The organism is Bradyrhizobium sp. SZCCHNR1043, from assembly GCF_032489675.1.
GTDB lineage: Bacteria > Pseudomonadota > Alphaproteobacteria > Rhizobiales > Xanthobacteraceae > Bradyrhizobium.
In genome coordinates, this window is sequence record NZ_JAUEYN010000003.1 from 397,312 (window position 1) to 453,629 (window position 56,318).

Below are 56,318 nucleotides of genomic sequence, written 5' to 3' on the forward strand. Positions count from 1 at the left end.
CTACAAGTTCGACGCCGGCGGCAACGTGACGGTGACCGAAACCAAGGCGCTGACGCTGACCAACACTGCTGGCGGCGTGATCAAGGGCGATATCCTGGCGCTCGACACCAATCCGCTGACCACGGCCGCGGGGCTTGCGGCGGGATCGACCCTCCCGCTGACCGGCAGCGGCTCGAACTCGGGCCCGCGCGACAGCGTCATCAGCAATGCCGGCCTGATCCAGGGCAACCTCTATCTGGGCTCGGGCGAGCACGACATCGCCAACAGCGGCACGATCTTGGGATCGATCTCGGTCGACCAGAGCGCCTCGCGCGGCTCGTTTGCGAAGGCGACCGCAGGCACCGTCGCGGGCACCTATAGCAGCTCCGGCTCGGGCACGGACGTCAACGGCAATGCCTGTCCGACGGCGGGCGCGAACACGACAGATCCGCTCTGCGCCGCCAGCACCACCCAGGCGGCGACGTTTTTCGGCGCGCGCACCTTCAATCTGGTCAACACCGGCGCGCTCGGCGGCGACATCATTATCAACGACCAGGATGGTGCGACCAATACCATCCTGCTGAAGGGCACCGGCTTCAGCGGCAACGTCGTCGCGCAGAACGGCCTCGGCAGCAATTCGGCGACGCTCGACGGCGTGACCAGCCTCGCCAGCATCGTCAATTTCGGCATGCTCGACCTGATGAAGTCGCAGGTCACCATGAGCGGCGGGGCCGGCGTGCAGCTCGTCGATGGCGCGGTGTTGCGCACGACGATCTTCGGGTCGGGCGGCACCGCGGCAGCGCCGTCGACGAAGATCGGCAACATCACCGGCGCGGTGACCTTCGCCGGCGCGGGGACGGTTGCGCCGACGCTTCAGGGCATCGTGCGCAATGGCGACTTCTACCGTGTCGCGACGGCGGTGTCGGCGACGCCGCTCGACGTCGATTTCTCCAGCGCGCTGGTCGGCTTCACTGCCGATACCTCGACGGGGGCTCTGCTGCTGAACGCGTCCGTGCGGTCGCCCGCGACCATTGCCGGCATCTCGCCCAGCAGCCTTGCCGCGCTCAACGGCCTGCTTGGCTACAACGGCAGCAATGCGCAGCTGCAGGCGCTCGGCGGCGTGGTGCAGAGCCTCAGCACCGACCGGGAGGTGCGCGGCGCCGGCGATCAGTTGCGTCCGCTCGTCAACGGCGCCCAGGTCCAGGTGCCGCTCAGCACCGCATCGCTGTTCCAGAACCAGATCGACAACCGGCTGACGGCGGCGGCCGCCTCGCCCAATTCGCGTGTCGCCTCGGCGTTCGCCGACGACGCCGATCCGCTCGCCTCGATGCTGATGGCCTTCCATCCGACCAAGGCTCGTCCGACGGTGAAGGCGCCGCTGGCGTCGGCCATCGCGCCCGAGCCGGAGCGCACCGTCTGGGGCAGCCTGATCGGCACCAATGCGTCGCAGCGTGACGTGGCGGGTGTTGCCGGCTACAGCGGCAACACCGGGGGCCTCGTCGCCGGCATCGATCAGCGGATCGACAATGCGTTCCGCGTCGGTGCTGCGTTTGGCTACGCCACCAGCAGCATCGACGATCGGACCGCCGCCGGCGATGCGGTCGGCATGCAGCACTATCAGGGCACGGTGTACGCCGCCTATGTTCAGCCGTCCTGGTACGTCAACGGCTCCGCAGGCATCGCGCTGGTCGACTACACCACCACGCGCCGCGTCAACTTCGCGGGCTTTACCGACACCGTCTCGGGCAGCCACAAGGGCTGGCTTACGCTGGTGCGTGGCGAGTTCGGTGTCCCGGTGAAGCTCGGCGAGGCCGTGCTGACGCCGTTCGCCGGCGTGACCTACGGCCATCTCGATCAGCAGGCCTACACCGAGACCAGCACCGCAGGTGCCGCGCTCGCGATCGCCAGGCAGACCACCAACTCGGTGCGTTCGAACCTCGGCTTCCGTTCGACCGTTCCGCTGCTGGTGACATCGACCTACGGCTTCGGCCTGGAGACGCTGGCGGCGTGGCGGCACGAGTTCGGCAATACCGCGCAGAACGTCACGGCGGCCTTCGCCGGTGGTGGCGCGACCTTCTTCGCCGCCGGACCGTCGCCCGAGCGTAACCTCGCCGAGCTCGGCGCAGCACTCAAGCTGGTGGCGTTCGGTGAGCGTCAGTCGATCTCGCTGGGCTACAACGCCGTGGTCGGCAGCCAGTATCTCGAGCAGTCGGCGCTGCTGAAGGTGCGCGCGGAGTTCTGAAGCGGCTGCCTCGGGCAGGACCTGCGAAGCACGACGTCAAAGGCCGGGAGCAATCCCGGCCTTGTTGTTGCTTGACCAAAGCGTGAGGTGTCTCCGCTGTCGTAGGGTAGGCAAAGGCGCGCGTGCGACACTGCATGCCACGAGCTCAACTCCACCGCGCGCCGTGCCCACCATTCCTTCCGCTTGCGCGGATGCACGGTGGGCACGCGACCGCCCTGCGGGCGGCTGCTTTGCCCACCCTACGCAGCCGGTATGAATCGTCGATGAGTCTGCTCACGATGGATTTTGGGCAATTATCCCGCTGACCTCGTGAACGAGATCGCTGCGCGCTTCTGGAATTTGCGAAGCATCGCGATTAGTTGCTGCCGGCCTCTGCCAACTACGAACTTCCGCCACAGAACCCGACCAGCTATTGCGCATCGTATCGAGCAGCGAGGTGGTGCACGTGAGTCGTAGATCTTCAAGCCTTGTATCGATCATCACGTCATCGATGGATGCCGTTCACCGGCCCCGCGTGCCTCCTTGGGTACGAGCGACAATCTCTGTCGTGCTTCTCGCCGGCAGTCTGGGGGCGCATTCTCTGCTGCTTGGCGATGCGGCGGCGCGCGATCTCGATGGGCGTTACGCCAATTCTCCGCTCAAGGGCTGGTTCGAGAGTTTACGTTCGGGCAAGGGGCCGTGCTGCTCGGATGCGGATGGCACCGCGCTCTCGGACACGGATTGGGACACGAAGGATGGCCGCTACCGTGTTCGCATTGAAGGCCAATGGTGGGTCGTTCCGGAAGAGGCCGTGGTGACCGAACCCAATCGCGCCGGCCGGACGATGGTATGGCCCGTGTATTATCGCGAGCTGAATACGGGCCTGCGCATCGATGTGCGGTGCTTCCTGCCGGGCAGCATGATATAGGTGGGGATGTGCCGGACCGCAGAAGCGCAGGGTGGGCAAAGGCGCGAAGCGAGATGTCGCGACAGGCGCGGCCTCTCGTGCGCCGTGCCCACCACTCCCTCCGCTCTCGCGGAGGCATGGTGGGCAAGCGGCCGCCCTGCGGGCGGCTGCTTTACGTGATGGCGACTACTCCGCCGCTTGCGCCGCTTTCAGCGTTGGATAGTCGGTGTAGCCCTTCTCGCCGCCACCATAGAGCGTGGCGCGGTCGAGCTCGTTGAGCGGGGCGTTGGCCTTGAGGCGCTCGACAAGATCCGGGTTGGCGATGAAGGGCCGGCCGAAGGCGATCAGGTCGGCGGCGCCGGCGTCGAGCTGCTTGTTGGCGAGCGCGAGGTCGTAGCCGTTGTTGGCGATATAGGTGCCCTTGAAGCGCTTGCGCAGCGACGCGTAGTCGAACGGCGCGACGTCGCGCGGACCGCCGGTCGCACCCTCGATGACGTGGATGTAGACGAGCTTCAGCGCAGCGAGCTGGTCGACGATGTAGTCGAACAGCGCCTGCGGATTGGAATCGGAGATGTCGTTCGCGGGCGTCACCGGCGACAGCCGGATGCCGGTCTTGTCGGCGCCGATCGCCTCCGAGACGGCCTTGGCGACCTCGAGCATCAGCTTTGCGCGGTTCTCGATCGACCCGCCATAGGCGTCGGTGCGCTTGTTGGCGCCGTCCTTGGCGAACTGGTCGAGCAGATAGCCGTTGGCGCCGTGGATCTCGACGCCGTCGAAGCCGGCCTCGATCGCATTGAGCGCGGCCTGCTTGAACGCCGCGACGATGCCGGGAATCTCACTGAGCTCGAGCGCGCGCGGCGTCGAGACGTCGGTGAAGGTGCCGCCGACGAAGGTCTTGGTCTTGGCAGGAATCGCCGAGGGCGCGACCGGGGCGCCGCCGTTCGGTTGCAGCGAGACATGGGAGATGCGGCCGACGTGCCAGAGCTGGACGAAGATGCGGCCGCCCTTGGCGTGCACCGCGTCGGTCACCTTGCGCCAGCCGGCGATCTGCTCCTTGGAATAGATGCCGGGCGTGTCCTGGTAGCCTTGGCCCTGCTGCGAGACCTGGCTGGCCTCGGAGATCAGCAGGCCGGCGGAGGCGCGCTGGCTGTAATATTCGGCCGTCAGCGGGCCCGGCGCAAGGCCGTCCACCGCGCGGTTGCGGGTCAGCGGCGCCATTACGACGCGATTGGCCAGGGTGATCGGACCGAGCTTATGCGGCTCGAACAGTTTGGATGCACTCATCGGGTCTTTCCAGGAGAGAGGAGGGGGTTGTGGTCAATTGTGCATTGCGGCGGACAGCGCAATGCCGGCAGGTATCCGTCGGACGCAGACGAGCTGCGCGATCAACGGCTGCCCGAACAGGCCATCCGATTTGGGGAGCCTGCGGCAGACAACGACAGGGGGTCAGGCAACCCCGAGGAAGTCCCGCTTGCCGATTTCGACGCCGTTGTGGCGGAGAATGCCGTGCGCGATTGCAGCGTGGAAATAGAAGTTCGGAAACGAGACGCGGTTAACGAAGTCCTGCCCCTTCAGGGTCAGCGTGGTGTTGGGCCCGCTTGGAAAGGTCACGTCGCGGCTATCGGCGCCCTCGAACTGCGCCGGCTGGAACGTCTTCAGGTAATCGATGGTTCTGGCAAGCCGCTGGCGAAGCTCGGCGAACGTCGTCTCGGTGTCGGGTGTGCTGGGCACCTCGCTGTGGGAAAGCCGGGCGCAGCCTTTGGCGGCGAAGTCGCAGGCGAGCTGGATCTGTTTGGAGAGCGGCAGCATGTCCGGATACAGGCGCGCGCCGAGCAGGACCTCGGGGGCGATCTTTTTGGCTTCGCAATGGGCCTCGGCCTTGCTGAGCAGGCCGGACAGGCTGCCGAGGATCTGGAGGTAGGCCGGCACGGTCGAATCGTAAAAGGACATGATGCTCTCTTTTGGCAGGAGACGTCGCGACGAAAGCGCGCGCCCTCGGAGATGGGGCTGCGTCCAAGAGAATGCAACTGCATCTTTCTGGTTTTGCGGTCGCCGTGCATTCCAGTCGTTCACGCTGAGGTCACGGCGATTGTGGACGCGTTCCCTAGAGGATTTCGCCAAGCCGTGGACGAAATGCCGGATCGAGGTCGTGGAGAACGACGAGCCTGCGTGGCCGAACATGGTCAGGATGAAGATCGGCGCTACAAGCCAAATTGGGCTTCAATTGTCCGTCTGCTCGCGCTTTTGTCCTGAGCGATCGTCTGGCGGTCCAATTCCAAGGTGATAAATTGGAATAGCCAAGAGCGGACGACACGGTCGCATGAAGTCGGACAATAAGTCATCAGCAATTGAGAGACGAGGAGCGTCGCGCGATGATGTCGGCTCACCTACCGTGTCGCTGTCGCTGAAGCCGGCGCCGCCTGCGCCCGCGGTGTGCCGCGCATGCCTACGAGCAGTTCCGCCGTTGGCCAGGAATCGGCCGGCAGCCCGAGCCGCAACTGCATCGTTTTGACCGCGATACGGCTCTGCTGGCCGAGCACGCCGTCGACCTTGCCGACGTCGAAACCGGCCTTCACCAGGAGCTGCTGCAGCTCCTTGATCTCGTTGAATGGCAGTTGCGCGACCGGGCCGCTGGCTTTGCGCATCGGCGCCGCGCCGGCGATGCGGGTGGCGAGATAGGCCGCGGTGGTCGAATAGATCAGCGAGTTGTTCCACTCGGTATAGGCGGCGAAATTGGCATAGGCCAGGAATGCCGGGCCGTTGCGGCCCATCGGCAGCAGCACGGAGGCTTCGAGCGGATCGTTCGGCAGCGACCGGCCGTCGGCATAGGTCACGCCGAGGCCGGCCCATTTGCTGCGCGGCGCCTTGACGGTGAGATCGGCCTGCTCCCAGGGGAAGGTCTGGGGCACGCGGATCTCCTCCAGCCAGGGTTCGCCGCGGCGCCATTTCAGCCCGGTCGCGATATAGTTCGCCGTCGAGCCGATCACGTCGGGCGCGCTGCGCAGCAGATCGCGACGGCCGTCGCCGTCATAATCGACGGCATAGGTGACGTAGTGGGTCGGCAGGAACTGAGTCTGGCCGAGCTCGCCGGCCCAGGAGCCGATCATCTCGGACGGCGCGAGGTCGCCCCGGTCGATGACCTTCAACGCGGCGATGGTCTCGTTCTGGAAGCGCTCGCTGCGGCGGCAGTCGTAGGCCAGCGACACCAGCGAGGGCAGCACCGGCAGGTTGCCCATGTTGGCGCCGAAATCGCTCTCCAGGCCCCAGAATGCGGCGATGACCGCCGGGGGCACGCCATACTCCTTCTCGGCGCGCGCGAACGCCGCCGCATGCATCCGGATGTGCTGCTGGCCGTTCTGCATCCGGTAGCTTGCGGCCATGCGGCCGGCGAACTCGGTGAACAGCTGGCCGAACACCCGCTGGCCGCGGTCGCGGTTGACGATGCCCTGGTTGTAGGTGAGGTATGGCGAGGCAGCCGCGATCGCGCTCTGCGACACGCCGTCGGCAATGGCACGCTGCTTCAGCTCGGCGAGAAACCGGTCGAAGCTCTGGCCGCTATGGCAGGCTGCGGCGCGCAAGGAAGGCGCCGGCCTCGGACGCGGCGCGGCCGCTTCCGGCGCCATTTGCGCCGCGGCGCTGACAACCAGCATGAACGAGGTTGCGAGCGCGCTGAAGATGACGCGCAAGGCAGTCGAAGAGCTTCGCATCCGGTCTCACCGATGGCTGTCAGGTCGTTGTCCAGCCATCGATATCCGATGCGGGGGGCGGGAGGGAAGGGGGCAGGGGCGAATGGCGAATGGGGAACGGCAAGAACCCTATTCGCTACTCGCCCTTTCACCCCACCTTCGCCAGCGCCGCCTGGGCCTCGCTCTGGATCCGCTTGAGATGCTCGGCGTCGCGAAAGCTCTCGGCATAGAGCTTGTTGACGTCCTCGGTGCCGGAGGGGCGCGCCGCGAACCAGCCGTAGTCGGTCTCGACCTTGATGCCGCCGAACGACTGGCCGTTGCCCGGAGCCTTCGTATGCACCATGCGGACGGGATCGCCGGCGAGCTCCTTCAGGTTCAGCATTTCCGGCGTCAGGGCCTTCAGCGCCGCCTTTGCCGACGGGCTCGCCGGTACGTCGATGCGCTCATAGACTGGCGCGCCGAGCTCTGCCGTCAGCTCCTTGTAGAGCTCGCTCGGGTCGCGGCCGCGATTGGCCATGATCTCGGCCGCGAGCAGTCCGAGGATCAGGCCGTCCTTGTCGGTGGTCCACACCGTGCCGTCGCGCTTCAGGAACGACGCGCCCGCGCTCTCCTCGCCGGCGAAGCCGAAGCTGCCGGAGCCGAGGCCCTCGACGAACCATTTGAAGCCGACGGGGGTTTCGACGAGCTTGCGGCCGAGCTTGCGCGCGACGCGGTCGATCATCGAGCTCGATACGATGGTCTTGCCGATCGCGGCGTCGCTTCGCCAATCGGGCCGGTGCGCGAACAGATAGGAGATGGCCGTCGCCAGATAGTGGTTCGGATTCATCAGCCCGCCCGAACGCGTGACGATGCCATGGCGGTCGGCGTCGGTGTCGTTGGCAAACGCGACATCGAAGCGCTCGCGCATGCCGATCAGGCTCGCCATCGCGTAGGGCGATGAGCAGTCCATCCGGATCTTGCCGTCCCAGTCCGCGGTCATGAAGCGGAAGGTGGGATCGACGAGCTCGTTCACGATGGTGGCATTGAGGCCGTAGCGCTCGATGATCGGCGCCCAATAGGCGATCGCCGCGCCGCCGAGCGGATCGATGCCGATCTTGATGCCGGCCGCCTTGACGGCGTCGAGATCGACGGTGTTGGCGAGATCGGCGACGTAGGGCGTGATGTAGTCGTAAGCGTGCACCGAGGCGCGCTGCTTGGCATGGCTGTAGCTGATGCGCGACACGCCATCGAGGTCGTTGGCGAGATAGACATTGGCCTGCCGCTCGATCTCGGTGGTCGCGTCGGTGTCGGCGGGACCGCCATGCGGCGGATTATATTTGTAGCCGCCATCCTCCGGCGGATTGTGCGACGGCGTGATGACGACGCCGTCGGCGAGATGCGCCGTGCGGCCCTTGTTGTAGGAGATGATGGCGTGCGAGATCACCGGTGTCGGCGTGTAGCCACCGTCCTTGTCGACCATCACCTCGACGCCATTGGCGCCGAACACTTCGAGCGCGCTGGCGAGCGCCGGCTCGGCCAGCGCGTGGGTGTCGATGCCGACGAAGAGGGGGCCGTCGAGGCCCTGCTGGCGCCGGTAGTCGCAGAGCGCCTGGCTGGTGGCGAGAATGTGGTTCTCGTTGAAGCCGGTCTTCAACGACGAGCCGCGATGGCCCGACGTGCCGAACGCGACGCGCTGGGTCGGCTGGTGCGGGTCGGGCTTCAGCGCATAATAGGCCGTGATCAGCCGCGGAATGTTGGCGAGCGCGGCATTGGCGATCGGCTTGCCGGCTGCGGGGTCTGTCTTGGCCATGGAGCATCCTTCGCAAGTTCGAGAAACATCTGCGGCGGCGCTTCGTTCCGCCGCGGCGGGCGCAGGGAACGCGGGGCGTCGCGACGAACCTGCCGCAACATGGCGGCGTGCGGTGATCCGATCAACGGAATTCGTGCACGCCCCCCGCGGCGGCGTGAAGCCTATTTGATATCCGCTGAGGGAATGCCGGGTTCTCGCGGTCGAGGCCGGCCAATGCCGCCGCCTTGTGCGCGCGACATTAACCACGCCTCACTGAGTCCGCGTGCCGGGACCGGCGCTTAAGCCTGAGTTTAACGGATGGCCCTTGAAATAGCAGGCCAAAGCAGAGGCGCGTCCCGTGCGCAGGAGAGTCGTCAGGAGCGGAAAAGTGAGAGCGCTTTGTCTCGGCGCGTTGGCCGTCGTTTCAACCTTGGCCCTGGCCGGCTGCAGCCACCAGGTGACGCCGCAGGTGGCCTCGCCTTGCGTCGATCTGAGCGGAAGGCCCTGCGTGGACGGTCCCGTCGCCGACCAGCCGCCGCAATCATTGGAGCCTGCCAAGACGATCCGTAAGCCTGCAGCCGCGGTCGCGCGCCGCGCGGCCCTGCAGCGCAAGCACGCCCACGCCGCAAAGCGCCGGGTCAAGCCGCAAGTCGTCACCGCCAAGACGACTGAAAAGCCGATTGAAAAGGCGATTGATAAACCGATCGAAAAGCCGCTCGCGGCGCCGGCGCAAACGCCGCGGCCCGATCCGGTCGCGCCAGCTGACGGCGCGCCCGCGCCGGTGATCAAGACCCCCTCCGCCACGACGGATATGCCGAATCCGGCCAAGGTCCAGAGCGACGTCATGGTGGCTGCGGTGACGGTGGCGGCCGAGCTGGCCGAGCGGATGACCGCGCTGCGTGTCCCCGAGGGGCCCGCCGACAGTCATCTCGTCGCGGTGCTGCTGACGCGTCCCACCGTGCGCGGAGTCGCCGATCTCAGCGGCAAGGTGATCGCGATCGACGAGCGCTATGCCAAGTCCAACGCGAAGATCACCGCGGCCATGAATGCGGCCGGTGCGACGGAGGTGCTGCTGCTGGAAGGACAGGCCACCGCGATCACCCGGCTGAACAATGGCGAGGTGAGCGCAGCCGTGGTGGCCCTGGTCTCGCCGGAGGCCGCGGAGGCGTTTCCGAAGATCGCGGGCTTTCGCCGGTTCTCTGTCGTCCTGAAGCCGTAGCTTCAGGACGCTTTGTCACAGACCGGCTAGGTCGCGGCGGTGCTGCGCGCCGGCCGCGGCAACGCCGCGCCTTTTGCGGCGGCGATGCCCTTGGGGAAGCCGCTGCGGTCGCTGTAGAGGCGCTTGCGGCCGCGTCGCGGATCGTGCTGGCTCTTGACGTCCTGGGCGCACATGTAGTCCAGCGCCGTGATGCCTCCGACCATGACCAGCGCCGCCAGCACGCTGCCCACGCGCGGATTGCTCGGCCTGAGCTCACCGACCAGCGTCATCATGTCGAGCCCATCGCCGGCGACGCGGCTCAGCAGGCCGGCCCGCTTCTCCACCGACAGCGTGAGCACGCCGGCGAACAGCTCGCGCACGCCATAGGCGCGCACCAATCCCTCGCGGCCCTCCATGCCGAGCGCATGGGTGACGCGGTGCGGCGCCAGCAGCTCCAGCGTGCCGAGCGCAATGCTGAACCAGCCGAGCCCGCGGGCCAGTCGATCGGCCGGCGTCAGCGAGCTCGGGCCGGTCGAGATGATCTTGGGGTCGCCTTTCGACCTCACGAGATTCGAGACATGAAACATGCGATGCGATCCCTTATGGCTTCAGCACGACCTTGACGCAGCTGTCCTGCTTGTCACGGAAGGCGCGATACATCTCGGGCCCCTGTGCAAGCGGAACGGTGTGGGTGATGACGAAGGATGGGTCGATCTGGCCATCCTCGATGCGCTGCACGAGGTCGTCGGTCCAGCGGTTGACGTGGGTCTGGCCGGTGCGGATCGTCAGGCCCTTGTTCATCAGCGCCCCCATCGGCACCATGTCGGACAGTCCGCTGTAGACGCCGGGGATCGAGACGATGCCGCCGGGACGGCAGACATAGATGATCTCGCGCAGCACGTGCGGCCGGTCGTTCTCGAGCATCAACATCTGCTTGGCGCGATCGATCACGCTATCGGGCTGTGCGAGGGTGACATGGCTCTCGAAGCCGACGCAATCGATGCACTTCTCCGGGCCCTTGTTGTCGGTCAGCTCGTTCAGCCGTCCGACCACGCTCTCCTTGTCGAAATTGATGGGGATGGCGCCGCCGGCTTCGGCCATCGCCAGCCGCTCCGGAATGCGGTCGATCGCAATCACCTTGGCGGCGCCGAGCAGGACGGCGCTGCGGATCGCCATCTGTCCCACCGGGCCGCAACCCCACACCGCGACCGTATCGTCCGGCTCGATGTCGCATTGCGCGGCCGCCTGCCATCCGGTTGGGAAGATGTCGCTGAGAAACAGCGCCTGCTCGTCCGTCATGCTGTCCGGAACCTTGATGTGCGTGGCGTCGGCGAACGGCACGCGCAGATACTCGGCCTGGCCGCCCGGATAGCCGCCGGTGAGATGCGTGTAGCCGAACAGGCCTGCGGTGGTGTGTCCGAACACCTTCTCGGCAAGATGCTTGTTGCGGTTGGTGGTCTCACAGACCGAGAAATTGCCGCGCCGGCACTGCTCGCATTCGCCGCAGATGATGGTGAAGGGCACGACGATGCGGTCGCCCTTCTTGAGCTTGCCGTTGACGCCGGAGCCGACCTCGACGACCTCGCCCATGGTCTCGTGGCCCATGATGTCGCCGGGCATCATCGCCGGGATGTAGTTGTGGAACAGATGCAGGTCGGAGCCGCAGATCGCGCAGCTCGTCACCTTGATGATGGCATCCCTGTCATGCTCGATCTCGGGATCGCTCACCGTGTCGCAGCGAATGTCCTCTTTGCCATGCCAAACCAGCGCCTTCATACAGTCCTCCGGGCAGAATGTTGCGGAGGCAAGTCGAAGGGCGCGTCGATGGTTGCTATCGAAGGCGCAATTTTCGGAGGTGGCGAGGCGTCCGCTCGGAGCCCGGCTCAGGCGGACTTGGCGGCCTTCTTCGCCGTGGCCCTCGCAGGAGCCTTCCTGGCCGCCTTGCCAGCTTGCGGCTTGGCTGCCGCGGCGTCGGCCTTTTTCTCCGGAGGCTTGGACTCCGCCTTCCTGGGCAGCTCCGCGGCGGCGGCCTGGCGCATCGCGCGGGCGTAGCTGTCGGCGACGTTGTCGGCGGAGATCAGGAGCCGTCGGGCGGCGGCATTGGCCTGCTCGACCGCCTCGCGAGCGAGCAGCTTGAAGCGCTCCTTGGCGTCCTTGTCCTTGGCCTTGACGGCCATGCCGTTGAAGCGGTCCTTGCGCTTCTTCGCCGCCGCCAGAATGGCCTTGTTCTGCTGCTTGGCCAGTTGCCGGATCACGGCATCAAGATCGGCATCCGCCATCGTCGTCCCCAACTCCCCCAGAGAATCAGCGCGCCCCGGCGCTGCAAACCGCGCGGACTATGCAATCGGCGCCGCCGCTTTGCAATCGGGGTACCAGAGGAGGGGTGCCGCGCAGATCAGGGGGGCGGGCGGATGAGACCCGTCCGGCATTCCGTGTTGGGCCCGCCAAAAACACTGTCCGCATGGCAGTCATGTCACTCTGAGTGGTGCATCGACACCGCCGGAAGGCCGCTTACGACAATCGGAAACGCAACGTAACCAATTCTCGGCAATTCCATCAATTCCAATGCAACGCTTGATCCGCAACATTCCCGGCAACATCACCGTGTTCGTTGGAGTGTGGCCGTGCTGGCCGGAAATAGATACCTCAGGCTATTGTCGCGTTTCCGTCGCGACCAGAGCGGCAACATCGCGATCATCTTCGCGCTCGCTTTGCTCCCGATCCTCGCCTTCGTCGGCTCGGCGATCGACTATTCGATGGCCGTGCGCGCCAAGGCGAAGCTGTCGGCTTCGATCGACGCCGCGATGCTGGCTGCGACCGGCTACACCGCCATGCGCGGCGCCGCGTCGGACGCCAAGACGGCGGCGACCAACATGTTCAACGGCCAGATGGCGGCGCACAATCTGGCGGCGGACTCGCTAAACATCGATATCAGCGATAGCGTCACCGCGCGGACCGTGACCGGCAGCGCCACCGTGGTGGTCAAGACGGCCTTCATGCACATGTTCGGCTACCCGACCATGACGGTCTCGGCCTCGTCGTCTGCTTCGGCCTCGTTCCCGACCTACATGGACTTTTACGTCCTGCTCGACAACTCGCCATCGCAGGGCCTCGGCGCAACCACGGCCGACATGACGACGCTGCAGAATGCGACGTCCGACAAGTGCGCCTTCGCCTGCCACGACACCTATACGTCGAGCTCGAAGAAGACGCTGCAGACCAACAGCTATTATTCCATCGCCAAGAAGAAGGGCGTGACGATGCGCATCGACGTCGTCCGGAGCGCGACGCAGTCGCTCACGGACACGGCGACCGCCAGCCAGGTCGTCAGCAACCAGTACCGGATGGCGGTCTACAGCCTGGGCAGCGACTGCGGCTCGCTCGGCCTCACGACCATCGCCAGCCTGTCCTCGAGCATGTCCTCGGTGAAGTCGTCGGTCGGTTCGCTCGACCTGATGACGATCCCCTACAGCGGCTACAACAACGACATGTGCAGCGATTTCGACGGTGCGATGTCCGCGATGAACGGCGTCATCCCGACCCAGGGCGATGGCTCGTCGACCAAGCCGCAGAAATGGCTGTTCTTCGTCTCCGACGGCGTCGCCGACTATTCCTATCCGACCACCTGCAGCAAGACAGTTCTCTCGGGCGGCCGCTGCCAGGAACCGCTGAACACGACGACCTGTGATGCGTTGAAGGCTCGTGGCATCAAGATCGCCGTGCTCTACACCACCTATCTCGCGATCACCAACAACAGCTGGTACACGACCTATATCGCGCCATGGCGGGATTCGATCAGCGGCATCATGAAATCGTGCGCCAGCCCGGGCTACTACTACGAAGTCGATTCGAGTGGCAGCATCGGCGCAGCGCTTACCGCGCTGTTCCAGCAGGCGATCGCATCGGCGCATCTGACCAAATAGGGCAGGTCGTCCAGGCGCTCATGCGGGAAGTGCGACGAGCTGCTCCAGCGTCGCGCCATCCCTGAGGACGGCCAGGATCTCACGGCGCGACAGGAAGCGGATCGCCTGCGTGAACGAGCCGGCCCCCGCGATGCGCGCTTTGGCGGTGGCGAGGTCGACATCGATGTCGCCCGGCTCGCGCCGCTGTGGCGCGGGCAGGGCATCGACATGCTGTCGCCGCAGCTCGGCATTCCGCTGCAGCGCGACCAGCGCGGCCTCGCGGCGGGGCTCGGGTTCATCGGCAAGCTCCCGCGCCCGGATCAGCACGCGCGGTGGCGTCCGGTCCTCGGGCGTCACGAACAGGGCGGTGCCGGTGCTGCGGCCGCCCGTCAGAAGTCCGATCGGAATCGACAGCACGAGGCCGGCAATGACCGGCGACATCCAGGCGAGCAGAGGCAGTGAGACCGCATAGGCGCTGGCAGCCATTGCGAGGCCGCACAGGGTGGGCAGCGCGAACTTTCGATAGATCTCCTGCCGGCTCACGCCGCCGTCGCTGCGGCGCTGTACCTGCCAGCCGGCGTCGCGTCCCAGCAGGATCTCGATCACCGCGACCGACTGGAAGATCATCATCGAGGGCGCGATCAGCGCAGCCAGCACGGCCTCCGCCAGCACGGCGACGCAGAGGCGCAACGCGCCGCCAAAGCCTCGGCGGCGCGTCGGCGTGAACAACGTGACGAGGCAGGCGAGCAGCTTCGGCACCATCAGCAGGCCGAGCGTCGCCGCGAAGACCTGGGCGGCGAGCACCGGGTCCTGGGCCGGCCAGGTCGGAAACAGCGCAAAGCCCTTCGGAAAGTATTCCGGCCGGACGAAATTGGCCTGCAGCGAAATCAGGATGCCGAGCGCGAGGAAGGCGAACCATAGCGGCGCGGTGATGTAGGCGCCGATGCCGATCAACAGGTGCAGCCGCGATACCCAATGCAGGCCGCGCGCCGGCAGCACCGCCAGATGCTGCAGATTGCCCTGGCACCAGCGCCGGTCGCGCGCGGCATGGTCGATCAGCGATGGCGGGACTTCCTCGAAGCTGCCGTCGAGGTCGACCGTCATGTAGATGCCCCAGCCGGCGCGGCGCATCAGGGCGGCTTCTATGAAGTCGTGGCTGAGAATATGCCCGCCGAACGGCTTGCGGCCGCGCAACTCCGGCAGGGCCGCGTCCTGCGCGAACGCCGCGACGCGAATGATGGCGTTGTGGCCCCAATAGTTGCCTTCGGCGCCGTACCACCAGGCATTGCCGGCGGCGATGACCGGCCCGTAGAGTCGGCCGGCGAACTGCTGAAGGCGAGCGAAGAGACTGGTGCCGTTGACGATCACGGGCAGGGTCTGGATCAGCGCCGCTTCCGGGGCGTGCTCCATCGCATGCGCCAGCCGCACCACGGTCGGGCCGCTCATCAGGCTGTCGGCGTCGAGGATGATCATGTGATCATAAGCCGCGCCGAAGCGCCGCACCCATTCGGCGATGTTGCCCGCCTTGCGGGCGACATTGTCGGCGCGGTGCCGGTAGAACACGCGATCGGTGCCGCAGGCCTCGCGCAGCGCCAGAAACGCGGCTTCCTCGCCGATCCAGATGTCGGGATCGGTGGTGTCGCTCAGCAGAAACCAGTCGAAGCGCTCGGCCTGACCGGTCTCGGCGACGGACTCGATCATGGCCCGCAGCCGCACCATCACCGCATGCGGATCCTCGTTGTAGGTCGGCAGCAGCATCGCCGTGCGGCTTGCGAGATCGGGCAGAGGGCCGTCGATGTCGATCGCGATCGTATCGCGCCGCCGCCCCAGCAAGGCATAGAAGCCGGCCAGCGCGCACACGAAAGCGAAGGCGATCCACGCAAGCAGGATCGAGAACAGCACCAGCACCATGCCTTCCAGCACGGTCACCCCGCCGACCTCGACCACTTCGTACATCTTGTAGCAGCCGGCCAACGTCAATGCGGCCGTGCCGGCGAAGATCAGCGCGCGCCGCAACGCGATGCGTGGCCCGCTCGTGATCGCCTGTTGCGCCGCCGGAGCCTGATGCAGCGGCGACGGCTCCATCGCGAGCGGCGCTTCTGCGGGAAGGAAGCCGTTGATCACCGCGCGATGAGGCGCGCGCATCTGCCTTGAGGTTACGGCGTCCATCGATAGATCCAGCTCTCGGAGACGAGCTTGTCATTGGCGGTGAGCTCGGCGCGCAGCTCGACCGGTGCGCCATTCACGGCACATTGGAAGCTCAGCCGCCATCCGCCCGTCTCGGGGTTGGGCTGCGTGACGATGTTGGTCACCTCCGCTTTGTCGGCGCTGACCACGCCCTTGACCTGGCCCGAATCGAGTTCCTTCAAGGCGTCTCCCTCGAGCTCGAGCACGAACAGCCGTCCTTCGCCGTGAACGCCGACGCCGGTGCGAGTGACGCGCGCGAGCGCATGCGGCTTCGGCGCATCCTGGCCCCAATGCAGGCGGTAGGTCATGTTGTGCTCGCCCTTGGCGGCGAGCGGCGCCTTCGGTCGCCAGAATGCGGCGATGTTGTCGTGGATCTCCTGCTTGGTCGGAATCTCGAACAGCACCACCGCGCCTTCACCCCAGTCGCCGATCGGCTCGATCCACAGGCTCGGCCGCCGTTCGAAATGCGATTCCAGATCCTGGTAGGCGGCGTATTTTCGCTCCCGCTGCATCAAGCCGAAGCCGCGCGGGTTGAGATCGTTGAACACGCTGACCTGCAGGTCTCGCGGATTGCTCAGGGGGCGCCACAACTGCTCGCCCTTGCCGTTGAACATCGCCAGCCCGTCGGAATCGTGCACGGCGGGGCGGAAGTCGTCGACGTCGTTGCGGTCGTTGGATCCGAAGAAGAACATGCTGGTCATCGGCGCAAGCCCGGCGTGAGCGATCTCGACGCGCGGATACAGCGAGGCCTCGACGTCGAACACGGTCGTCTCGCCGGGACGGATGGTGAACCGGTAGGAGCCGGTGGCGCTCTTGCTGTCGAGCAGCGCGTGCACCACCATCGCGGTGGCGCCGCCCGTCGGCTTCTCCAGCCAGAACGCCTTGAACACCGGAAATTCCTCGCCCTTGGCCTCGCCGGTGTCGATCGACAGCCCCCGCGCGGAGAGCCCGTAGATCTCGCCCTTGGCGACCGCGCGAAAATAGCTCGCGCCAAGAAACACACAGACCTCGTCGTAGTAGTTCGGCCGGTTCATCGGCGCGTGGATGCGGAAGCCGGCAAAGCCGAGATCGGCGGCCGGGAACGCCGCGACCTGCTGACCGAATGCAAAGTCCTCCGGACGATAGGCCACGGGCTTGGCCTGCCCGTCGGCAATCTCGTAGATGTCGACCCGGTCCTTGTAGATGGAGCCGCGGTGGAAGAACTGCGCCTGGAACGGCAGGTTATCGCCGCGCCACAGCGCATGGTCCGGCAGGAAGCGGATCGAGCGATAGGCGTCGTAGTCGAGCTTGGCCAGCGCGTCCGGCAGCTTGTCGTCCGGCGCGGCGAATGGCTTAGCCGCGAGATTGCGCGCGAGGTCGCGGACAGTGGCTGCACTGAACGGCTGCGCCGCTGCCGACGCACTCCGCGCCAGCGATGCGGCGACCGGGATCGCAGCCGCAGATTGAATGAACTGACGACGATTCAACTTACTCTCGCTTTGCTGCATGGAACTGCGGAGCAACATTTCTGAAGGCGTCGGGTTCCATCGGGAGGCGCGACCTTTCAGCCCGAACAATCGATCGTCGTGTCCGAACGGCACATGAACGACGATCATGACGCCGCTGACCGGTCGTTGCTCGCACGGCTCTATATTGGCAAAGGCGAGGGGGGAGGCTTCAACGTCGGACGAGTCCGATCCGACCTGGTCGACGGTCGATCGGCAAGGCGTCAGCCGATCTGGAACGCAACCATACGCGCAGGCCCGTCACTTCCGGACACTCCGCCGTCCCTTCAGGTGCGATGAGCCAGTCTCCCAAGCCGCTGCTCCCTTCGATCCTGTCGCAGCGATAGCCGGGATGGTTGCTAAGGCCACGGTCGATCAACATGTCGACCTTCCCTTCGACCAACTCATGCAAGCCGGCCGGCTGCACGACCCGCAATCCGATGTCGGGATGTGTGCCGCGGAAATGCTCCAGCGCGAGGCGACGCAAATCGAAGCCGTCGTGGACGCCCAGTTGCAGCAGCACCGCGCATCGGGGTTTGAGCTGCGAGGTCGCATCTGCGATGCGGCGAAAGCCGTCGGAGATCCCGACCAGATAGGACTTTCCCTCCGCCGTCAGGACGAGTTGCTTGTGCAGCCGCTCGAACAGACGTACCCCGAGGCGCAGTTCGAGGGCCTTCACGTGCTGCCCGATAGCGGCGGGCGTCACATGCAGCTCATGCGCAGCCAGCTTGAAGCTGAGATGTCGCGCCGCAGCTTCGAAGGCTCGGAGCGCGTTCAGGGGAGGGAGGCTGTAGGTCATCGTCAGGCACTCTGGCACGGCAGGTCCGTAGGCCTGCAATAGATTTTCTTTCGCTGAGCCGCAGAAACTCTGCTTTGAGGCGCGCGGATGGTCGCGGGTAGGGTTGCTTGCTCAACGTGCTGGCCGGACAGGTCCGGCAACGAAGGAGGTTCGATGTCCGATATCCATCTCTTCTACCAGACGCACATCGGCGCCATGCAGGACGCCATGCGCCAGCGCCTCGACCTTGCCGGTCCCTTCCTGAGCCAGCGGGCTGAGCTGTCTGACATCGATGCAATCAGGGCCGACGTCATGAAGGAGTTCGACGTCGTGCTCAATCAGCTTCCATATGTCGGAGGCGCCGCAAGCCGCATGACCGCGTTCTTCATGCAGCTCATCGGCTTCATGGCCATGAGCCGTGTGCTCCGGCGACACGGCTTGCCATCCGCCGTGATCGGCGACATCGAACGAGAGGTCCACAAGGCGCAGCTGCTCACGGAGCCTGAAGCGCAGCGTCTCGAAGCGGGCCGCCGATTCATGTCGCCCGAGAACCGGAGCTTGTTGCGTCAACAGGCGGCGTTGAGTACATCGGAAAGCCATCGGCGCGAATTTCCTGACGACTTCGTCTACGATGTCGTCGAGCCCGGCCCGAGTGACACCTTCGAATTCGGCATCGACTACAAGGCTTGCGGCTTTTGCAAATTCGCCGCTCGTCATGGTGACAAGGACATCCTGCCGAACATCTGCGGGCTGGACGTCGACGCCTATGCGACGCGCGGCGTCCGGCTCGAGCGGACGCAGACGCTGGCCGGTGGGGCAAGCCACTGCAACTTCCGCTTCTCGCGGCTGGCCTCGGATTAGGTCGGTTCATTCTTTGGCAACGCGAGGTTCTTCCAAACGAAAGCTCTCTTAGCGATTGCAGTTCGTAGGGTGGGCAAAGGCGCGCATGCGGCGCTGTCTGCATCTGGCGCTGCTCTCTGCGCGCCGTGCCCAAATGACGTGGATAGATGGGGCTAAAAACCCGGTGTCAGTCCGGGGCGCGCGAAGCGCGAGCCCGGAATCAGGGCCGCAGGCGGTGTCGTTGGATGGATTCCTGGTTTGCGCTTCGCGCGCCCCGGAATGACGGAGGAGAGAGCCGTGGTCTCAAAGCTCCCTTGCATTGCTGAACGCGAACGAGCTGACGCGCCGCGTCGTCTCATCCAGGATCAGCGTCCGCGTGATCGGCGGCTCGGCGCGCTGGGCGCAGTTCTCCCGCTCGCACAGCCGGCAGTTGACGCCGATCGGAGTGCCCTCTGTTTTCTCCAGATCGATGCCGGCGGCATAGACCAAGCGCGACGCATGCCTGATCTCGCAGCCGAGGCCGATGGCGAAGCGTGGCTGCGGCAGCGGATGCGGCGCGACCGGGCGGCGGACCATCTGGGCGATCGAGAAATAGCGCGAACCGTCCGGCAGCTCGATGATCTGCTTCAGAAGGCGGTCCGGCGTGTCGAAGGTCGAATGCACGTTCCACAGCGGGCAGGTGCCGCCGAACTTGGAGAACGGGAAGGTGCCCGACGAGAAGCGCTTGGAGACGTTGCCGGCATTGTCGACGCGCAGCATGAAGAAGGGAATGCCGCGCGCGTTCGGCCGCGACAGGGTGGTGAGGCGGTGGCAGACCTGCTCGAAGCCGGTGTTGAAGCGCTGCGCCAGCACGTTGATGTCGTAGTTGAGCGCTTCGGCCGCGGCGAGAAACGGGGCGTAGGGCATCATCACGGCGGCGGCGAAGTAGCTCGCCAGCGTCATGCGGTACAGCCGCCGCGAGGTGTCGTCGAGCGCGCCGGCGCGGCCGATGATGAGCTCGAACTGCGGCAGGCATTCGGCCATGCCGAGCTGCACCGCGAGCTGGAAGGTGCGTCCGGGGCCGTCGACCAGTTCGGAGATCAGCAGCTGGCGGCGATGGCGGTCGTAGCGGCGCAAGGTCTCGCGCATCACGTCGACCGGCATCACCCGCGTCTGCACCGAATGCTTTTCGCGCAGCCGCGCCGCGAGCGCCGCATAGAGCCCCTCGGCCGGCACGTCGAGCGCGTCGCGCAGGCTTTCGGCCTGCTGCTCGAGCTCGGCGAAATAGTTGCGGTTGGCTTCGATCAGGTCCCGCACGCGCTCGATCGGGTTGGCCTCGAAACGGGCGCCCTCGTTGCGGTCGGCCATCTGCGCCGCCACCAGGGTCTCGCCGCGGCGCGCCTCGGTGTAGGCCGCGTACAGCCGCTGCAGCGCGTGGGTGACGCCGGGGCAGAGCTCGGCGAGATCGCGCAGCTCCTGCTTGGGCAGCTCGATCTGGCGGAACAGCGGATCGGAGAAGATCTCGTTGAGCTCGGCGAAGAAGCGGTCCTCGTCGGCGCTGGCGAGGTCGCGCAGGTCGAGGTCGTAAGTTTCGGCCAGCCGCAGCAGGATCTGGGCAGAGACCGGGCGCTGGTTGCGCTCGATCAGGTTGACATAGCTCGGCGAGATCCCGAGGCCCTCGGCGAGCTGGGTCTGCGACAGCCCCAATTGCTGGCGGATGCGCCTGAAGCGCGGGCCGACGAACAGCTTCTTTCCGGATTCGCCGGGCATCGCGATCCCCCTTCGGGCCGGCCGGCCCGCCTTTGTGACAAAATTTACAAAATGACATTTATGACAAGTGATGATGTTACATGACATCACCATTCGAAAACAAGGGCTCTATACGAAACAGCCGGACTCGCGTTTATCTCCTGTCACGCAATTCGCAATGCACTGTCAAAATTGTGACGGTTGAAGGAGAGTCTCATGAGCAGCAATTTCTGGGTGATCGGCGGCGAGTTCGGCTCGATGAATTTCCACAAGCTGGTGGAAGGCTCGGCCCAGGTGAAGGGTCCGTTCAAGTCGCGCAAGGAAGCCGAGGATTGCTGGCGCGAGGTGTCCGAGGAGAACCGCCACAAGGCTGGCGTGCGGTTCTCGATCGTCGAGGAACCGCAGCGCGCTCCGGCCGCCTGACGCGGCCGCGCAAGGAATGCATTGCCGGGTATTTCAATAAGCTCAAGGAAGAGCCCAAGGACGGGGCGGTCTCAGCCGGATCACATCGGCGGGGGCCGCCCACGTCCTTTTCGCGGTTACGACGGCGTGCTTATAACCCATTGAAGATGAAAGGGGATTGCAGAATACTGGGTTACTGCTAGGTTTACACGGTGGGAACCTGGCGAAACCAGGGCCGAACCGTGAAAGCGTGAGCGATGTCCGAGGCCGCCGATAGCAGCACAGACTCCCGCCCCGTGCGCCTGCGCGAAGCGCTGCGCCAGGCCCGGATCGAGGCCGCGGACCGAACGGGCGTGGTGGTCGACCTGCGCGACGCCGAGGTGGCTCGGCTGGAGATCCTCAACGACGCGCTCGACCCCCTGTTCGCAGAGATCCCGAGCCAGCTCGATCTGTTCGACCGTGGCATCAGCCAGGGCGAGACGCCGCGGCTGTGGATCGACGTCGTCGCCCATGTCGTGATGGGGCGTGACAAGCGGCAGTATCGCTTCGTGCAGGACACCCGCAACGGCCGCATCGTGCTCGTCGAGTCGCACGACATCGGTGCGATCGTGAAAGCCGTCACCGACTACGTCGCCCGCCGCATGGTCGAGCGCGAGCGTGCCTTCAGCGTCGCCCGGGCTCAGGCGAAGGAGACCAGCGAGGCGCCGCGGCGGCGCGGCGGGTTCTGGCCGTTCGTGCTCGGCTTCGTGCTTGGCGCGCTGTCGCTGTTCGGGGTCGCGTTCTATGCGAGCCTGCAGCAGATCTGAGGACTTGGCCGCGACTCAAAGCAGGCGGACCTCGCGGATTTCGCGCACGCGCAGCGCCTCGTTGACCGCGCGCACGGTCATGTCGCAGCGCCAGTGATTGCCGTCGCTGCTGATGGCAAGCATGTTGTAGGCCGCGGCTGGATAGTGGCCATGCGCGATCGAGGAGGCCGAGGGCACGCCGACGACCGGGATCTTGCGCTCCGGGCCGTCGATCCAGATGGTCGAATGCACGTGGTCATGGCCGTGCAGGATCAGCTCGACGCCATGGCGCGCGAGCAGCGCGATCAGCTTCTTGGCGTCGGTCAGCCGCTTCATCCGGTGGGCCGAGCGCAGCGGATGATGCACCAGCAGCACGCGGAACAGCTGCTCGTGCGCCAGCGATTCGAGCAGCAGCTCAAGCGCGGCGAGTTGCGCGCTGCCGATCCGTCCCGTCGCCATGAACGGCGCCGAGGGCACGGCCGAGGACAGGCTGATCAGCGCCAGCGGCCCGCGCCGGCGCAGCGAGGGGAACGTTGCCGGTCCCGCGGCATCGCCGCCGAAATAGTCGGCAAAGCTCTCGGCGAAGCGCAGCCGGGTCGAGCGCACATACGCGTCGTGATTGCCCGGGATCGCGGTGACCCTGTCCGGCGGCCCCACCGTCCGCAGCCAGGCCTGGGCGATGGGGAATTCGGATTCCAGGGCGAAATTGACCAGATCGCCGGTGACGGCGATCTGGTCCGGCATCTGCGTGTGCAGGTCGGAGATGAGCAGATCGAGGATATCGCTGCGATGGTATTTGTAGCGATTGCGCGTCCAGTTGAGATAGCCGAGCGCGCGCTTGCCGGCGAGCTCCGACAGGCGCGGCTTGTGCTGTGGCGCGAGATGCGGGTCGGACAGATGGGCGAGCGTGAAGGCGGCCATTATGCCCCTCGGTGCCGATGGCGGATGCAAGCGCGCCCAGATGTCATCTCGTGCTATCCCTCGTGGTGCCCGGCTCTCATGACAAGCCCTGCCAGCGAGCGCAAGAACAACCAGGACGACGACAGCGATGACGACACATCTGAGCCGGCTGCGGATCCGGTTCGAGCCCGTGCTCCGCCGCGGCTTCCATCTCTATTGGCGCTTCGCCCGCGGCATGACGCTCGGCGTCCGCGGCGTGGTGCTGGATGCCGAGAACCGCGTGTTCCTGGTCCGGCATGGCTATGTCTCGGGTTGGCACCTGCCGGGCGGCGGCGTCGAGGTCGGCGAGACGTTCATTGAGGCGCTGACGCGGGAGCTGTTCGAGGAGGGCCGGATCGCGCTCGAAGGCGAGCCGGAGCTGCACGGCATCTTCCTCAACAGCCACGTCTCGTCGCGCGACCACGTCGCCGTCTTCGTTATCAAAAGGTTCACGCAGGACCGGCCGCCGGAGCCGAACCTCGAGATCGTGGAGACCGGATTCTTCGCAAATGATGCGCTGCCGGAGGGAACCACGCTCGGCACGCTGTCCCGCCTGCGCGAGGTGCTAGACGGCGTTAAGGTCATTCCCACCTGGCGGCCGGAACAGCACGTTGCCGCCGGATCATTATGAATTTCTGCACCGAATGAGGGCAGTCTCCCGGCCGTGGGAGAGGGGTCGATGATATCACCTTCGATGCGGATCGCCGTGCTGGTGCCCTGCTACAATGAGGAGGCCGCGGTCGCCACCGTGGTCCGCGATTTCAAGCAGGCGTTGCCGACGGCCACGGTCTATGTCTACGACAACAATTCCAAGGACCGCACCATCGAGGTCGCGCGCGCGGCCGGCGCCGAGGTGCGCTCTGAGCGGCGGCAGGGCAAGGGCCACGTCGTCCGGCGCATGTTCGCCGATGTCGATGCTGACATCTACGTCCTGGTCGATGGCGACGCGACCTATGACGCGCCGAGTGCGCCCGGCATGATCGCGCGTCTCGTCAGCGAGCGGCTCGACATGGTGGTGGGCCTGCGCGTCGACCAGGAGCAGGCCGCCTATCGCATGGGTCATCGCACCGGCAACTGGATGCTGACGAGCTTCCTCGCCGAGGTGTTCGGCCAGGCCTTCAAGGACATCCTGTCCGGCTACCGCGTATTCTCGCGCCGTTTCGTCAAATCCTTCCCCGTCCTCTCCGACGGATTCGAGATCGAGACCGAGCTCACCGTGCACGCGCTGGAGCTGGCGCTGCCGGTGGCCGAACTGGCGACGCCATACTACGCGCGGCCCGAAGGGTCCGTCTCCAAGCTCAACACCTGGCGCGACGGCTTCCGCATCCTCGGCACGATCCTGAAGCTCTATCGTTCGGAGAAGCCGCTGCGATTCTTCACCGCGATCGGCATCTTCCTCGCGCTGGTCTCGATCGGCTTCGCGATTCCCATCTTCGTCACCTATATCGAGACCGGACTGGTGCCGCGGCTGCCGACCGCCGTGCTGTCCATGGGCCTGATGATCATGGCGCTGCTGTCGGCCTCGTCGGGCCTCGTGCTCGACACCGTCACCCGCGGTCGCCGCGAGATGAAGCTGCTGGCCTATCTGTCACACGCCCCGATCGAGGGCTGATGCAGGCGAAAGCTTGTGTCCGTCCGCCGTTCCGGTCATGGTTCGGGCGTCGACGTCCTGAACGAGAACACCGCCTCCATGCCCATCCTCAACAGCATCGCCGCGCTCGCCGACGACATGGCCGCCTGGCGCCGTGATTTCCATGAACATCCGGAATTGATGTACGAGGTGCATCGCACCGCCGGCATCGTCGCCGAGCGCTTGCGCGAATTCGGCTGTGACGAGGTGGTGACCGGCATCGGGCGCACCGGCGTGGTCGGTGTCATCCGCGGCCGTCGGACGAGTTCAGGTCGCACCGTCGGCCTGCGCGCCGACATGGACGCGCTGCCGATCGAGGAAGCCTCGGGCGTGCCCTATGCGTCGAAGACGCCGGGCCTGATGCATGCCTGCGGCCATGACGGCCATACCGCGATGCTGCTGGGTGCCGCCAAGCATCTCGCCGACACGCGCAATTTCGACGGCACCGCGATCGTGATCTTCCAGCCCGCCGAGGAGGGCGGCGCCGGCGGCAAGGCGATGGTCGACGATGGATTGATGACCCGCTGGGGCATCCAGGAGGTCTACGGTCTGCACAATGCGCCGGGCGTGCCCGAAGGCGTCTTCGCGCTGCGGCCGGGTCCGATGCTGGCGTCATCGGACCAGCTCGAGATCACCGTCCGCGGCAAGGGCGGTCATGCCGGCGCCGGCGTTCACAAGGCGGTCGACAGCGTGCTGATCGCCGCGCACATCATCACGGCGCTGCAGTCGATCGTGTCGCGCAACGTCGATCCGATCAAGTCGGCGGTCATCTCGATCTGCGTCGTCGAGGCCGGCAAGGCGATGAACGTCATTCCGGAGACCGTCGAATTGAAGGGGACCGTGCGCACGCTGGATCCCGAGGTGCAGGATCTGGTCGAGCGCCGCATTGCCGAGGTCGCCGACGGCATCGCCCGCACCTATGGCGGTGAGGCGACGACGAAATACACGCGGCTCTACCCGATCACGATGAACCATGCGCGCGAGACCGGCGTCGCCGCTGACGTCGCCCGCGACGTTGTCGGCGCGGAGCGGGTGGTCGACAATGCGCCGCCGCTGATGGGGGCCGAGGATTTCGCCTTCATGCTGCAGGCCCGTCCCGGCGCCTTCGTCTTCCTCGGCATGGGCGACGGCAAGGATTGCCACCACCCGGCCTATCGCTTCAACGACAACATTCTCGGCCATGGCGCCTCCTATTGGGTGCGGCTGGTCGAGAAGACGATGCCGGCTGATTGATGCCGGCGGCGTGGCGCTAGCTGCGAGCCGTCGCCTGCAATGACCGTTGGCGCCACTGCCGCGGGCTGCAGCCGCTCCAGCGCGCGAAGGCACGGGAGAACGCGGACGCCTCGGAATAGCCGAGCAGGAAGGCGACGTCGCCGAGCGGCAAATGCGCTTGGCGCAGATAGTGGCGGGCGAGGTCGAGCCGGGTCGCCTCGACGAGGTCGGAGAAGGTGGCGCCGAACTCGGCAAGCCGGCGCTGCAACGTCCACGGCGTGGTCGACAGCGCGTCGGCGACCTCCTCGAGATGCAGCGCGCCGGCTGACAGCCGCCGCCTGATCTCGCCGCGGACCAGATCGAGGAACGCCGGCGTGCCGCACGAGCCGGCGACACTGGCAAGATCGGTCGTGAGCCGCTGCAGGCGTGACAGATCGGCCCCTGGCATGGCGCGGTCCAGGCCGCGGTCGCGAAACACCAGCGCATTGGTGCCTTGCGACCATCCGACGTCGGCATCGAAGGCTGCCTCATGATCGCGCCAGGCGGCCGGCCGGGCATGCTCGAACAGCACCATGTCAGGCGCCCAGCCCGATGGCAGGCACGCGCGGAAGACGTTCGCGAACATGCCCATGGTCAATTCGGCATCCTGCCGGCGATCGACGATCGAGCCGTCGAGGATGCGATATTCGAGGTGGAGAAAGCCGTCCTTGCGGGCGAGGCGGGTCTCGGTGGCCTGCTGATGCCAGGGAAACCACAGCGCGAGATGCTCGATCGCCGAACCGAGCGTCGGCGCGCACAGCGCGATCTCGCCGATCAGGCCGAGCATCTGCGGCTGGTAGCGCTGGCCGAACCACAGTCCGAAATTGTCGTTGCCGGTCTCCTGCGCGGCGTCTTCCATCATCGCGACATAGTCGGCGAGGTCGAGCGCGCGGCGGGTCTGGCCGAGGCATTCGGCATCGATGCCCACCCGTTCGAATACCGCTTCAGGACGGCCTCCCGTCAGGGCGATGAAATCAGCGACACCGGTCGCAGCAGCGGCCAGAATGTTCCGGCTGCGGTCGCGCGGATGCTCGCGTTCGGCTGCAAGAGGCTGTGCCATGAAATCCTCGCCTTTGAGGACGTACGCCGTCGGTTGACACCTCGTAGTTATGCAAATCACGTGCCTGCCGAAGCGGGCTATCGATAAAGCCCTCCGCGCAGGGACGCGGAGGGCTTGCCTCGATCCTGGATCTCGCCGGCCCTGGCGGATCAGTCGGCCATGGCGCGGGCCTCGGTCAAAGCGATGTCGAGCAGATCGTCATTCGCCGCGTTGCCGCGCTTGCCGGCCGTCAGACGATAGAGCAGCAGACCGGCGGCGAACAGCACCACGAAGGCTGCGAACACCTGCAGGTTGAACCAAATCATCGTGAGCAGCGAGAGCGTCGCGCACACCAGCGCCACGGCCGGGAGCACCGGATAGAGCGGCGCCTTGAACGGCCTGATAAGATTGGGCTCGGTGGCGCGCAGGCGGAAGAGAGCGGCCATGCTCATGATGTACATCACGAGCGCGCCGAACACGCTCATGGTGACGATGTTCGCCGTCAGCGTCTGTCCGGCGAACTGGATGAGCTCGTCGGAGTAGATCGCGGCGATGCCGATCACGCCGCCGGCCAGGATCGCCCAATGCGGCGTGCGGCAGGTCGGATGCAGTGCGGCGAGCTTGGCCGGCAGGAAGCCGGCGCGCGACAGTGCGAAGATCTGCCGCGAATAGCCCATGATGATGCCGTGGAACGAGGCGATCAGACCGAACAGGCCGATCCACACCAGCATGTGCAGCCAGCCGGAGTTCTCGCCGACGACGATCTTCATCGCCTGCGGCAAGGGATCGTTGATGTTGGCGAGCTTCGCCCAGTCGCCGACGCCGCCGGCCATGATCATGGTGCCGAAGGCGAGCACGACGAGCGTCAGGATGCCGGCAATGTAGGCGCGAGGAACGGTCCTCGTCGGATTCCTGGTCTCCTCCGCGGCCATGGCGGCACCTTCGATCGCCAGGAAGAACCAGATAGCGAAGGGGATCGCTGCGACGATGCCGCCGATGCTCGCCAGCGAGAACGAATTCTCACCGGCCCAGCCGTTGGCGGTGAAATTGGCGAAGGAAAAACCGGGCGACACGACGCCCATGAACACCAGGAGCTCGCCAATCGCCAGGACCGTGACGAACAGCTCGAACGTCGCTGCGATCGATACGCCCGCGATGTTGAGGGCCATGAACACCACATAGGCGCCGAGCGCGGCGGTCTTGGGTGACAGCGCCGGAAACTGGACGTTAAGATAGGCGCCGATGGCGAGCGCGATGGCAGGCGGTGCGAACACGAATTCGATCAGTGTCGCAAAGCCGGCGACGAAGCCGCCGAGCGGGCCGAAGGCACGGTAGGAATAGGCGAACGGACCACCGGCATGCGGGATCGCGGTGGTGAGTTCGGTGAAGGAAAAGATGAAGGTCGTATACATCACCGCGATGAAGATCGTGGTGACGAGGAAGCCGAGCGTGCCGGCCTTGTCCCAACCATAGCTCCAGCCGAAATATTCGCCGGAGATGACGAGCCCGACCGCGATGCCCCAGAGATGGAGTCCGGTCAGGCTCTTCGAAAGCGTCGGTTTGGTCTCGTCACTCATGTCCAGTCGCTCCTGTCTGTTTGTGATGGGTGATTTGTGATGACGGTGTGGTCGTCTCGATCGCGGCGTCCGGCGCCGCCTCCTTGAGGCCGATGCCGGTGACGCCGATCCGCAGCGCCTCGCGCACCAGCCAGGCCAGCTTGTCGGCGGCGCGCTCGGCCGACAGCCCATGGTGGTGAATGTTGGAGATGCAGTTGCGCGCGCTGTCGCGCAGGCCAGGGGCAGGGTGCAGTGTCAGATACACACCCAGGGAATCCGCCGCCGACAGACCCGGACGCTCGCCGATCAGGACCGCCACCAGCCGGGCGCGCATCGCGGCGCCGACAGCGTCACCCAGCGCCACGCGCGCCTGCGAAGCCAGCACGACCGGGCCGATGGACAGGCCTGTCAGACGCGCCGCGGTGGCGATCACGACAGCGGCGGCATGGCTTTCGACCGCATCCGCCGACAGCCCGTCGGCAATGATGAAGACGAGATCGTACGGACCGGATGTTAGCCTGGCGGCTTCGTCCGCGGCCAGGCGACGTCCGAGGTCGGGCCGGCGCAGATAGCTGGCGCGGTCCGGCGCTGCGCTCGCGACCTTGATCACCTCGCGCGGCGCGAGCGCGTCGGCGATGCCGTCGAAATTGACCTTGCCCCATACGGCATCGCGCGCGAGCGCATGCGCCATCTGGAATGCGAGCTTGGCCTGCGTCGGCAGCCCGTCGCCGGAGCGGCCGAGCGCGACGCGGGCGCGCGTCATCCGGCGTAACATGTCGAACGCATCGTCCCTCACGCCCGCGCTCCATGGCCGATCAGCCGGGCCACGGCCGGCGCTCTGCCGGGCAGCGGCGGCATGCGGCCGCTGCTGTCGAGCAGGCCCATCCGCGCCAGCCAGGCCTCGAACTCCGGCGCCGGACGGCGGCCGAGCAGATGCCGCAGCCGCATCACGTCGTGATGCGACAGGCTCTGATAGTTCAGCATGATGTCGTCGGCGCCGGGCACGGCGATCAGGAAGTTGACGTTGGCCGCCGCAAGCAGCAGCGCCAGATCGTCCATGTCGTCCTGATCGGCCTCGGCATGGTTGGTGTAGCAGACATCGCAGCCCATGGGCACGCCGAGCAGCTTGGCGCAGAAATGATCCTCCAGCCCGGCGCGGATGATCTCCTTCGCGTCGTAGAGGTATTCGGGACCGATGAAGCCGACCACGGTGTTGACCAGCAGCGGCGAGAAGGCGCGCGCCACCGCGTAGGCGCGGGCCTCGACGGTCTGCTGATCGAGGCCGTGATGAGCCTCGGCCGACAGCGCCGCGCCCTGGCCGGTCTCGAAATACATGACGTTGTTGCCGATCGTGCCGCGCTTCAGCGACAAGGCTGCGTCCTGCGCCTCGGCCAGCAGCGCCAGGGTCACGCCGAAGCCGGCATTGGCAGCCTCGGTGCCGGCGATCGACTGGAAGACGAGATCGAGCGGCGCGCCTTTCCCGATCGCCTGGATCGAGGTCGTGACGTGGCTCAGCACGCAGGACTGCGTCGGCACCTCGAATTTGAGCCTGAGATCATCGAGCATCGTGAGCAGGCGGATGCAGGCCTCGACATTGTCGGTCGCGGGATTGATGCCGATCACCGCATCGCCCATGCCGAACAGCAGGCCATCGAGCGTGCCTGCGGCGATCGCCCGGGGATCGTCGGTCGGATCGTTCGGCTGCAGCCGCGACGACAGCCGCCCCTCCAGGCCGATCGTGGAGCGGAAGCGGGTCACGACCCGGCATTTGGCGGCGACAGCGACGAGATCGCCATTGCCGCAGAGCTTGGAGACCGCGGCCACCATCTCCGGCGTCAGGCCCGGCGCGAGGGCGGCCAGCCGGTCAGCGTCCGCCTCCCAAGACATCAGCCATTCGCGCAATTCGCCGACGGTCAGCGACGCGACGGGCGCGAATGCGGCGGCATCGTGGCTGTCGAGGATGAGGCGCGTGACCTCGTCGCTCTCATAGGGAATCAGCGGCTCGTCGAGGAAACGCCGCAGCGGCACGTCAGCGAGCGCCATCCGCGCCGCCACCCGCCGCGCGGCGCTGTCGGCTGCGAGGCCAGCCAGCTCATCGCCGGACCGGCGCGGCGAGGCGCAGGCCAACAGCGTCTTGAGATCATCGAACACATGAGTTTCGCCGCGATGGCGCGACCGGAACGCACCCGTCATCTTCGACCTGCCGCTCGTGCTGCGTCAGAGCGGTCCCAGCGGCCGCGACAGCGACCACAACGCTCATGACCTGGGGCAGGTTAAGCGAGGGCGGCTCCGGAAACTTGACATTTTAGCACAATCTTCGGTCACGCCACGCGAGTGCTCAGAAAATTGGCATTGGCGACCCCGGGGCGAGCGAATGCTGTCAACGCGCGGACGGCACGCCATGGACCGCGCCGCTCCAGAATGCTATCTCGCCACCCCACATGAGTGACCTGTCCATTACGATCTCCGCCGAAAAGCCGGGCGACGCGCAGGCGATCGAGCGGCTGCATGAGCGCACCTTCGGCCCCGGCCGCTTCGTGCTGAGTGCCTATCGACTGCGCGAGCATGTCGATCATCTGCTCGCGCTATCGTTCACCGCCCATATCGGCACTTTGCTGGTCGGCTCGGTGCGGCAGCTCCCGATCTGCGTCGGCGACACCAAGGCGCTGATGCTCGGGCCGCTGACGGTCGAGCCGCCGTTCCGCAAGCACGGCATCGGCCGCATGCTGATGGAGCGCTCGATCGCGGATGCGCGGGCGCGGGGCCATCGCTTGATCCTGCTGGTCGGCGACGCCGCCTACTACAGCCGTGTCGGGTTCAAGCCGGTGCCGAAAGGCCGGGCGATCATGCCGGGCCCGGTCGACTACAACCGGCTGCTGGTGAACGAGCTCGTCGACGACGCGTTCGAGGACGTCGAGGGCGCGATCCGTCCTGACTGGGACTACGCCAGGTAGGTCGTCATTGCGAGCGAAGCGGCGAAGCGAAGCAATCCAGAGCCCCAAGAGAAGTCTGGATTGCTTCGTCGCTTCGCTCCTCGCAATGACGAAGGAAGGGGGTTGTCGCGTTTCACGCCCCCCTGAGCTCGCAATCAGAACTTGAGATTGGCAAAGATCCGCACGCCGATGCCGGGCAGCAGCACCTCATCCTTGGTGTAGGACACGGAGTTGCGGATCTTCTCGTTCAACAGATTGTTGCCGACGAGGCCGACCAGCATCTCGCGCGCGCCGAACATGTTCGGATTGAGCTTGGTGCGGTAGCTGACCTCCGCCTTCAGCAGGTTGTAGCCCGGCGTCGGTGTCTCCGCGATCGGCGCGATGTCGTTCTGGGCGAAGGCGTGCAGCAGGTTGATGCGGGTCAGCCAGTTGGCATCGCGCCAGAACAGGCCGCCGCCGACGCGCATCGGCGGAATCCGCGGTACGTTGGTGCCGTCCGCGAAGGTGGCGCGGACGACGTCGAACTGGTTCTCGATGCCCCAGATGCCGCTGCCGAGCGGAGCGACATCGAACTGGCTCTGGAACTCGAAGCCGCGGAACAGCGCGTTGCGCTGCGAGTAGACCGCCTGGTTCAGCGCGGTGCCCGTGGTGCCGCAGGAGGCGAAATCGTCGTCGCACATCACGCCGGTCAGCCGGCGATAGATGAAGTTGCTGAACTGCGTGTAGTAGGCCGTGGCTTCGAAGCGGAACGGGCCGGTGGCCTTGCGCAGCCCGGCCTCGACGGTCTTGGCCGTCTCGATGGTCAGGTTCGGATTACCGATGTCGAAGGTTGCGGTCGCATCATGGCCGCCGCGCGAGAACAGCTCGGCTGGCTTCGGCGCGCGCTCGACATATTGCGCGGTCACGCTCGCCACCAGATCGCCCGGCAGGTTCTGCAACAGGCCGACGCTCGCGCTCTTCGGCGTGTACGACGGATTGCGGGCGATGTTGGCCTGCGGCGTACCGTCCGGCAGATAGTCGACCGGGAAGTCCGGCGTCGAGCCGTTCAGCGCGACGTGCTCGATCCGGCCGGCGACCTGCGCCTTGGTCGAGGGCGAGAAGGCGAGCTCATTGAAGACATAGCCGGCGACGCGATTGTTGGTGTTGGGGCCGAACAGGCCGTTGAACACCGAGCCGGGGTTGTCGGGGCTCGGCGCATTCAGCTCCTGGTGCCCGGCCTGCACGCCATAGGCGGTCGTCAGCGTGGCGAAGCGCAGATTGACGGGCATCATCTGCATCTCGACGCGCGCTTCCTGCTCGCGATTGGTGAAGGTCTGGCGCACGCCATCGGTGGTCGGGTCGGTGACGGCTGCAAGGCCGAGCTCATTGTGCCGATAGTCTGTCGCGCCGGCCCAGAATCGGATCGCATCGATCGCCGCGGAGTCCGGGCGATACTCGCCCTTGGCGGTGATCTTGGTCTGGTGTGCGTCGATCCGGGTCCGGCTGTCGGCGCCGTCGATGCCGGGGATGTGGTAGAGCGCATCGGTCTGCTGGATCGCCGCGCCGATGAAGCCGCCGGTGAAGAAATAGCTGCCGCCGATCGAGGCGCCATCGTTCTGCACGGCGGAGTTCGGCTGCCGGCCGTTCACCGGGCGGGTCTGGTCGAACAGATAGGGGTAGCCCGGAATCGAATAGTCGCCGGTCTTGCGGCCGTAGGCATCGGCATGAAGTGCGAAGTTGCCGCCGCCGGCATCGAGCAGCACGCCGCCCTCGACGCCGCGGTCGACCGAGCTGAACGAGGTGCGCGTTTCCGCGGTGACGCAAGGCGCGCTGCCCGCGGCCGGCGCGCTCGCCGGCAGGCCATAGGTCTGAAACGGCGCGGTCGAACAGGTCGGCAGGGCCTGCGGAATGCGGTTGTTGGTAGCGCTGACGACGCCGCCGATCGAGGTGGAGCCGTAGCGCAGCGCCGCGGGGCCGCGAACGACCTCGATCTGGTCGCTGGTGAGCGGATCGATCGGCACGAAATGATCTTCGCCGAGATCGGACGCACCGCCGCCGCCGATGCCGTTCTCGACGATACCGACGCGGTTGACGTCGAGGCCGCGGATGATCGGCCGGCTCGAGGCGCCCGGCGCGAAGCTCGATCCGGTAATGCCGGGTTTCGAATTGAGAAGGTCGCCGAGCGTGGCGGCGCCGGAGCGGCGAAGCTCCTCGTTCGGCACCACGGTGACGGTTGCGAACTGGTCGGTGACGACAGGCAGCACACCCTGTTGCGGCGGCGGTGGCGCTGATTGTGCTTCTCGCGCTGGCGTCGGCGCACGGGGCCCGCGCGCGACGCGCGCGGTAGGATTGGGCCGCGGCACCACCGGCTTCCGTGCCCGTATCGGGCTTGGTGCTGTCACGTTGACCTCGGGCAACTCGGCCGCCGGCTTCGGATCGTCAGCGCGCGCGGGCGCGCTCAAAACGCACAACATGGCTGCGGCGCTGCAGCCCGACATCAAGGCTCTCGACAACATCCTTCAATTCCTGATCCTGATCAGGCGTCCCACGTCTTTCGTTGCTGGCGGGATGCGCCTGCCGTCGGCTTGCGACGGACCCATTCCTGCACGCTGCCGCCGTGCGCGTGAGCGCAGCCGTGGCGGCGTTTCGAGCGGTTCAGATCAGGCGATGGGAGGAGCGCGCGGCTGGAAGGCGGTGTCGACGACGACGGCCGCGACAGTGGCGGTGATCGCATCGGGCAGACGAAATGCGACCGCTTCAGGAGGCGTCAGAACGGGCGTCGGTGACAGCAGGATCGATTGCGCCATCGCCATGACGGCGCAGATGGCGCAGCCATCAGCGGAGGGCTGCTGGTCGGGGTCCTGGCTTGCGGGAGAGGAGCCGGTATGGGCCTGTGCGGTCGTGATACGACTGCCGTCCAGGCTCTGCGTGGAGAGCCAATGAACATGGCCGAACGCGAGCGCGAATTGCAGCACCAGCGCCAACAGCGCGAGCCGCGAGACATCTTTGATGTTCGCGCGAAACCAGCTCATCGCCAGCTCTGGCTCATGTGATCTGGCTCATGTGAGTAGGCCACCCCGTTCGGCTGAGAGGCTCAGCCTTTGTTACAATGTAACATCGCAGAGGCGCCTCTTAGCTGTCAATCAGAGCGCCGCGGCAACGGATGGAAACCGGCTCGCTGTGCCCTTCGCGCCACGTCGCGCGCCGCCGTGGTGCGCGTGTGTCTTCGTGTCAGCGTCCCTCGCGCACCCAGGTTGCGGCGAGCGCGCCGAGCAGCAGCAGCAGGCCGATCACGCCGGCGAACATCGGCAGCACGCCGACGCCCTTGACCACGCTGGCGTCGCGCATCCGCACGCCCATCCAGCCGTCGCCGCTGAACAGCGTCGATGACCTGACGGGGACGATACGCGGCAGGTCGATGCCCGAGCCGTCGGCGATGCGGCGGGCGTCGCCGCCGGTCGCCTGTGCCAGCGGCTTCAGGGTTTCGGTGGTCGAGGTGACCTCGGAGAATTCCTTCGGATTGGTCGGGCCGACATTGATCAGCGCCTTCAGCGTGCCGTCGGTCGCCTGCCACAGGCCGAGCTCGTTGGCGGGCAGGGTCGCGCGCCATTCGCCGGGATCGCCCTGGCTCAGAGTGAGCTCGCGCGTGGTGCCGGACGGCGAGGTCACGGTCACCGGCGGGACGGTGTCGCCCATGGTCTGGCGGATGACGGCGAGATCCTTGCCTTGAATCTGGAGCCGCAGCGCTTCCTCGTCGAGATCAGGCTGCTGCATCAGCCAGTGCGACATCCGCCTGAGCAGATCGAGATGCGGTCCGCCGCCTTCGTAGCCGCGTGCCCACAGCCAGATGTGGTCGGACAGCAGCAGAGCGACGCGGCCGGCGCCGAAGCGCGACAGCAGCAGGAGCGGCTTGCCATCGGCGCCGGTCATGACCGGCGGACTGACCGCATTACGCGTCTCGACGGTGCGGAAGAAGCGGCTCCAGCGCGGCGGCTCGGAGCCCGAGCCCTCGAGGCCGCGCGTAACCGGATGGCGTTTGCCGGCGTCAGATAGATGCGCATAGAAGGGCTTCTCGGTGACACCGACCGGCTCGGCGGGCAGCACCGAATCGAGCGGTGTGCGCCAGATGCTGGTGTTGGAGGCGTAGTCCGGCCCGGCCGAGACCAGCACCGCGCCGCCATTGCGCACGTAGCGCGCGATGTTGTCGAAATAGGCGATCGGCAACACGCCCTGGCGGGCGTAGCGGTCGAAGATGATCAACTGGAATTCGTTGATCTTCTGCTGGAACAGCTCGCGGGTCGGAAACGCGATCAGCGACAATTCGTTGATCGGGGTGCCGTCCTGCTTCTCCGGCGGCCGCAGGATGGTGAAGTGGACGAGATCGATGCTGGCGTCCGACTTCAGCAGGTTGCGCCAGGTGCGTTCGCCCGAATGCGGCTCGCCCGACACCAGCAGCACGCGCAGCTTGTCGCGGACGCCATCGATCGAGACCACGGCGCGGTTGTTGACGAGGGTCAGCTCGTTGTCGAGCGGCGATGCCTCGATCTCGACGATGTTCTGGCCTTCGTGCTTGATGTCGACGTCGACATTGGCGGCTTGGCCGCTGGTCAAGGTGCGCTCGCTGATGACCTCGCCGTCGCGCCGGATCACGACCTTGGCGCTGGCGCCGCTGACGCCCTGGTCGTCGAGCCGGAAGCTGATGGTCTGCGGCTGGCCGACGATGCCGAAGCGAGGCGCGGCCGTGATCGCGACGCGGCGGTCGCGCTCGGCCTTCTGGCCCGTGATCAGGGCCTGCAGCGGAGCCTGGAAGCCGAGCGCGGCGACGTTGCCGGGAATGTCGTGGACGCGTCCATCCGTGATCAGGAAGGCGCCGGCGACCCGATCGACGGGAACGTCCGACAGCGCCGAGGTCAACGCGCTGAACAGATGCGTGCCGTCGGTCTCGCCATCGGCCTGGCCGGCATCGACCACGCGGACCTCGAGGCCCTTGATCTTCTTCAAGCTGTCGACCAGCGACTCCTGGGCCGCCTGGGTCTGCTTGTTGCGGTCACCGAAATTCTGGCTCGGGCTCTTGTCGACCACGACGGCGGCGACCGAGCTCAGCGGCTCGCGGTCCTCGCGCGTGAACTGCGGATTGGCCAGCGCGAGCGCGATCAAGGCGAGCGCGGTGACGCGGATCCAGGCCGAGCGCGAGCGGCCGAGCAACAGGAGCGCGGCGATGACGACGATCGCGCCGATCGCGAGCCACAGCACGACCGTTGGGACCAGAGGCGTGAATGCGATGCCGTAATTCATGAGGCAAACTCGCTGGCTTCGTCATGGCCGGGCTTGTCCCGGCCATCCACGTCATTCCCTCGGAAAAGAGGGGCGTGGATGCCCGGCTCAAGGCCGGGCGTGACGACGGAGGTTTTGGCGCGGCTGCGCGTGGCTATTGTCATCACTGCCCAAGCCGTTCGATCAGTGCCGGCGCGTGCACCTGGTCGGCCTTGTAGTTGCCGGTCAGCGTGTACATCACGATGTTGACGCCGGCGCGGAAGGCGAATTCGCGCTGCCGCGGCTCGCCGGGAACCATCGGCAGCATGGCCTGGCCGTCGGGGCGGATGGCCCAGGCGCCTGCGAGGTCGTTGGAGGTGATGATGATCGGTGAGACGCCGTCGCCGCCGCGCGCCGGACGCGAGGCGCTGTCCTCGTCCTCGTCTTTCGGCAGCGCCTCGACCCAGGTCTGGCCTGCGGTGAAGCGACCGGGGAAGTCGCGCAGCAGGTAGAACGTCTTGGTCAGCACGTGCTCGCGCGGCACCGGCTCGAGCTCGGGGACGTCGAGCGACGACAGAATCTCGCGCAGCGACTGCATGCCCGGGGTCTGCTGCGCGCCGTTCTCGCCCGGGGGCGCCTCGACCGCATCGCGGGTATCGAAGATCACCGTGCCGCCCTGCTTCATGTAGGCGTCGATCTTGTTGATCGCGTCCTGCGGCGGCTTCGGCGTGCCCGGCACGATCGGCCAGTAGATCAGCGGGAAGAAGGCGAGCTCGTCATGCGCAGGATCGATGCCGACGGGGTCGCCGGCTTCGAGCGCCGTGCGCTGGGCCAGGAACAAGGTCAGTCCGGTCAGGCCGGCCTTGACGATGGAATCGACGTCGGCATTGCCGGTCACGACATAGGCAAGCCGCGTCTGCGACACCGCGCGCATGGCGAAATCGTCGCTGGCGGCGTCGGCGCGCGCGGCCGTCGGCATCGCGACCGCGAGCAGGGCGCCGGTTGCAAGCACCGCAAGCACGATGGACGCGGGCGCTGCACGCCGCCACCGCGCGAGCGAGGCCAGCACGCCGCCGAGCAGGGCGACGATGACCGCGTCGATCAGGAACAGCAGCAGTGCGGTCGACAGCAGGATGCCCCGGAGATCGCGCGGCTCCGCCGTGGTGTAGCTGGCACGCTTGGCGCGCAGCGTCGACGTGTCGAGCTGCAGAATGCGATCGGCGGGGCTGAGCGTGTTCACTGCGGTGGGTCCCTCGGCTGGGCCATAGAATCCGGGTGGATGATCCAGCGAAGCCCGGTCGTTGAAATCCGCCGGCAGCGGCTTGGCGGTCGAAGGCGGCGGTCCGAAGGCGCCGAAGCCGTCGAGGATGTGCAGCGGCGCCAGCGTGGCCTTGGCGGTCTCACCCGCGGGACCAGGGCCCGGCGTCGAAGTGTAGCCGGACATGTCGACGATGCGGCGGAGCATCTCGACCATCGCGCCCGACATCGGCAGATCGGACCAGCGCATGTCGGCGCTGACATGGAACAGCGCGATCAGGCCCTTGCCGCGATGCTCGCCCGTGACGAGCGGCGTGCCGTCCTCCAGCGAGGCCCAGCTCTTGGTCGCCAGCACGGCGTCGGGCTCGGCGAGGACCTGGCGATTGACCGTCACGTCCTTCGGGACGGTGATGCCGGCGAACGGGCCGTCGGCGGCGAACGCGGCCAGGTGTTGCGGCTTCTCCCAGGTCAGGCTGCCGCCCAGGGTGCGGCCGCCGCGGCGCAGCTTGACCGGCACGAGATCGTCGTCGCCCTGCGCCAGGCGCGGGCCGGCGAAGCGCACCAGCACGCCGCCATTCTCGATCCAGCCGTTGAGACGGTCGCGCAGCTCCGGCGACAGCGTGCCGACGTCGGCCATCACGATCATCGGCACCTTCTGGTCGAGGAACTGCGTGATGACCTGCTGCGGAGCGCCGCGATCACCGAGGCGGAGATCGGCGAACGGCGCCAGCGCGCGCGTCAGATAGAAGGTCGGCGCGAGCAGCGGTTGCGCGGTGTCGCTGGTGGCGCCGGAGACGATGCCGACCGCACGCCGCCGCCAGCGCTTGTCGAGCAGTTGCACGGCGCCTGCGGAGCGCTCGCCGGCGATCTCGAGCCGGGTGATGTCATTGCGCAGCTCGACCGGAAGATCGAAGCTCGCCTCGGCGTCGTGCGCACCGGCGGCGAAGCCGAACTGCGCTTCGCCGAGCGGCGAGCCCTTGGCGTCGAGCGCGCGCACAATGCCGCCCGGAACCGAGAGATCGGCGCGCAGCACCTTCACGGTCATCTTGGCCGCGGCGTTCTCGGCGCCCGCAAGCGCCAGCGGCGACAGGGTGCCGCCTTCGAACACCGTCAGGCTGCGATCGCCGATGGTCTTGGCAAGGCCGGTGACAAACTCGCTGCCGCGGCCGGGATCGACGCCGTCGGAGAACCACATGATCTCGGCATCGCCCGTCGCTTTCAGGAAGCGATCGAGCTGCGGCAGCGCATCGGCGCGCTCGGTCGTGTAGGCCTTGGGCGCGATCTGGCGCAGCGCGACGCGCGCCGCGCCGGCTGGCATCAAGGTGAGGTCGCGTGCGGGCTCCGACAGCGGCATCAGCGCGACGCCGCGGCGGTCGGCATCGGCATTGGCGATGATCTCGTCGGCGGCCCTGATACGCGTGTCCCAGCTCGCCGCCGCGCTCCAGCTGTCGTCGAGCAAAAGCACAAGCGGCGCCTTGCTGCCGACGGCTTCGGTGCGCGGATTCCAGATCGGGCCGGCCGCAGCGAAGATCACCAGCGCCGCCGCGATCAGCCGCAGCAGGGTGAGCCACCAGGGCGAGCGCGACGGCGTCTCTTCCTTGGGCGTGATGTCGAACAACAGCCGGGTCGGCGGAAACTCGATGCGGCGCGGCCGCGGCGGCATCACCCGCAGCAGCCACCACAGCACCGGCAGGCTGATGAGCCCGGTCAGCAGCAAGGGTTCGGCGAACGACAGCGGCAGGCCCATCATGCGCCGAGCCCTCCGGGGCCAGCGCCCACTTTGACGCCGCCGCGCGCGCTACCTTTGGCCGTGGTCATGCCGGCATGCAGGAACAGCAGCAGCTCGGCAGCCGAGCGGCTGGTGGTGTGGGTGGTGAACAGCCAGTCGAGCTTGCCGGTCTCGGCGCGGATCTGGTCGCGATGCAGCGCCACGCGGGCGACGTAGTCCTGCGCCCAGCTCTCGGCGCGGCCGGCCGTGATGACCTCGCCGCCCTCCGGCTCGACGAACTCGACGCGGCCGGAATAGGGGAAGGTCTCCTCGGCGGGATCGACGACCTGGACCATCGTGCCGTGCGCGCCCGACGCGGACAGGCCGGCGAGCATGGTGCTGATCTCGGAGATCGGCGACCAGAAATCCGACAGCACGACGATCTCGGCGAGCGCGGACGGCACGAAGGAGGGCGGCAGGCTCGGCCTGATCGTCTCATCATGCAGCATCGCCTGCGCGATGCGGTCGATCACGTTGCGGCTCCCGGTCGGATTGATCAGGCCGGGAATCCCGACGCGTTCGCCGCCGGCCACCAGCAACTCGGCCAGGGCGAAGGTCACGATCAGGGCGCGCTCGAGCTTGCTGTCGCGGGCGCCCTTCGACGCGAACGCCATCGACGGCGAGCGGTCCGGCCAGATCCACACGGTGTGCGCGGCCTCCCATTCCTGCTCACGGACGTAGAGATGATCGTCGCGCGCGGAGCGGCGCCAGTCGACGCGCTGCGACGGCTCACCGGAGACGAAGCGGCGGTACTGCCAGAAGCTTTCGCCGGAGCCGGCGCGGCGACGGCCATGCAGACCATGGATCACGTTGGCGGCGATCTGGCGCGCTTCGAGCACCAGCCGCGGCAGCGACGACGCCAGCGTCCGGCTTTCGCCATCGGCACGCCGGATTGCGAGAATCTCCGTGTCGGCGTGCCCTGTCGCTGCGGCCATCAGCCAATCCGGCTCTTCAGTTGCCGGATCACGTCCGGAATGGTGCGTCCCTCGGCGCGGGCCGGGAAGGTGAGCGCCATGCGGTGCTTGAGCACGGGCTCGGCGAGATCGAGCACGTCGTCGATCGAGGGAGCGAGGCGGCCGTCGAGCAAGGCGCGGGCGCGCACCGCGAGCATCAATGATTGACTGGCGCGCGGACCCGGGCCCCAGGCGATCAGCTTGCCGGCGTCGCCGGCCTCCGGGCCGGGGCGGGCGGACCGCACCAGCGACAGGATCGCCTCGACCACGGAATCGCCGACCGGCAGCCGGCGCACCAGCCGCTGCGCAGCGATCAGCGCGTCTGCGGTCATCGCGGCCTTGGCGCCGCTCTCTTCGGCACCGGTGGTCTCGAACAGGATGCGGCGCTCGGCGTCGCGATCGGGATAGTCGACGTCGATCTCCATCAGGAAGCGGTCGAGCTGGGCCTCGGGAAGCGGATAGGTTCCTTCCTGCTCCAGCGGATTCTGGGTCGCGAGCACGTGGAAGGGCTTCGGCAGGTCATGACGGGCGCCTGCGACGGTGATGTGCTGCTCCTGCATGGCTTGCAGCAATGCCGACTGCGTGCGCGGGCTGGCGCGGTTGATCTCATCCGCCATCAGCAGTTGCGCGAACACCGGGCCGGCGATGAAGCGGAACGAGCGCTTGCCGCCGGCGCTCTCGTCGAGCACCTCGGCGCCGAGAATGTCCGACGGCATCAGGTCCGGCGTGAACTGGATGCGCTTGGCATCGAGGCCGAGCGTCACGCCCAAGGTCTCGACCAGCTTGGTCTTGGCGAGGCCGGGGACGCCGATCAGCAGCGCGTGGCCACCGGACAGGATGGTCACCAGCGTGTTTTCCACCACGCGGTCCTGGCCGAAGATGACGCTGGAGATCGCATCCTTTGCCGCTCGGATCTGGCCGGAGACCTGTTCGGCCGACCGGACGATCGCATCCTCGAGCTTCTCGGCACTCTCAGCCATTCCCATCGCTCCTTCTGCCCCGCATCTTGAACTTTCGGACGGACGTTCCGCTCCAGTTTGCCGGGACACGGATGCCAACCTATGCGAAGGCGCTGTATTCGTTGAGTTAAACTATCCCCATATTATCGGCATTACGGGGTATTGACGGCATCACGTTATGGCGACCTTACATGACCTGCAGGGCCGCCAGGAACTTTTGCACAGACGACGACGATGGAATCTTGCACCAATCGTGCCAAGGTGGACGCAAACTCAAGGCAAACCATGGCGAAGCAAGGGCAGACCACCGACAACGGACTCGATCGGCTGACGTCGGCGGCAACGCAGGCTGGCACATCCGCAAAGGGACTGCCGCCGGTGCATTTGTGGAATCCGCCATTCTGCGGCGATCTCGACATGCGAATCGCCGGTGATGGTAGCTGGTACTACATGGGCACGCCAATCGGGCGGCCTGCGCTGGTGCGGCTGTTCTCGACGATCCTCAAGCGCGAGGGTGATCGCTATTTCCTGGTCACGCCGGTGGAGAAGGTCGGCATCCGCGTCGATGATGCCCCCTTCACAGCCGTAGAAATGCGGACGGAGAGCGATGCGCGCGGACCGCTGCTGCATTTCCGCACCAATGTCGACGACTGGGTCGCGTGCGATGCCGAGCACCGGCTGCGCTTCGAGCCTGGCGAGAGCGGCGGCCTGAGGCCCTATCTGCATGTGCGAGCCGATCTCTGGGCCAAGGTGACGCGGGCGCTCTACTACGAGCTTGTTGACATGGGTGAGGAGCGGATGATCGATGGGCGTGTCATGTTCGGCGTGGGGTCGGGCGGCGCGTTCTTCCCCATGGCCGATGCAGAACAGGTGAGGGCGGCGCTTTGAACCAGCCCATGGTGAGGAACGGGACCGCTGGGCTCAGTTCAGCCGATTTCTTCGCGCGGGGCCGCGCGCGGTTGCGCTTCGACGTTCCGCAGGCCCTGCTCGATCCGGATGTCATTCCGGCCAGCGGAGATTCCGGCACCGACCGCATGCTCGAGATCATCTCCCGCGAGCAGCCCATCCGCCCCGCGGCGGTGCTGATCCCGGTGGTCGACCGTCCCGAGCCGACGGTCCTTTTGACCCAGCGCTCGCCGAACCTCTCGAGCCATGCCGGGCAGATCGCCTTTCCCGGCGGCAAGATCGACGTCACCGATGCCTCGCCGCTCGATGCCGCCCTGCGCGAGGCCGAAGAGGAGGTCGGGCTCGACCGCAGCTTCGTCGACCCGATCGGCTATCTCGACGTCTACGGCACCGCCTTCGGCTTCCGCATCCTGCCCACGGTGGCGCGGGTGCGGCCCGGATTCACGCTCAAGATCAACGAGGGCGAGGTCGACGACGCCTTCGAGGTGCCGCTGGCCTTCCTGATGGACCCCGCCAATCATCAGCTGCATTCCAAGGAGTTTCGCGGCATGGAGCGTTTGTATTACGCGATGCCGTTCGCCGAGCGCTACATATGGGGCGCTACAGCGGGCATCCTTCGGGTCTTGTACGAGCGGGTCTGTCAGCCATGATCCGTGGCGTGTTGACGGAAATCGGAATTTTCCTCATTCCTTTTGCGGTTTATGTGTTGTTCTTGCTCGCGACCAAATCGGGGCTGTTGGTGCCTGTCAACTGGCCCTTTCATCTGATCACAAAATTGACGGTGGCGGCGCTGGTGTTGGTGATTGCAAGTCTGGTCCTGATCGCCGAGTTCTCCGGCGCGCCGCCGCGTTCGACCTATATCCCCGCTCATGTCGAGAACGGCAGGCTCGTTCCAGGGGTCGAGAAATGATCGGCGCGCGGGTGCTGCATGCGCCCTGGCTCTCGTCCGGTCCCGCCGCGCGCGTGCTCGCGCTGCTCAATTGCGACGGCGAGGAGGCGCGGGTGGTCGGCGGCGCCGTGCGCAATGCGCTGCTCGGCATCGCCATCGGCGACATCGACATCGCGACCACGGCGCTGCCGGCGGAGGTGCTCCGGCGCGCCAAGGCGGCGTCGATCAAGAGCGTGCCGACCGGCATCGACCATGGCACCGTGACCCTCGTGCTCGAGGGGCATCCATTCGAGGTCACGACCCTGCGCGAGGACACCGAGACCTTCGGCCGCAAGGCCAAGGTCGAGTTCGGCCGCGACTGGGTCGGCGACGCGCACCGGCGCGACTTCACCATCAATGCGCTGTCCGTCGGGCCGGACGGCGTGGTGCATGATCACGTCGGTGGTCTCGCCGACATCGCCCAACGCCGCGTGCGCTTCATCGGCGATCCCGCCCAGCGCATCGCCGAGGATTATCTGCGCATCCTGCGCTTCTTCCGCATCCATTCGGCATTCGGCCACGGCGTCCCCGACCGCGAGGGCTATCTGGCCTGCATCGCCGGCCGCGCCGGCCTCGCCGCATTGTCCGCCGAGCGGGTGCGCATGGAGATGCTGAAACTGCTCGTCACCGACGGCGCGGTCGGCGCGGTCACGGCGATGGCGGATGGCGGGTTGCTGACGGCGATCCTCGGCGGCGTCGCCTATCTCGGTCCGTTCGCCGCGATGATCGGCATCGAGCGCGAACTGGAGCTTTCGCCGAGCGCGGTCCGCCGTCTCGCGGCGCTCGCGGTCGCCGTGACCGAGGATGCGCGCCGTCTCGGCGTCAGACTGAAGCTCTCCAATGCCGAGACCAAGGCGCTGGACGGCATGGGCCATCGCTGGTGGCGGTTCGCATCCGCCGACGAGGCGCGAGTCCGGCGTCTGCTGTATCGTCTCGGCGAGACCGTCTATCGCGACCGCCTGATGCTCGGCTGGGCGCGGGCGCGCGATCGCGACGACCGGCGCTGGCGCGAGCGTGCGCTGTTGCCGCAGCGCTTCACGCCGCCGAAATTGCCGTTGAAGGCGGCCGATTTCATCGCGCGCGGGGTTGCGGAGGGACCGCTTCTCGGTCATGTGCTCACCCTCGCAGAGGATGCCTGGTTAGCTGCGGACTTTCCGCTCGACGAGGCATCGCTGAACGCGATCGCCGATCAGGCGGCGGCGCGTGTCAACCGCGACGGACGTTCATGAATTTTCTGGCAGGCTTTGCCGACATCTCGCTCCTGCAACTCCTGCTCGTCGCTTCCGTCGCTCTATTCGCTTCGATCATCGGTGGTCTTGCCGGCTACGGCACCGGCGCTCTCATGCCGCTCGTGCTGGTGCCAATGGTCGGCGCCGAACCCGTCGTGCCGATCATCGCTATCTCGGCGATCCTCACCAACCTCAGCCGCGTCGCCGCCTACCTCCAGCATGCCGATCGCACCCGGGCCGGCATCGTCATCGCCGCGGCGGCGCTCACGACGGCGCTCGGTGCCTACGGCTACACGCGACTGACCAATGCCGGCGCGGCGTTCGTGATCGGCACCATGCTGATCATGAGCGTCCCGCTGCGGCGGATCCTGCGCAAGCGCGAGGTCAGGATCGGCAATGGCGGGCTTGCCGCCGGAGCAGTCGGTTATGGCGTGCTGGTCGGCGGCACCTCCGGCTCCGGCGTGATCCTGCTGTCGCTGCTGATGGCGGCGGGCCTGGAAGGCGCCGCGGTCATCGCCACCGACGCGATGATCTCGGTGGCGACGGGCGTCATCAAGATCTCGGTGTTTGGTTTGGCCGGCGTGGTCACGGCGCAGGTGCTGGCCTTCGCGCTCCTGATCGGCGCGGTTGCGGTGCCGGGCGCGTTCCTCGCCAAGGCCTTCGTCGCCTGCATGCCGGTGCACATCCACGCCGCCATCCTCGACGCCGCCGTGATCACCGGCGGCGGCGTGATGATCGCGTCGGCGCTGCGGCACCTGCTGCCGGCGGGATAGCCCTTCGGCGTCAGGCTACCTGCTGTGCTGCTCGGCCTCTACGTCCGCCCCCAGCGGCCGATCAGCATCTTCAGGAAACGCTCCGCCGCAGGCGACATCGTGCCGGTTCTGCGGCGCACGACGCCGATGGTGCGTGAGATCTCGGGATTGAGGATGGGGCGCGTGACGAGGAAGGGATGATCGCTCTGCGGTGTCGCCATCTTCGGAAGAACCGAGATGCCAAGCCCAGCCTCGACGAGTCCAAGCGACGTGGAGAGATGCGTCACCTCGTAGAACCAGCGCAGCTTGATCGCTGATTTGGCGAGCGCGGCATCGAGCAGGGTCCGGTTGCCGCTGGACCGGTGTACGGTGATCAGAGGGTAGGGCTCGAGATCGCCCCAGCCGACCGTCGCCATCGCGGCGAGCGGGTGATCCTTGCGCGCGGCGAGCACGAAGGGATCCTCGACCAGACGGTCGAAGATCAGCTCGGGGTCCGATGCTCCCATCAGGTTGATGCCGAACTCGACCTCGCCACGCTCGACGGCCTGCAGCCCATCGGTGGCAGGCAGGTCGAGAATGCGAAAGCGGATGTTGGGATATTGATCGTTGAACTCGCGGATGACCGACGGCAGGAAGTAGAACGCCGCGGTCGGCAGGCAGGCGATGGTGACGAGGCCTCCGCGATTGAGGCCGCTGTCGCGCACAGCAAACAGCGAGCCGTCGAACTCCTCGATCATACGCCGCACGAGCGGCACCAGCTCGGCGCCGAGCGCCGTCAGCGCGACGTGACGCGTCGTGCGCTCCAGGAGCGGTGCGCCGATCGCGCCCTCCAGCTTCTGGATGCGCCGGCTCAATGCCGGCTGCGAGAGGTTCAGGGCCTCGGCGGCCCGATGAAAGCTCTCCAGATCCGAGACGCTCAGGAAGGCCCGGAGGTCTAGGATCTCACAATTGATGTTAATCATGCATCAATACCGCAATTCTTTGCATTTCAAAGATCGATCTCAGCTCAGTATACGCAACAGTAACGTAGATTGATACGAAATTGACATAACTGAGGCCGGCATGAACGATCTGATCTCGATACCGTGCGTCCTGATGCGAGGCGGAACGTCGAAGGGGCCCTTTTTCCTGGCGTCGGACCTGCCGAGCGATCCGGTCCGGCGCGATGAGATTCTGCTCTCGGTCATGGGCTCCGGTCATCCGCTGCAGATCGACGGCATCGGCGGCGGCAATCCGGTCACGAGCAAGGTCGCCATCGTCGGGCCGGCCAGCGTGCCCGGCGCCGACGTGGATTATCTGTTCGCGCAGGTGCGGATCGATCAGCAACTGGTCGATACCTCGCCCAATTGCGGCAACATGCTTGCCGCGGTCGGACCTTTCGCCATCGAGGCGGGGCTGGTGCCGGCGAAAGGTCCGGCGACGCTGGTCCGCATTCACAACGTCAATACGCGCCAGTTGATCGAGGCCGAGGTGCCGACCCCCAACGGCAAAGTGTCGTATCTCGGCGACGCGTCGATCGACGGTGTCCCAGGGCGAGCGGCGCCGATTGCGCTCACCTTTCTCGATGCTGCCAACCGGATGGACGAGATGTTTCCGACCGGCGAGGCCAATGAGACGATCGACGATGTCGACGTCACGCTGATCGACTGCGCGATGCCGATGATGATCGTGCGTGCGGAGGATCTCGGCGTGACCGGTTATGAGAGCGCCGCCGCGTTGAGTGCGAACACGGCGCTGCTGGAGCGGCTCGAGCGGCTGCGCGTGGCGGCCGGCGGGCGCATGGGACTCGGCGACGTTCGCGACCGTGTCATTCCCAAGCCGGTGCTGCTCGCCCCCGCGGTGCACGGCGGCCACGTGTCGGCCCGCTATTTCATGCCGCACGATTGCCACCCGTCGCTTGCCACCACCGGCGCCGTCGGCATCGCCACCTCGCTGATCGTGGCGGACACGGTGAGTGCGCGTCTCGCTGGGCTGCAGGTCGCGCCTGCGGTCATCGGCATCGAGCACCCGATGGGCCATATCGACGTCAAGCTGCAGGAGCGCGATGGCCGGATCGTGGCTGGGATTTTGCGGACCGCCCGCAGGCTGTTCGAAGGCTGCGTGTTCGCAAAGCCCGCGACACGGATGGTACACGCCGCCTGAGCGCACGCGGCGTCCGGACTCAATCGACATCGATAACAAGGGAGGAAGTCACATGCGTCGTCTCATGCTCGCCATCACTGCGGCTGTCGCAATCTGCGGCTCGGCCGCCGCCGAGCCCGTGCGCATCAGCGTCGGCTCGTACAATCTGAACAACCTGCCGTTTCCGGTCGCGGTGGGCCTTGGCCTGTTCCAGAAGGAAGGGCTCGACATCACCGTGGAGAATTTCGCCTCCGGCGGCTCCAAGACGCTGCAGGCGCTGGTCGCCGGATCGACCGATGTCGCCGTCGGCTTCTACGACCACACCATCCAGATGCAGTCGCAGAACAAGTCGGTCGTCGGCTTCGTGCTGCTGTCGCGCAATTCCGGTCTGGTGCTGGCCGGTGGCAAGGCTGCGACGTTCGACCCGGCCAGGCCGGAGACCATCAAGGGCGCCAAGATCGGCATCACCGCCCCCGGATCATCCTCGGACTTCTTCGTCCGCTATTATCTCAAGCAGAACAAGATCCCCGCCGAGAGCGTGTATCTGATCGGCGTCGGATCAGGGGCCGCTGCCGTGGCCGCGCTGGAGCAGGGCAAGATCGATCTGCTGGTGAACTACGATCCGGCCGCGACCTATGTCGAGCAGAAGGGGATCGGCAAGATCCTGATCGATGCGCGAAGCGACGAGGGCGCCAAGCAGGTCTATGGCGGCATCTATCCGACCTCCGTGCTCTACGCGACCCAGCAGTACATCGCGAAGAACCCGGCAACGGTCCAGAAGATCACCAACGCCACGGTCAAGGCACTGCGCTGGATCGCCACGCACAGCGCCGAGGAGATCGTCGCGGTGCTGCCGAACGATTTCATCTCCGGCGAGAAGGAGACCTATACGAAGGCGGTTGAGAACGCCAAGGCGATCTTCTCCAGAGATGGGCAGTTCGACGAGACCGATGTGCAGACGCCGCTGCATGTGCTCAAGAGCTTCAATGACAAGGTGGAGGCGGCGTCGATCGACCTCGCCAAGACCTACACCAACGCCTTCGCCGTGAAGGCGCAGAGCGTCTCGAACTGATCGGGAGGAAAACAATGGCACTCGCCGTCGTCAAGGACCCGGACCCGATGGTTCAGTCCCGCAGCGCCAGGAGCATGGTGGAGATCAATCAGGTCACCATGTCCTTCGGCAGCTACACCGCCGTCAGGGACGTGAATCTGACGGTCGCCGATGGCGAGTTTCTCGCCATTGCCGGTCCGACCGGCTGCGGCAAGAGCACCATCCTCAACGCGATCGCGGGCCTCTTGAAGCCGAGCGCCGGCAGCATCGCCATCGATGGCCAGCCGGTGCGCGGTGTCCAGGGCAACATCGGCTATCTGTTCCAGCAGGATGCCTTGCTGCCGTGGAAGACCGCGATCGAGAATGTCGAGCTCGGCCCGCTGTTCCGCGGCGTGTCGGCCCGTGAGCGCCATGAGCGCGCAATGGCCTGGCTCGTCAAGGTCGGGCTGAAGGGCTTCGAGCACCGCTATCCGCACCAGCTCTCCGGCGGCCAGCGCAAGCGCGTGCAGATGGCTCAGGCGCTCATCCATGGGCCGAAGGTCATCCTGATGGACGAGCCGTTCTCGGCGCTCGACATCCACACCCGCCACCTGATGCAGAACGAGCTGCTGCGGCTGTGGCAGGAGGAGAAGCGCGCGGTGGTCATGATCACCCACGATCTCGAGGAGGCCATCGCGCTGGGGGATCGCGTCGTCGTTCTGGCCTCGGGACCGGCCTCGCGGGTCATCGACAGCTTCCCAGTCGACCTGGAGCGGCCGCGCGACGTGGCCGAGATCAAGCTCGATCCGCGCTTCACCGATCTCTATCGCAACATCTGGGCCTCGCTGCGCGGGGAAGTGGAGAAGAGCTATGCCCGCCATGACTGAACGCCTCATCCAGCTCGCGTTGCTGATCGTCATCGTCGGCGGCTGGCAGGCCGGCGTCACCTATGGCGTCATCGATCCGTTCTTCTTCCCGGCGCCGCTGGCGGTGCTCAAGCAGGTGTTTGCCTGGCTGTCGGCGCAGAGCTTCTACGCGCATGTCTCGACGACGCTGACCGAGACGATCCTCGGCTACATCATCGGCACCGGACTCGGCGTCACCGCCGGCGTCTGGCTCGGCCTCAACCATTCCGCGGCGCGCATCCTCGATCCCTTCATCAAGGCGCTCAACGCCGTGCCGCGCGTGGTGCTGGCGCCGATCTTCGTGCTATGGCTCGGCCTTGGCCTGTGGTCGAAGGTGGCGCTTGCGGTGACCCTGGTGTTCTTCGTCACCTTCTTCAACGCGCTGCAGGGCGTGCGCGAGGTCAACCCGGTGGTGCTGGCGAATGCCCGCATCCTCGGCGCCCGGCGCTCGGAGCTGCTGCGTCACGTCTACTTCCCGGCGGCTGCGAGCTGGATCCTGTCGTCGCTGCGAACCTCGGTCGGCTTTGCGGTGGTCGGCGCCATCATCGGCGAATATCTCGGCTCGTCCGCCGGGCTCGGCCATCTGATCGCGCAGGCCGAAGGCAATTTCGATGCGGTCGGCGTGTTCGCCGGCATCTTCATCCTGGCGATCTTCGTGCTGTGCATCGACGCGCTGCTCGACCTCGTGGAGAGCCGCCTGATCAAATGGCGTCCCAACGTCGCCGAGCGTCCGGCCTGATCCGGATACGACAGAGCGCCGGTCCTGACGGGCCGGCGCTCTTGCATTGATCACCAGGCTTCAGGCCGGCACGAGCTCGGTCAGCGAGCGGATGATGCGGTCGGGCTTGACGTCGGTGCCTTCCGGCAGGCCGTCGCCATGGACGTCGATCCAGATCGAATAGATGCCGAGCCGCTGTGGCGCCACGATCTCCCATTCGAGATTGTCGCCGATCATCCAGGTGTCTTCGGGGCCGACGCCGAGCCGCTCCATCGCGTGCCAATAGGCGCGCTCCTCGGGTTTGCCGAAGCCGTGCTCGCCCTCGATCTGGATGTGGTCGAAGCGGTGCGCCAGCGCGAAGCGCTCGATCTTGGCGCGCTGCTGGCCGGCCTCGCCGTTGGTCACGAGCGCCAGCCGGACGCCGCGCGCCTTGAATGCGTCGATCGCCTCATGCGCGCCGGGAAAGATGAACATCTGCTCGTCGCGATAGGCGGTGAAGCGGTCGGCGATGCGGATCGCAAGCTCGATCGGCAGCGCCGGGCCTGCGGCGATCAACGCCGCGAAGCCGCCCTTGACCACCTCCTGGCGGGCCTGGATCAGCTTCATCCGCCATTCGGCGCCGGCGACCGACCAGAAGCTGCGCGCCGAGGAGAGGATCGCGGCCGCCACCTCCTGCGAGGTATGCGGCGCCAGCTCGTCGGCAAATTCGGTGGCGACGATGTTCCACGCGATCTCGGGCCGGCCATAGGCCGACAGGATGGTGTCGTCCATGTCGATCAGCATGGCGCGGGGCAGGGGAGCGGTCATCTCCTGGGTACGCGGCGGCGGGGCTGAAGGTTTCAGGGCCATTTCACTTCGGGCGGCATCGAGGACAGGATCGAGTCGACATTGCCGCCGGTTTTCAGCCCAAATGTGGTGCCACGGTCATAAAGCAGGTTGAATTCGACATAGCGGCCGCGCCGGATCAACTGCTCCTCGCGGTCCGCGTCGGTCCAAGGCGCGCCGAAATTGCGGCGGACCAGCTCCGGATAGACCTTCAGGAAGGCGCGGCCAACATCCTGGGTGAAGGCGAGATCGGCCTCCCAGTCGCCGGAATCGTGATGGTCGTAGAAGATGCCGCCGATGCCGCGCGGCTCCTTGCGATGGGGCAGGTAGAAGTACTCGTCGCACCAGCGCTTGTACTTGTCGTACGACGCGACCGCCGCATGCGCATCGCAGGCGCTCTTCATCGCGGCGTGGAAGGCGAGCGTATCCGGGTCTTCCTGAGTGCGGCGGCGGTCGAGCACCGGCGTCAGGTCGGCGCCGCCGCCGAACCAGGCCTTCGTGGTCACGACGAAGCGGGTGTTCATGTGCACCGCCGGCACGTGCGGCGACCACAGATGCGCGATCAGCGAGATGCCCGAGGCCCAGAACCGCGGATCCTCGGCGGCGCCAGGGATCTGGCTGCGGAATTCGGGCGCGAACTCGCCATGCACGGTGGAGCAGTGCACGCCGACTTTCTCGAACAGCCGGCCGTGCATCATGCTCATGACGCCGCCGCCGCCCGGGCCGCCGGCATGATCGGTGCGCTCCCACGGCGTGCGCACGAAGCGGCTGGCCTGACGTGGATAGAGGGCGGCCGGCGCCTCGTCCTCGAGCCGCTCGAACGCCGCGCAGATCTGGTCGCGCAGGCTCTCGAACCAGGCGCGGGCGCGGGCCTTGCGATCCTCGATGGCGGCAGTGGTCATGGCAGTTTTCCCCGGGGCGCGTTTCTTTCACCCTCCCCTGGAGGGGAGGGTGGGACCGCTCATGTCGCTACACCTGGCTACTACCATAAGCGATCAGCCCTGCGGGCCAAAATAGGTGCAGGTCTCGCGGCAGCTGTCGCGGTGGACGCTGACCTTGGTGACATGGCCGATGGAGCGGACGCGCTCATAGATGAAGCGCGACAGGTTCTCGAGCGTCGGCAGCCCGATCGCCTCGATCTTGTTCAGGAACTTGTGGTCGAGCATGGCCTGGATCTCGCTCAAGCGCTGCGTCAGCACGCCGAAATCCACCACCATGCCGGTCTCGGGATTGGTCGCATCGCCGCGCACCGTCACCTCGGCGCGGAAGGAATGGCCGTGGATTTCCTGGCTGGCTTCGCCGAGCGTCGTAATCGGCAGCGTATGCGCGGCCTCGAAGGTGAACGACTTGGTCAATTCCCACATCGTGTCAGTCACAATCCCTATCTGATGCCGATCATCTTGTGCGTCTGCAGGCTGAGCCGCCATTGCGGATGATGCTGGCAGTATTGAATCGCGCGCGCCGTGTTCGCGGCCGCGTCGGGCCCGTCCATCGGCTGCAGCGAGAAACGCTCGAAGGCGAGGCCTTCGAACCGCTCCGGCCCGGCGCCGTCCTGCGGATAGACCAGCTTCAGCTCATGGCCCTGCCGCAGCTTCAGCTCGGTGCCCGCTTTCGGGCTGACGCAGATCCAGTCGATGCCGTCGGGCGGAATGAGCGTGCCGTTGGTCTCGATCCCGACCGCGAAGCCGCGGGCGTGAAGCGCCGTGATCAGGTCGGCATCGACCTGCAGCAGCGGCTCGCCGCCGGTGAGGATCGTATAGCGGTCGGCGGCACCGCCTGTCCATTGCCCGGCAATCGCCTCGGCGAGATCGGCGCTGTCATAGCGGCCCCCGAGCGTGCCGTCGGTGCCGACGAAATCGGTGTCGCAGAACCGGCACGTCGCGGTTGCGCGGTCGGCCTCGCGTCCGCTCCACAGGTTGCAGCCGGCGAAGCGGCAGAACACCGCGGCGCGCCCCGCCTGGGCGCCTTCGCCCTGCAGGGTCATGAAGATTTCCTTCACCGCGTAGCTCACCCTTCGGCTCCTTGTGCAGATTGCAATTGGACGAATTGTCCGGTCTGGCGCAGCGCCTCGCCGGCGGCCATCGCCGCCGCCATCGCCACGTTCAGCGAGCGCAGCCCGGGCTGCAGCGGAATCCGCAGCCGCGCATCGGTGACCTCCGCCACGGCCTCCGGCACGCCGGCGCTCTCGCGCCCGAGCAGCAGGATGTCGTCCGCGCCGTAGCTGAAGTCGAGATAGCAGGTCGCGGCCTTGGTCGTCAGCAGCAGCAGGCGATGGCCCGCCGCCGCCCGCCAGGCCTCGAACGCGTGCCATGAGTCGTGGCGCCGCCAATTCAACTGGTCCAGATAGTCCATGCCGGCGCGGCGGAACTGCCGGTCCGACACCGGAAAGCCGGCTGGCTCGATGATGTGGGCCGCGAGCCCGAGGCAGGCGCACAGCCGCAGGATCGTTCCGGTGTTCTGCGGAATGTCGGGTTGATAGAGCGCGATCTGCATGCGAATTGGTCTTAAGACTGAGGCGGAAAGTCCGCTTCCTGCGCGGGAATTGGTGCATGGCGTGCTGCAGGGCCGATAGCGGGCTTGCGCTCGTATCGCAAGGGTGCCAATAGAACGATTCTGGACGGCTTGTTCCCCAGGGGCGGTGGAGCGAGCCGTTTTCTGCCGCCGCGGGGGACGCGGGCGCCGGCAGGATCTCCCGGTCACGTGATCTCCAACGCCGAGATCCAAGACGTCGAGCGGGGCGGTTCCACCGGCTGCAACGAAGAAAGGGTTGGAATCGTGACAGCGTCTACTGCGGATCATCCGACACGCCGGGATTTTCTTTTCGTCGCCACGGGCGCGACCGCAGCGGTCGGTGGTGTGGCCGCCTTGTGGCCCTTCATCTCCCAGATGAATCCCGATGCCTCGACCATCGCGGCCGGTGCGCCGATCGAGGTCGACCTCTCTCCGGTCGCCGAAGGTCAGGACATAAAGGTGTTCTGGCGCGGCAAGCCGATCTACATCTCCCACCGCACCAAGAAGCAGGTCGAGGAGGTCCGTAAGGTTCCCGTGTCGAGCCTGATCGATCCGGCGACCGACCAGTCGCGCACCAAGGACGGCCACGAGCAGTGGCTGGTCGTGATCGGCATCTGCACCCATCTCGGCTGCATCCCGATCGCCCATGAAGGCAACTACGACGGCTTCTTCTGCCCGTGCCACGGCTCCCAGTACGATGCTTCCGGCCGCGTGCGCCAGGGGCCGGCGCCGCTCAACCTTCCCGTCCCGCCCTATCAGTTCGTTTCCGACACCAAGATCCAGATCGGCTGAGCGGACGTTCGTCTTCAGCTCACGCTCGATCGTGCAAGATAATTTCTTCAGGAACGCATCATGAGTGGACCTTCTGACTACCAGCCGAGCCACCCCGCCTTGAAGTGGCTCGAGCAAAGACTTCCGATCATCGGCCTGGTCCACTCGTCCTTCGTTGCCTATCCGACGCCGCGGAACCTGAACTATTGGTGGACGTTCGGCGCCATCCTCTCGCTGATGCTGGGTGTCCAGATCGTCACCGGCGTCATCCTGGCGATGCACTACACGCCGCATGCCGACCTGGCCTTCAAGTCGGTCGAGCTGATCGTGCGCGACGTGAACTACGGCTGGCTGCTGCGCAACATGCATGCCTGCGGCGCGTCGATGTTCTTCCTCGCCGTCTACATCCACATGTTCCGCGGTCTCTATTACGGGTCATACAAGGCGCCGCGCGAGGTGCTCTGGATCCTCGGCGTCATCATCTATCTCTTGATGATGGCGACGGGCTTCATGGGCTACGTGCTGCCGTGGGGCCAGATGAGCTTCTGGGGCGCCACCGTCATCACCAATTTGTTCTCGGCCGTGCCGTATTTCGGCGAGAGCATCGTGACGCTGTTGTGGGGCGGCTATTCGGTCGGCAACCCGACCCTGAACCGCTTCTTCGCGCTTCACTACCTGCTGCCGTTCCTGATCGCCGGCGTGGTCGTGCTGCACGTCTGGGCGCTGCACGTCGCCGGCCAGAACAACCCGGCCGGCGTCGAGCCGAAGACCGAGAAGGACATGGTGCCGTTCACGCCCTACGCCACCATCAAGGACTTCTTCGGCGCCACCTGCTTCCTGATCTTCTATTCCTGGTTCATCTTCTACATGCCGAACTATCTCGGCGAGGCCGACAACTACATCCCGGCCAACCCGGCGGTGACGCCGGCGCATATCGTGCCCGAATGGTACTACCTGCCGTTCTACGCCATCCTGCGCTCGATCCCGAACAAGCTCGCCGGCGTCGTGGCGATGTTCGCGGCGATCATCGTGCTGGTGTTCCTGCCCTGGCTCGACTCGGCCAAGACCCGCTCCAACAAGTACCGTCCGCTCGGCAAGCAGTTCTTCTGGATCTTCGTCGTCGTCTGCATCGGCCTTGGCTATCTCGGCGCGCAGCCGCCGGAGGGCGTCTATGTCGTGCTCGGCCGCATCCTGACGGTGCTGTATTTCGCCTACTTCCTGATCGTGCTGCCGCTGCTCGCCCGCATCGAGCGGCCGCGCCCGCTGCCGAACTCGATCGCTGACGACGTGCTGGCCAAGTCCGGCCGCAAGGCGGCGCCGATGGTCTCGACCGTGATCGCGCTGGTCGCCGCGGTGTCGCTGCTCGCCGGCAGCATGGGCGACGCCCGTGCCAGCGAAGGCCAGGAGAACCCGCCGTCGGCGAGCTGGTCGTTCGCCGGTCCGTTCGGTACCTTCGATCGCGGCGCCGTGCAGCGCGGCCTCAAGGTCTACAAGGAAGTCTGCTCGAACTGCCATTCGCTGCAATACGTGGCGTTCCGCAACCTCGCCGAGCCCGGTGGCCCCGGCTACTCGGCGGCGCAGGCCGCCGCCTTCGCGGCCGAGTACAAGATCAAGGACGGTCCCAACGACGCCGGCGACATGTTCGAGCGTCCGGGCCGGCCGGCCGACTACTTCCCGTCGCCGTTCCCGAACGAACAGGCCGCAAGGGCCGCCAATGGCGGTGCGGCTCCGCCGGACCTGTCGCTGATGGCCAAGGCGCGCTCGTACAAGCGCGGCTTCCCCTGGTTCCTGATCGACTTCTTCACCCAGTTCCAGGAGCAGGGCCCGAACTACATCAACGCGCTGCTGCAGGGCTATGAAGAAACCCCGCCGCACGGCGTCACCATCCCGGAGGGCTCGTACTACAACAAGTACTTCCCCGGGCATGCGATCAAGATGCCGCCGCCGCTGTCCGACGGCCAGGTGACGTTCGACGACGGCTCGCCGGCCACCGTGAAGCAGTATGCCCACGACGTCGCGACCTTCCTGATGTGGACCGCCGAGCCGCACATGGAGGCGCGCAAGCGCCTCGGCTACCAGGTGTTCATCTTCCTGATCATCTTCGCCGGCCTGATGTACTTCACCAAGAAGCGGGTCTGGGCCGCCGCGCATTGAGCGGTGATCGGAAACCTCTGATGAAAACGAAAAGCCCCTCCGGGGGCTTTTTTGCTTTTGGCCGGTCTGGCCGTCGCGCCATTGGC

Annotated in this window: 50 protein-coding genes (1 of these 50 running past the window's edge); 22 read left to right on the forward strand and 28 right to left on the reverse strand. The window is 66.4% G+C overall.

Translation table 11 applies throughout. From position 1 onward, the window contains the following. Positions 1–2,221, forward strand: the 3' portion of a protein-coding gene (locus tag QX039_RS07205) for an autotransporter domain-containing protein (RefSeq protein ID WP_315773429.1). It extends 710 nt beyond the left edge of the window; only the last 2,221 of its 2,931 coding nucleotides appear in the window; the start codon falls outside the window, past its left edge; it ends in the stop codon at positions 2,219–2,221. Between the two features lie 490 nt (positions 2,222–2,711). Then, the gene (locus tag QX039_RS07210) at positions 2,712–3,128 is read left to right on the forward strand and encodes a hypothetical protein (RefSeq protein WP_315738383.1); all 417 of its coding nucleotides are present in this window, start codon (positions 2,712–2,714) and stop codon (positions 3,126–3,128) included. 165 nt (positions 3,129–3,293) lie between these two features. Here the strand turns inward: QX039_RS07210 and QX039_RS07215 are convergent, their stop codons facing one another. The 4 genes from QX039_RS07215 to pgm form a co-directional block, all read right to left on the reverse strand. Then, the gene (locus tag QX039_RS07215) at positions 3,294–4,391 is read right to left on the reverse strand and encodes an alkene reductase (RefSeq protein WP_315738382.1); all 1,098 of its coding nucleotides are present in this window, start codon (positions 4,389–4,391) and stop codon (positions 3,294–3,296) included. Positions 4,392–4,553: 162 nt separating this feature from the next. Further along, the gene (locus QX039_RS07220) at positions 4,554–5,057 is read right to left on the reverse strand and encodes a DUF1993 domain-containing protein (RefSeq protein ID WP_315717326.1); all 504 of its coding nucleotides are present in this window, start codon (positions 5,055–5,057) and stop codon (positions 4,554–4,556) included. 437 nt (positions 5,058–5,494) lie between these two features. Beyond that, positions 5,495–6,730 (reverse strand): lytic murein transglycosylase, encoded by a 1,236-nt coding sequence (locus QX039_RS07225; RefSeq protein ID WP_315738718.1) that lies wholly within the window; start codon positions 6,728–6,730, stop codon positions 5,495–5,497. 211 nt (positions 6,731–6,941) lie between these two features. Continuing rightward, positions 6,942–8,582: a phosphoglucomutase (alpha-D-glucose-1,6-bisphosphate-dependent) gene (gene pgm / locus QX039_RS07230; RefSeq protein ID WP_315738381.1), complete on the reverse strand. Its 1,641-nt coding sequence runs from the start codon at positions 8,580–8,582 to the stop codon at positions 6,942–6,944. Positions 8,583–8,949: 367 nt separating this feature from the next. Here pgm and QX039_RS07235 point away from each other — a divergent pair, with 367 nt between their 5' ends. Next, on the forward strand, positions 8,950–9,780 hold the full coding sequence (locus QX039_RS07235) for a hypothetical protein (RefSeq protein WP_315738380.1): 831 nt from the start codon (positions 8,950–8,952) through the stop codon (positions 9,778–9,780). Between the two features lie 26 nt (positions 9,781–9,806). On the opposite strand, the gene QX039_RS07240 is transcribed toward QX039_RS07235, so the two are convergent. The 3 genes from QX039_RS07240 to QX039_RS07250 form a co-directional block, all read right to left on the reverse strand. Further along, complete coding sequence (locus tag QX039_RS07240) at positions 9,807–10,346, reverse strand: hypothetical protein (protein WP_315738379.1); 540 nt, start codon at positions 10,344–10,346, stop codon at positions 9,807–9,809. Positions 10,347–10,359: 13 nt separating this feature from the next. Then, positions 10,360–11,535, reverse strand: coding sequence for a zinc-dependent alcohol dehydrogenase (locus tag QX039_RS07245; protein WP_315738378.1), 1,176 nt, complete (start codon positions 11,533–11,535; stop codon positions 10,360–10,362). Positions 11,536–11,642: 107 nt separating this feature from the next. Continuing rightward, the gene (locus QX039_RS07250; RefSeq protein ID WP_315738377.1) at positions 11,643–12,038 is read right to left on the reverse strand and encodes a hypothetical protein; all 396 of its coding nucleotides are present in this window, start codon (positions 12,036–12,038) and stop codon (positions 11,643–11,645) included. Positions 12,039–12,383: 345 nt separating this feature from the next. Between QX039_RS07250 and QX039_RS07255 the strand changes: the two genes are divergently transcribed. After that, entirely contained in the window at positions 12,384–13,682 is a 1,299-nt protein-coding gene (locus QX039_RS07255) for a TadE/TadG family type IV pilus assembly protein (RefSeq protein ID WP_315738376.1), read from the forward strand. A gap of 18 nt (positions 13,683–13,700) precedes the next feature. On the opposite strand, the gene mdoH is transcribed toward QX039_RS07255, so the two are convergent. The 3 genes from mdoH to QX039_RS07270 form a co-directional block, all read right to left on the reverse strand. Continuing rightward, positions 13,701–15,830, reverse strand: a complete 2,130-nt coding sequence (gene mdoH / locus QX039_RS07260; RefSeq protein WP_315738375.1) for a glucans biosynthesis glucosyltransferase MdoH — start codon at positions 15,828–15,830, stop codon at positions 13,701–13,703. Then, the gene (locus QX039_RS07265; RefSeq protein WP_315738374.1) at positions 15,818–17,314 is read right to left on the reverse strand and encodes a glucan biosynthesis protein G; all 1,497 of its coding nucleotides are present in this window, start codon (positions 17,312–17,314) and stop codon (positions 15,818–15,820) included. The genes mdoH and QX039_RS07265 overlap by 13 nt, the downstream gene beginning before the upstream one ends. A 190-nt stretch (positions 17,315–17,504) precedes the next feature. After that, a complete protein-coding gene (locus QX039_RS07270) occupies positions 17,505–18,131 on the reverse strand; it encodes a LysR family transcriptional regulator (RefSeq protein ID WP_315738373.1) in 627 nt (208 codons plus the stop codon). Between the two features lie 153 nt (positions 18,132–18,284). Between QX039_RS07270 and QX039_RS07275 the strand changes: the two genes are divergently transcribed. Next, positions 18,285–18,971, forward strand: a complete 687-nt coding sequence (locus QX039_RS07275) for an L-2-amino-thiazoline-4-carboxylic acid hydrolase (protein ID WP_315738372.1) — start codon at positions 18,285–18,287, stop codon at positions 18,969–18,971. A 282-nt stretch (positions 18,972–19,253) separates the two neighbouring features. Here the strand turns inward: QX039_RS07275 and QX039_RS07280 are convergent, their stop codons facing one another. Then, the gene (locus QX039_RS07280; protein WP_315738371.1) at positions 19,254–20,699 is read right to left on the reverse strand and encodes a short-chain fatty acyl-CoA regulator family protein; all 1,446 of its coding nucleotides are present in this window, start codon (positions 20,697–20,699) and stop codon (positions 19,254–19,256) included. Between the two features lie 195 nt (positions 20,700–20,894). Here QX039_RS07280 and QX039_RS07285 point away from each other — a divergent pair, with 195 nt between their 5' ends. Both QX039_RS07285 and QX039_RS07290 read left to right on the forward strand, forming a co-directional pair. Then, on the forward strand, positions 20,895–21,101 hold the full coding sequence (locus QX039_RS07285) for a hypothetical protein (RefSeq protein WP_315717315.1): 207 nt from the start codon (positions 20,895–20,897) through the stop codon (positions 21,099–21,101). A gap of 236 nt (positions 21,102–21,337) precedes the next feature. Continuing rightward, positions 21,338–21,886: a hypothetical protein gene (locus QX039_RS07290; RefSeq protein ID WP_315738370.1), complete on the forward strand. Its 549-nt coding sequence runs from the start codon at positions 21,338–21,340 to the stop codon at positions 21,884–21,886. Positions 21,887–21,901: 15 nt separating this feature from the next. Here QX039_RS07290 and QX039_RS07295 read toward each other — a convergent pair whose 3' ends face one another. Next, positions 21,902–22,786, reverse strand: a complete 885-nt coding sequence (locus QX039_RS07295; protein WP_315738369.1) for a metallophosphoesterase — start codon at positions 22,784–22,786, stop codon at positions 21,902–21,904. Positions 22,787–22,913: 127 nt separating this feature from the next. On the opposite strand from QX039_RS07295, the gene QX039_RS07300 reads away from it, so the two are divergent. The 3 genes from QX039_RS07300 to QX039_RS07310 all read left to right on the forward strand — a co-directional run bounded on the left by QX039_RS07300 (position 22,914) and on the right by QX039_RS07310 (position 25,667). Further along, on the forward strand, positions 22,914–23,435 hold the full coding sequence (locus QX039_RS07300) for an NUDIX domain-containing protein (protein WP_315738368.1): 522 nt from the start codon (positions 22,914–22,916) through the stop codon (positions 23,433–23,435). Between the two features lie 48 nt (positions 23,436–23,483). Then, the gene (locus QX039_RS07305; protein WP_315773431.1) at positions 23,484–24,416 is read left to right on the forward strand and encodes a glycosyltransferase family 2 protein; all 933 of its coding nucleotides are present in this window, start codon (positions 23,484–23,486) and stop codon (positions 24,414–24,416) included. A 78-nt stretch (positions 24,417–24,494) separates the two neighbouring features. Next, positions 24,495–25,667 (forward strand): M20 aminoacylase family protein, encoded by a 1,173-nt coding sequence (locus QX039_RS07310; protein WP_315773433.1) that lies wholly within the window; start codon positions 24,495–24,497, stop codon positions 25,665–25,667. A 16-nt stretch (positions 25,668–25,683) separates the two neighbouring features. On the opposite strand, the gene QX039_RS07315 is transcribed toward QX039_RS07310, so the two are convergent. From QX039_RS07315 to QX039_RS07330, 4 genes are all read right to left on the reverse strand, one after another. Further along, positions 25,684–26,745 (reverse strand): AraC family transcriptional regulator, encoded by a 1,062-nt coding sequence (locus QX039_RS07315; RefSeq protein WP_315738365.1) that lies wholly within the window; start codon positions 26,743–26,745, stop codon positions 25,684–25,686. Between the two features lie 149 nt (positions 26,746–26,894). Beyond that, the gene (gene eat, locus QX039_RS07320) at positions 26,895–28,301 is read right to left on the reverse strand and encodes an ethanolamine permease (RefSeq protein ID WP_315773435.1); all 1,407 of its coding nucleotides are present in this window, start codon (positions 28,299–28,301) and stop codon (positions 26,895–26,897) included. Continuing rightward, a complete protein-coding gene (gene eutC / locus QX039_RS07325) occupies positions 28,294–29,055 on the reverse strand; it encodes an ethanolamine ammonia-lyase subunit EutC (protein ID WP_315773453.1) in 762 nt (253 codons plus the stop codon). The genes eat and eutC overlap by 8 nt, the downstream gene beginning before the upstream one ends. A 17-nt stretch (positions 29,056–29,072) precedes the next feature. After that, positions 29,073–30,473, reverse strand: a complete 1,401-nt coding sequence (locus tag QX039_RS07330) for an ethanolamine ammonia-lyase subunit EutB (protein ID WP_315773437.1) — start codon at positions 30,471–30,473, stop codon at positions 29,073–29,075. Positions 30,474–30,721: 248 nt separating this feature from the next. Here QX039_RS07330 and QX039_RS07335 point away from each other — a divergent pair, with 248 nt between their 5' ends. Further along, a complete protein-coding gene (locus QX039_RS07335) occupies positions 30,722–31,234 on the forward strand; it encodes an N-acetyltransferase (protein ID WP_315773439.1) in 513 nt (170 codons plus the stop codon). Between the two features lie 134 nt (positions 31,235–31,368). Here QX039_RS07335 and QX039_RS07340 read toward each other — a convergent pair whose 3' ends face one another. The 6 genes from QX039_RS07340 to QX039_RS07365 all read right to left on the reverse strand — a co-directional run bounded on the left by QX039_RS07340 (position 31,369) and on the right by QX039_RS07365 (position 41,403). Beyond that, complete coding sequence (locus tag QX039_RS07340; protein ID WP_315773455.1) at positions 31,369–33,690, reverse strand: TonB-dependent receptor; 2,322 nt, start codon at positions 33,688–33,690, stop codon at positions 31,369–31,371. 162 nt (positions 33,691–33,852) lie between these two features. After that, the gene (locus QX039_RS07345) at positions 33,853–34,224 is read right to left on the reverse strand and encodes a DUF2946 family protein (RefSeq protein ID WP_315738361.1); all 372 of its coding nucleotides are present in this window, start codon (positions 34,222–34,224) and stop codon (positions 33,853–33,855) included. A 199-nt stretch (positions 34,225–34,423) separates the two neighbouring features. After that, complete coding sequence (locus QX039_RS07350; RefSeq protein ID WP_315738360.1) at positions 34,424–36,487, reverse strand: hypothetical protein; 2,064 nt, start codon at positions 36,485–36,487, stop codon at positions 34,424–34,426. 142 nt (positions 36,488–36,629) lie between these two features. After that, positions 36,630–39,452 (reverse strand): DUF4159 domain-containing protein, encoded by a 2,823-nt coding sequence (locus QX039_RS07355; protein WP_315738359.1) that lies wholly within the window; start codon positions 39,450–39,452, stop codon positions 36,630–36,632. Continuing rightward, on the reverse strand, positions 39,449–40,405 hold the full coding sequence (locus QX039_RS07360) for a DUF58 domain-containing protein (RefSeq protein WP_315738358.1): 957 nt from the start codon (positions 40,403–40,405) through the stop codon (positions 39,449–39,451). Before QX039_RS07360 ends, QX039_RS07355 begins: the two co-directional genes overlap by 4 nt. Beyond that, positions 40,405–41,403, reverse strand: coding sequence for a MoxR family ATPase (locus tag QX039_RS07365; protein ID WP_315738357.1), 999 nt, complete (start codon positions 41,401–41,403; stop codon positions 40,405–40,407). Before QX039_RS07365 ends, QX039_RS07360 begins: the two co-directional genes overlap by 1 nt. Before the next feature lie 264 nt (positions 41,404–41,667). Between QX039_RS07365 and QX039_RS07370 the strand changes: the two genes are divergently transcribed. The 5 genes from QX039_RS07370 to QX039_RS07390 are packed head-to-tail and all read left to right on the forward strand — an operon-like array spanning position 41,668 to position 45,218. Beyond that, positions 41,668–42,270 carry a DUF1285 domain-containing protein gene (locus tag QX039_RS07370; RefSeq protein WP_315738356.1) on the forward strand — a complete coding sequence of 201 codons (603 nt, stop codon included), beginning with the start codon at positions 41,668–41,670 and terminating at the stop codon, positions 42,268–42,270. An 8-nt stretch (positions 42,271–42,278) separates the two neighbouring features. Beyond that, entirely contained in the window at positions 42,279–42,938 is a 660-nt protein-coding gene (locus QX039_RS07375) for a CoA pyrophosphatase (protein ID WP_409998911.1), read from the forward strand. Next, positions 42,935–43,198, forward strand: a complete 264-nt coding sequence (locus QX039_RS07380; protein WP_315738354.1) for a DUF6111 family protein — start codon at positions 42,935–42,937, stop codon at positions 43,196–43,198. Before QX039_RS07375 ends, QX039_RS07380 begins: the two co-directional genes overlap by 4 nt. After that, on the forward strand, positions 43,195–44,445 hold the full coding sequence (locus QX039_RS07385) for a CCA tRNA nucleotidyltransferase (RefSeq protein ID WP_315738353.1): 1,251 nt from the start codon (positions 43,195–43,197) through the stop codon (positions 44,443–44,445). Before QX039_RS07380 ends, QX039_RS07385 begins: the two co-directional genes overlap by 4 nt. Then, on the forward strand, positions 44,442–45,218 hold the full coding sequence (locus QX039_RS07390; RefSeq protein ID WP_315738352.1) for a TSUP family transporter: 777 nt from the start codon (positions 44,442–44,444) through the stop codon (positions 45,216–45,218). The genes QX039_RS07385 and QX039_RS07390 overlap by 4 nt, the downstream gene beginning before the upstream one ends. 38 nt (positions 45,219–45,256) lie before the next feature. On the opposite strand, the gene QX039_RS07395 is transcribed toward QX039_RS07390, so the two are convergent. After that, on the reverse strand, positions 45,257–46,156 hold the full coding sequence (locus QX039_RS07395) for a LysR family transcriptional regulator (protein WP_315738715.1): 900 nt from the start codon (positions 46,154–46,156) through the stop codon (positions 45,257–45,259). Between the two features lie 103 nt (positions 46,157–46,259). Between QX039_RS07395 and QX039_RS07400 the strand changes: the two genes are divergently transcribed. The 4 genes from QX039_RS07400 to QX039_RS07415 are packed head-to-tail and all read left to right on the forward strand — an operon-like array spanning position 46,260 to position 49,992. Then, positions 46,260–47,339, forward strand: a complete 1,080-nt coding sequence (locus QX039_RS07400; RefSeq protein ID WP_315738351.1) for a 4-oxalomesaconate tautomerase — start codon at positions 46,260–46,262, stop codon at positions 47,337–47,339. Between the two features lie 52 nt (positions 47,340–47,391). After that, positions 47,392–48,390: an ABC transporter substrate-binding protein gene (locus QX039_RS07405; protein ID WP_315738350.1), complete on the forward strand. Its 999-nt coding sequence runs from the start codon at positions 47,392–47,394 to the stop codon at positions 48,388–48,390. Positions 48,391–48,404: 14 nt separating this feature from the next. Further along, the gene (locus tag QX039_RS07410; RefSeq protein ID WP_315738349.1) at positions 48,405–49,235 is read left to right on the forward strand and encodes an ABC transporter ATP-binding protein; all 831 of its coding nucleotides are present in this window, start codon (positions 48,405–48,407) and stop codon (positions 49,233–49,235) included. Beyond that, positions 49,219–49,992, forward strand: coding sequence for an ABC transporter permease (locus tag QX039_RS07415; RefSeq protein ID WP_315738348.1), 774 nt, complete (start codon positions 49,219–49,221; stop codon positions 49,990–49,992). The genes QX039_RS07410 and QX039_RS07415 overlap by 17 nt, the downstream gene beginning before the upstream one ends. A gap of 60 nt (positions 49,993–50,052) precedes the next feature. Here the strand turns inward: QX039_RS07415 and QX039_RS07420 are convergent, their stop codons facing one another. The 5 genes from QX039_RS07420 to QX039_RS07440 form a co-directional block, all read right to left on the reverse strand. Further along, positions 50,053–50,778: an HAD family hydrolase gene (locus tag QX039_RS07420; RefSeq protein WP_315738714.1), complete on the reverse strand. Its 726-nt coding sequence runs from the start codon at positions 50,776–50,778 to the stop codon at positions 50,053–50,055. Positions 50,779–50,810: 32 nt separating this feature from the next. Beyond that, the gene (gene hemF, locus QX039_RS07425; protein ID WP_315738347.1) at positions 50,811–51,698 is read right to left on the reverse strand and encodes an oxygen-dependent coproporphyrinogen oxidase; all 888 of its coding nucleotides are present in this window, start codon (positions 51,696–51,698) and stop codon (positions 50,811–50,813) included. 93 nt (positions 51,699–51,791) lie between these two features. Next, positions 51,792–52,160 carry a 6-carboxytetrahydropterin synthase gene (locus tag QX039_RS07430; RefSeq protein ID WP_315738713.1) on the reverse strand — a complete coding sequence of 123 codons (369 nt, stop codon included), beginning with the start codon at positions 52,158–52,160 and terminating at the stop codon, positions 51,792–51,794. Between the two features lie 17 nt (positions 52,161–52,177). Next, on the reverse strand, positions 52,178–52,807 hold the full coding sequence (gene queE / locus QX039_RS07435; RefSeq protein ID WP_315738346.1) for a 7-carboxy-7-deazaguanine synthase: 630 nt from the start codon (positions 52,805–52,807) through the stop codon (positions 52,178–52,180). After that, positions 52,804–53,289, reverse strand: coding sequence for a tRNA (cytidine(34)-2'-O)-methyltransferase (locus QX039_RS07440; protein WP_315773441.1), 486 nt, complete (start codon positions 53,287–53,289; stop codon positions 52,804–52,806). Before QX039_RS07440 ends, queE begins: the two co-directional genes overlap by 4 nt. 279 nt (positions 53,290–53,568) lie before the next feature. On the opposite strand from QX039_RS07440, the gene petA reads away from it, so the two are divergent. Then, positions 53,569–54,099, forward strand: a complete 531-nt coding sequence (gene petA / locus QX039_RS07445; RefSeq protein WP_315738712.1) for a ubiquinol-cytochrome c reductase iron-sulfur subunit — start codon at positions 53,569–53,571, stop codon at positions 54,097–54,099. A gap of 60 nt (positions 54,100–54,159) precedes the next feature. Then, entirely contained in the window at positions 54,160–56,232 is a 2,073-nt protein-coding gene (locus QX039_RS07450) for a cytochrome c1 (protein WP_315773442.1), read from the forward strand. Positions 56,233–56,318: the final 86 nt, after the last annotated feature.

Coding starts and splice junctions, on each gene's coding strand:
- QX039_RS07210 (WP_315738383.1), top strand. CDS start 2,712: ATGGATGCCGTTCACCGGCCCCGCGTGCCTCCTTGGGTACGAGCGACA.
- QX039_RS07215 (WP_315738382.1), bottom strand. CDS start 4,391: ATGAGTGCATCCAAACTGTTCGAGCCGCATAAGCTCGGTCCGATCACC.
- QX039_RS07220 (WP_315717326.1), bottom strand. CDS start 5,057: ATGTCCTTTTACGATTCGACCGTGCCGGCCTACCTCCAGATCCTCGGC.
- QX039_RS07225 (WP_315738718.1), bottom strand. CDS start 6,730: ATGGCGCCGGAAGCGGCCGCGCCGCGTCCGAGGCCGGCGCCTTCCTTG.
- pgm (WP_315738381.1), bottom strand. CDS start 8,582: ATGGCCAAGACAGACCCCGCAGCCGGCAAGCCGATCGCCAATGCCGCG.
- QX039_RS07240 (WP_315738379.1), bottom strand. CDS start 10,346: ATGTTTCATGTCTCGAATCTCGTGAGGTCGAAAGGCGACCCCAAGATC.
- QX039_RS07245 (WP_315738378.1), bottom strand. CDS start 11,535: ATGAAGGCGCTGGTTTGGCATGGCAAAGAGGACATTCGCTGCGACACG.
- QX039_RS07250 (WP_315738377.1), bottom strand. CDS start 12,038: ATGGCGGATGCCGATCTTGATGCCGTGATCCGGCAACTGGCCAAGCAG.
- mdoH (WP_315738375.1), bottom strand. CDS start 15,830: ATGGACGCCGTAACCTCAAGGCAGATGCGCGCGCCTCATCGCGCGGTG.
- QX039_RS07270 (WP_315738373.1), bottom strand. CDS start 18,131: ATGACCTACAGCCTCCCTCCCCTGAACGCGCTCCGAGCCTTCGAAGCT.
- QX039_RS07275 (WP_315738372.1), top strand. CDS start 18,285: ATGTCCGATATCCATCTCTTCTACCAGACGCACATCGGCGCCATGCAG.
- QX039_RS07280 (WP_315738371.1), bottom strand. CDS start 20,699: ATGCCCGGCGAATCCGGAAAGAAGCTGTTCGTCGGCCCGCGCTTCAGG.
- QX039_RS07285 (WP_315717315.1), top strand. CDS start 20,895: ATGAGCAGCAATTTCTGGGTGATCGGCGGCGAGTTCGGCTCGATGAAT.
- QX039_RS07290 (WP_315738370.1), top strand. CDS start 21,338: ATGTCCGAGGCCGCCGATAGCAGCACAGACTCCCGCCCCGTGCGCCTG.
- QX039_RS07295 (WP_315738369.1), bottom strand. CDS start 22,786: ATGGCCGCCTTCACGCTCGCCCATCTGTCCGACCCGCATCTCGCGCCA.
- QX039_RS07300 (WP_315738368.1), top strand. CDS start 22,914: ATGACGACACATCTGAGCCGGCTGCGGATCCGGTTCGAGCCCGTGCTC.
- QX039_RS07305 (WP_315773431.1), top strand. CDS start 23,484: ATGATATCACCTTCGATGCGGATCGCCGTGCTGGTGCCCTGCTACAAT.
- QX039_RS07310 (WP_315773433.1), top strand. CDS start 24,495: ATGCCCATCCTCAACAGCATCGCCGCGCTCGCCGACGACATGGCCGCC.
- QX039_RS07315 (WP_315738365.1), bottom strand. CDS start 26,745: ATGGCACAGCCTCTTGCAGCCGAACGCGAGCATCCGCGCGACCGCAGC.
- eat (WP_315773435.1), bottom strand. CDS start 28,301: ATGAGTGACGAGACCAAACCGACGCTTTCGAAGAGCCTGACCGGACTC.
- eutC (WP_315773453.1), bottom strand. CDS start 29,055: ATGTTACGCCGGATGACGCGCGCCCGCGTCGCGCTCGGCCGCTCCGGC.
- QX039_RS07330 (WP_315773437.1), bottom strand. CDS start 30,473: ATGACGGGTGCGTTCCGGTCGCGCCATCGCGGCGAAACTCATGTGTTC.
- QX039_RS07335 (WP_315773439.1), top strand. CDS start 30,722: ATGAGTGACCTGTCCATTACGATCTCCGCCGAAAAGCCGGGCGACGCG.
- QX039_RS07340 (WP_315773455.1), bottom strand. CDS start 33,690: ATGTCGGGCTGCAGCGCCGCAGCCATGTTGTGCGTTTTGAGCGCGCCC.
- QX039_RS07345 (WP_315738361.1), bottom strand. CDS start 34,224: ATGAGCTGGTTTCGCGCGAACATCAAAGATGTCTCGCGGCTCGCGCTG.
- QX039_RS07350 (WP_315738360.1), bottom strand. CDS start 36,487: ATGAATTACGGCATCGCATTCACGCCTCTGGTCCCAACGGTCGTGCTG.
- QX039_RS07355 (WP_315738359.1), bottom strand. CDS start 39,452: ATGATGGGCCTGCCGCTGTCGTTCGCCGAACCCTTGCTGCTGACCGGG.
- QX039_RS07360 (WP_315738358.1), bottom strand. CDS start 40,405: ATGGCCGCAGCGACAGGGCACGCCGACACGGAGATTCTCGCAATCCGG.
- QX039_RS07365 (WP_315738357.1), bottom strand. CDS start 41,403: ATGGCTGAGAGTGCCGAGAAGCTCGAGGATGCGATCGTCCGGTCGGCC.
- QX039_RS07370 (WP_315738356.1), top strand. CDS start 41,668: ATGGCGAAGCAAGGGCAGACCACCGACAACGGACTCGATCGGCTGACG.
- QX039_RS07375 (WP_409998911.1), top strand. CDS start 42,279: ATGGTGAGGAACGGGACCGCTGGGCTCAGTTCAGCCGATTTCTTCGCG.
- QX039_RS07380 (WP_315738354.1), top strand. CDS start 42,935: ATGATCCGTGGCGTGTTGACGGAAATCGGAATTTTCCTCATTCCTTTT.
- QX039_RS07385 (WP_315738353.1), top strand. CDS start 43,195: ATGATCGGCGCGCGGGTGCTGCATGCGCCCTGGCTCTCGTCCGGTCCC.
- QX039_RS07390 (WP_315738352.1), top strand. CDS start 44,442: ATGAATTTTCTGGCAGGCTTTGCCGACATCTCGCTCCTGCAACTCCTG.
- QX039_RS07400 (WP_315738351.1), top strand. CDS start 46,260: ATGAACGATCTGATCTCGATACCGTGCGTCCTGATGCGAGGCGGAACG.
- QX039_RS07405 (WP_315738350.1), top strand. CDS start 47,392: ATGCGTCGTCTCATGCTCGCCATCACTGCGGCTGTCGCAATCTGCGGC.
- QX039_RS07410 (WP_315738349.1), top strand. CDS start 48,405: ATGGCACTCGCCGTCGTCAAGGACCCGGACCCGATGGTTCAGTCCCGC.
- QX039_RS07415 (WP_315738348.1), top strand. CDS start 49,219: ATGCCCGCCATGACTGAACGCCTCATCCAGCTCGCGTTGCTGATCGTC.
- QX039_RS07420 (WP_315738714.1), bottom strand. CDS start 50,778: ATGACCGCTCCCCTGCCCCGCGCCATGCTGATCGACATGGACGACACC.
- hemF (WP_315738347.1), bottom strand. CDS start 51,698: ATGACCACTGCCGCCATCGAGGATCGCAAGGCCCGCGCCCGCGCCTGG.
- QX039_RS07430 (WP_315738713.1), bottom strand. CDS start 52,160: ATGTGGGAATTGACCAAGTCGTTCACCTTCGAGGCCGCGCATACGCTG.
- QX039_RS07440 (WP_315773441.1), bottom strand. CDS start 53,289: ATGCAGATCGCGCTCTATCAACCCGACATTCCGCAGAACACCGGAACG.
- QX039_RS07450 (WP_315773442.1), top strand. CDS start 54,160: ATGAGTGGACCTTCTGACTACCAGCCGAGCCACCCCGCCTTGAAGTGG.